Genomic DNA, 57,671 nt, shown 5'->3' with positions numbered 1-57,671 from the left:
TGTTCTTCAACGGTAATACTTCGGTATTCTATTTCAGCGCTCTGGGCGTGGGCTTTGCTTATGCCGGTATATTAGTGATCTTCCCTGGCTTGACCAGCCAGAATTTTGGTATGCGTAACCAGGGACTAAACTACGGCTTTATGTATTTTGGTTTTGCCGTCGGTGCGGTTATTGCTCCTTACGTCACGTCCGCTATTGCAAAATATACCGGAAGCTACAATACGGTATTTATTTTGACAACGGTGCTATTGCTTATTGGAGTCGTGTTGACCCTGATAACGAAGAAATATGTCGCAACGGTTTTAGCCAAAATTCATTAATCAGATAATAAGGAAATAAAAATGAAAATTGCAATCGCAGGTGCAGGCGCTATGGGATGTCGTTTTGGCTATATGCTGCTGGAGGCCGGGCACGACGTGACGCTTATCGATAGCTGGCAGGAGCATGTTGACGCTATTCGTAGCAAGGGGTTGTTTGTCGAAACGGAAACGACTCAGAAGTATTACCCCATCCCTGCTATGTTGGCTGATGAATCCCAGGGGGAGTTTGAGCTGGTTATTCTGTTTACCAAAGCCATGCAGCTGGATAGCATGTTACAGCGTATTAAGCCATTACTGCCAGCCGCGAAAGTAGTGATGATTTTATCTAACGGCCTGGGAAATATCGAAACGCTGGAGAAATATGTCGATCGGCAGAAAATCTATGCGGGTGTGACGTTATGGTCCAGCGAACTGGAGGGGGCTGGGCATATTATGGCCACCGGTACCGGAACGATTGAACTGCAGCCGATTGCCAGCCATGATTCGGCTCAAGAGGCTAAGGTCATTGCCACCCTTAATAGCGCTGGATTGAATGCTGAAATAAGCCCTGACGTATTATTATCGATCTGGAAGAAAGCAGCCTTTAATAGCGTAATGAACACCTATTGCGCGCTACTGGATTGTAATGTCGGCGGATTTGGTCAGCGGCCTGGTGCTTTAGATTTAGCGCAAGCGGTAGTTGATGAGTTTGTATTGGTTGCTGCCAGCCAGAATATTCCGTTGACTGAGCAAATGGTGATGAATACGGTGAAGAAAGTGTTCGATCCGCGTGAGAGCGGCCACCACTATCCTTCTATGCATCAGGATTTACATAAAGGCCGACTGACTGAAATCGACTATTTAAATGGTGCGATTGCGCGAATCGGCGCTCAGAACAATATTGCCGTACCGGTTAACACACTCCTGACGCAATTGATTCACGCGAAAGAAGCGCAATAAACTTGATAGCCCTTCTGCATGAGGCGGAAGAGCCATTTTCAAACCAGTTTTTTTACCAGCGCCTCGCTATGGCGAATACGCTCCGGCGCCCGCTCTAAATCCTGTTGTACCAGCGCCATAAACAGTAAGTCGGTCAACATCATTTGCGCATGTGTCGAGGAGATAGCGGCGCTGCGCGTCGCCTGCTCTTCAGCAATCGTATACAGACAGCGGGTGGCGCGCTGCTGCAAGGCGTTGGGAGAAAAACCGGTAATGGCCAGGATCTTCGCGCCTGCGCGTAATGTTTCGTCCGCCGCCAGGTTCAGCTCGCGCCGTTCCCCGGAATAAGAGATCGCCAGCAGCAGATCCTCCGGCGCCAGCGCCTGCACCGTCGCCAGCAGGGCGTGCATATCGCGCTCAACCACCGCGTTAATACCAATCTTCAGTAGCTTCCAGGCAAAATTTTGCGCCACCAGCCCAGAGGCGCCAATCCCGGTGGTCACAATACGGCGGGCGTGGCGCAGCATCGTGACGCTTTCTAACAGCTTTTCTTCACTGTTAACGTCCAGCGTGGCGTGCATCGCCGCCACATTCTCTTTAATTAATTTTTCCCCGACCAGGCGCATCGGATCGTCGCCGCGAATCTGGTTATGAACGGGAACGGAATGCGGATTAGGATTACTGGCCAACGCTTCGCTGATAGCCAGTTTCAACGCCGGAAACCCTTTAAACCCCAGTTTTTGCGCGAACTTGACTACGCTGGATTGGCTGACGCCCGCTTCGGCCGCCAGTTGCTGCGAGCTCAGATGCCGCGCCGTATCCGGTTGCGCGAGCAGATAATCCGCCAGTTTCCTGTCGCTTTGCGCGAGATCCGGATAACGCTGGCGAATACGAATCAAACAGTTCATGGGCAGCTCCTGCGAAACGTGATGGCGACGACAAAACGAAATTTCACTCGCCTGGGGGAATATTCTATTCCATCATGGACGCTTATTATGAATTAAAAATTCCAGAGGGACAAAAATGAATCTTGGTACCTTAGTGTCTGAAACCCGTAACCCGCAAACGATGGATCTGGATGCGTTGCCTACTCCTGAATTAGTTAAGCGTTTTAATGAACAGGATACGCTGGTAGCGGAAGCTGTAAAAGCCACTCTGCCTGACGTTGCGCGTGCGGTGGATGCCGCTGCGGCGGCGCTGAAGTCTGGCGGACGTATCATCTATATGGGCGCGGGCACCAGTGGTCGGCTTGGCGTACTGGATGCCTCAGAATGCCCCCCGACGTTTGGCGTTCCGCACGGTCTGGTCGTCGGACTGATTGCCGGCGGGCCGGGCGCGTTGTTGAAAGCGGTCGAAGGCGCGGAAGACAGCCAACAGGCAGGCGAAGACGATCTTGTCGCACTAAATCTGCAAGAACAGGATCTGGTCGTGGGGCTCGCGGCGTCGGGTCGTACACCCTATGTGATTGGCGGCCTGCGCTATGCGCGACAGTCCGGTTGTACCACTGTTGCCGTCTCCTGTAATCCAGATTCGCCTATTGCGCGGGAGGCTAATATCGCTATTTCGCCCGTTGTCGGGCCGGAAGCGCTTACTGGCTCCACGCGGCTGAAATCCGGCACCGCACAGAAAATGGTGCTCAATATGATTTCTACCGGCGCGATGGTGAAGTTCGGCAAGGTCTATCAAAACCTGATGGTGGATATGAAAGCCACCAACGTCAAACTGGTCGATCGTGCGTGTCGGATGGTCGTTGAAGCGACCGGGATAGGTCGTGAAGAGGCGGAAACGTTGCTGAAACAGACCGATTTTGAGGTTAAGCCCGCCATTTTGATGGCGCTTACGGGGCTGGATGCTGCAGCCGCCAGGGAAAAACTCGCCGCTCATCAGGGCTTTTTAAGGGCGGCGTTAGAACACTAAAGAGGTGTGTATGGATAAGACGGCAGCGCTCGCCAGCGACATTTTACGTGGTATCGGCGGAGAGCAAAATATTCTGCGCCTGGAAAACTGTATGACGCGAGTCAGGGTGGAGGTACAGGACGACAGCCAACTGGATATTCCGCGCTTAAAAGCGTTGCCTGGCGTCAGTGGATACGTAAAGCAAGGGGAGCAACATCAGCTGATCGTTGGGCCGGGGAAGGCTGCGCAGGTGGTTGATGCGATGCGCGTGCAGATTGCCGCAGGTGGTGTAAAGCCGGACGACGCTATGGCGCGTACCAAATCCGAGGTGAAAGCGAAGTATAAAGCGCCGATGAGCGATGCGTTGCGTAAGCTGGCGAATGTTTTTATTCCGCTTATCCCCGCCTTTATCGCATCCGGCTTGATTACCGGCATTATCAACATTCTTAAACGTCCGGATATCGTCGGCGACGTTGCCGTCCACTATCCTAACCTGCTGGGCCTGATGGGGATATTTGGCAGCGCGGTATTCGCTATCATGAACATTCTGGTTGGCGTCAATACCGCGAAAGTCTTTGGCGGATCGCAGGCGTTAGGCGGCGTGATGGCGGGGATCCTTTCCAGCCCGCAACTGGCGCAGATTACGCTCTTTGGCGAGGCGCTTCAGCCGGGACGGGGCGGCGTCATCGCCGTCCTGCTGGTGGTGGCGTTAATGTGCTGGATTGAGCGCCAGTTCCGTAAGCTGCTGCCGGGGTCGCTGGAGTTAATTCTTAACCCTTTATTGACGACTGTTATCACCGGCGCGGTAGCGATTGTCGCTCTGCAACCGCTTGGCGGCTGGATTTCAGACGCTATCGCTCACGGCGCGTCCTGGGCTATCGATCGCGGCGGTTTTCTGGTGGGCGCGGTGTTAGCCGGAACCTTCCTGCCGTTGGTACTGACCGGGCTACATCAGGGACTGGTGCCTATTCATGTGGAGCTGGTACAAGCGCACGGCTATAACGCGTTGTTTCCCATCCTGGCGATGGCGGGCGTTGGTCAGATAGGCGCGGCCATTGCCGTACTGATGAAAACCCGCAATGCGCGACTCAAAAAGGTGATTAAAGGCGCGCTTCCGGTCGGACTGCTGGGAATTGGCGAGCCGCTGATTTTTGGCGTCACGCTGCCATTGGGTAAGCCATTTATTGGCGCTTGTCTTGGCGGCGCGGTAGGCGGGGCGTTGATCAGCTACTGGAAAGTGGCGACGGTAATTACCTTTGGTATTTCCGGTTTGCCGCTGGCATTAACAATTGTTGCCGGAAAAGTCCTGTTCTATCTGTTAGGCTATTTAATAGCGGTAATTGCCGGGTTTATTTTTACCTGGCTGCTGGGGTTCAATGATCCAGAGGAGTAAGGTTTGGTCAGCCACGAGCGTCGTGTCGTCTTTTTTGATTTGGATGGAACGTTACATCAACAGGATATGTTCGGCAGTTTTCTGCGTTATTTGCTGCGCCGTCAGCCGCTAAATGCGCTGCTCGTACTGCCGTTGTTACCCATTATCGGTATCGGCTTACTGGTAAAAGGGCGTGCGGCCCGCTGGCCGATGAGTCTGTTGTTGTGGGGCTGTACTTTTGGCCATAGCGAAACGCGTTTGCAGGCGCATCAGGCGGATTTTGTCCGTTGGTTTCGCGCTAACGTCACGGCGTTTCCGGTTGTACAGGAGCGTCTGACCACCTATCTATTGAGCTCTGACGCGGATATCTGGCTTATTACCGGTTCTCCGCAATCATTGGTAGAGCAAGTCTATTTTGATACGCCGTGGTTGCCGCGCGTTAACCTCATCGCCAGCCAGATGGCGCGACGGTATGGCGGCTGGGTATTAACCGTGCGCTGTCTGGGCCATGAAAAAGTCGCGCAACTGGAACGTAAAATCGGTACGCCGCTGCGTCTTTATAGCGGCTACAGCGACAGCAAACAGGATAACCCGCTGCTTTATTTTTGTCAGCATCGCTGGCGGGTGACGCCGCACGGCGAGCTGCAGCAGCTCGAATAGTGAAACGCATAGCGTCTGTGTATAATGCCGCCCGCTTTCATTACCGGAGTTATCTCTTTGTCTGATGTCGAATTAGATCACGAATACTGGATGCGCCACGCGCTGACGCTGGCGAAACGCGCCTGGGACGAACGCGAGGTTCCGGTTGGCGCGGTATTGGTGCATGACCATCGTGTCATTGGCGAAGGCTGGAACCGACCCATTGGCCGCCACGATCCTACTGCGCATGCTGAAATAATGGCGCTGCGTCAGGGAGGTCTGGTATTGCAGAATTACCGGTTACTGGATACCACGCTGTATGTCACGCTGGAACCCTGTGTGATGTGCGCAGGCGCTATGGTGCATAGCCGCATTGGACGCGTTGTCTTTGGCGCGCGCGATGCAAAAACCGGCGCGGCCGGATCGCTAATTGATGTGCTGCACCATCCGGGAATGAATCACCGGGTCGACATTATTGAAGGGGTGCTGCGCGATGAATGTGCGACGCTGCTCAGTGATTTTTTCCGTATGCGTCGTCAGGAAATTAAAGCCCTGAAGAAAGCCGACCGTGCGGAAGGCGCGGGGCCGACAGTATAGCGCAATGCCGGATAAGAGGTTACGCGTCGCCATCCGATAAGACCATCACGCTATTTTTCTTCTTTCTTCTGCGGCGTAAACAGTAAAGACGGCGAATGCGTCAGGTAGCCTGATGACTGCGATAAAAACGACAGGAGGGGGAAGGGCGCTTTATTCAGCTCCTCCGGCGACACCGCCGGGTAATCCTGCGCCAGTTTCATGGCTTCCGCTTCCTGCTTTTCTTTTTCCTGCAAATACCCCACTAAACTTATCTGGTATTTACGGATATTTTCCACATAAGCATAAGCCTCATGTCCACGCGCGTAACCGTAGGTTAGCTTACTGTAATACGGTTTTTGGCTTAACAGCGGCAAACGCTGCTTCACATCGGTCCAGCTATCCGGATTGCCTTTGGTTTTTACCGTCAGCGATCTGGCGTCGAGCATGTGCGCATAACCCATATTGTAGGCGGCTAAAGCAAACCAGATACGCTCGTCTTCCGGAACGGTTTCGGGAACTTTAGCCATCATATCTTCAAGATAGCGAGCGCCGCCGCTGATGCTTTGCTCCGCATCGGTACGGTCGGTCAGCCCCAGACTTTGGGCGGTATTTTTAGTCAGCATCATCAGGCCGCGCACGCCGGTTGGCGAGGTCGCCAGCGGGTCCCAGTGTGATTCCTGATAAGAAATCGCCGCCAGCAGGCGCCAGTCTATCTCTTTGGCATATTTTTTAAATAACGGTTCCAGCTCCGGCAGGACGTTATCCACCGCTCGCAGAAAAGAGCGGGTATCAACGTAGTCGAAATCATCGCCATGCCCCAGATATTTCTCTTCGATCCGCGCCAGAGAACCGTCTTCATTGATCGAATTGAAAAAATCGAGCAGCGCGGCGGAGAGCGTATTATCGTCGTCCAGTCGGCTAAACCAGGTCACGGGCTGTTCATCCGTGACATCCAGCGCCACGGCCAGTTCGGGATGGACGCGCTGAAACAGACTGATCGCCACTGAATCGGCAATGGTGTAATCCAGCTTGCCGCTGATGACCTCTTCCAGCAGCGTCGTCGAGCCTTTTTTATCATCCACTTTCCAGCTCAGGTCGGGAAACTTTGTCTCTTTTAAACGCTGTAAATCATTGACCACGACGTGCCCTGGCGCAATGGTAAGCTGATTCTCGTTAACGGTCGCCAGCGAGCGTGGGCGATATTGTCCGACCCGGTAGACGAGCTGTTGCGAAACCGAGTAATACATGGGGCCGGGCTGATAGTTTTTAACGCGCGCGCTGTCGTAGACCAGCCCAGCCGCGAGCAGGTCGGCATTGTCGTTATCCAGATCGTCAAACAACTGGCTGATATTCTGGCGCACCGTCACTTTCAGCTTCACGCCGAGATAGTTGGCGAACTGCTGCGCCAGTTCATAGTCCAGACCATATTTTTTACCGTTGATAACGGAATAGGTTAATGGCGAGTCGATCGTACTGACGCGCAGTACCCCCCGGGCTTGAATCGCGGCGATATGGTTTTCGGTTTTACCGAACCAGGGGATTGAGGGCCAAAGGGCTGCTGCCAGCAGCAGCGTCAATATGCCGATGAACAGATAATTAATCTTTAATTTTTTCAATTAGTTAATTCTCTGGATCGTGCGTTGCCTCGGGCTGAAAAAGATGTTTTGCTGCAATAGATAAGTCATTAATGAGCGGCATTTTGCGTAACAATGCGCCAGTTGGCAACTTATTCGCAACGATAGCCGCACCGTATGACAAGAAAAAGCGGTGATTTTATTTATACGCAAACGGTTTCGTCAGCGCGTCAGATTCTTTATAATGACGGCCGTTTCCCCCCTTGCGCACACCGAAGCTTAGAAGACGAGAGACTTATGATGGAAATTCTGCGTGGTTCGCCTGCACTGTCTGCATTCCGTATCAATAAACTGCTGGCGCGCTTTCAGGCTGCCAACCTCCAGGTCCACAATATATACGCTGAGTATGTCCATTTTGCTGACCTGAACGCCCCGTTAAATGATAGCGAGCAGGCGCAGCTTACCCGTCTGTTGCAATACGGCCCGGCGCTTAGCAGCCATACGCCGGCGGGTAAACTCCTGTTGGTCACACCGCGTCCTGGTACCATCTCCCCCTGGTCTTCAAAAGCAACGGATATCGCCCACAACTGCGGCCTGCAACAGGTTGATCGGCTGGAGCGCGGCGTAGCGTACTATATCGAGGCTTTGACGTTGACGGCGGAACAGTGGCGACAAGTGGCCGCAGAGCTGCACGACCGTATGATGGAGACGGTGTTCTCTTCTTTAACCGATGCGGAAAAATTGTTTATCCACCATCAGCCTGCGCCGGTTTCCAGTGTCGATCTGCTGGGAGAAGGCCGTCAGGCGTTAATTGACGCCAACCTGCGTCTCGGTCTGGCGCTGGCGGAAGATGAAATCGACTATTTGCAGGAGGCGTTTACCAAACTGGGGCGCAACCCGAACGATATCGAACTGTACATGTTCGCCCAGGCGAACTCCGAGCACTGCCGCCACAAGATTTTTAACGCCGACTGGATTATCGACGGTAAACCGCAGCCGAAATCGCTGTTTAAAATGATTAAAAACACCTTCGAAACCACGCCGGACTATGTGCTCTCTGCCTATAAAGACAATGCCGCGGTGATGGAAGGATCTGCGGTGGGGCGCTACTTCGCCGACCACAATACCGGCCGTTACGATTTTCATCAGGAGCCCGCGCACATTCTGATGAAGGTCGAAACGCATAACCACCCAACCGCCATCTCTCCGTGGCCGGGGGCGGCGACCGGTTCCGGCGGCGAAATTCGTGATGAAGGCGCCACCGGGCGTGGCGCGAAACCAAAAGCCGGGCTGGTGGGCTTCTCCGTTTCCAACCTGCGTATTCCGGGCTTTGAACAGCCGTGGGAAGAGGATTTTGGCAAGCCGGAACGTATTGTCACCGCGCTGGATATCATGACCGAAGGTCCGCTGGGCGGCGCGGCGTTTAACAACGAATTTGGTCGCCCGGCGCTGACCGGTTACTTCCGTACCTACGAAGAGAAAGTGAGCAGCCATAACGGCGAGGAGCTGCGCGGCTACCATAAGCCGATCATGCTGGCGGGTGGGATCGGTAATATCCGCGCCGATCACGTGCAGAAAGGCGAGATCGTCGTGGGCGCGAAGCTGATTGTCCTCGGCGGCCCGGCGATGAATATCGGCCTCGGCGGCGGCGCGGCTTCTTCAATGGCCTCCGGCCAATCTGACGCGGACCTCGACTTTGCTTCCGTACAGCGCGACAACCCGGAAATGGAACGCCGCTGCCAGGAGGTGATCGACCGCTGCTGGCAGTTGGGCGACGCCAACCCAATCCTGTTTATCCATGATGTGGGCGCGGGCGGTCTCTCCAATGCGATGCCGGAGCTGGTGAGCGACGGCGGGCGCGGCGGGAAATTCGAACTGCGCGACATTCTTAGCGACGAGCCGGGCATGAGCCCGCTGGAAATCTGGTGTAACGAATCCCAGGAGCGCTATGTGCTGGCGGTCGCGGCTGACCAGTTGCCGCTGTTCGACGAACTGTGCAAGCGCGAGCGCGCGCCGTATGCGGTCATTGGCGATGCTACCGAAGAACAGCATCTCTCGTTGCATGATAACCATTTCGACAATCAGCCGATCGACCTACCGCTGGATGTCCTGCTGGGCAAAACGCCGAAAATGACCCGCGATGTGCAAACATTGAAGGCGAAAGGCGATGCGCTGAACCGCGCGGATATCACGATTACCGACGCGGTAAAGCGTGTTCTGCATCTGCCGACCGTGGCGGAAAAAACCTTCCTTGTCACTATTGGCGACCGTACCGTCACCGGTATGGTGGCGCGTGACCAGATGGTTGGCCCGTGGCAGGTCCCGGTGGCTGACTGCGCGGTCACTACCGCCAGCCTCGACAGCTACTACGGCGAAGCGATGTCGATTGGCGAGCGCGCGCCGGTGGCGCTGCTGGACTTTGCCGCCTCCGCCCGTCTGGCCGTCGGTGAAGCGTTGACTAACATTGCCGCGACGCAGATTGGCGATATCAAGCGCATCAAACTTTCCGCTAACTGGATGGCGGCAGCCGGTCATCCTGGCGAAGATGCCGGTTTGTATGACGCGGTTAAAGCGGTGGGAGAGGAACTCTGTCCGCAGCTTGGCCTGACGATTCCGGTGGGCAAAGATTCGATGTCGATGAAAACCCGCTGGCAGGAAGGCAACGGACAGCGCGAAATGACCTCGCCGCTGTCGCTGGTAATTTCCGCGTTTGCCCGCGTGGAAGACGTGCGTCACACCCTTACGCCGCAGCTGTCAACGGAAGATAACGCCTTGCTGCTGATCGATCTTGGCAAGGGCCACAACGCGCTGGGTGCAACGGCGCTGGCGCAGGTCTATCGTCAGCTTGGCGACAAACCCGCGGACGTGCGTGACGTCGCGCAACTGAAAGGCTTCTATGACGCCATGCAGGCGCTGGTCGCTGCGCGTAAATTACTGGCCTGGCACGACCGTTCCGACGGCGGTCTGCTGGTGACGCTGGCCGAGATGGCCTTTGCCGGCCACTGCGGCGTGCAGGTCGATATCGCCGCGCTGGGCGATGACCATCTGGCCGCACTGTTCAACGAGGAGCTGGGCGGCGTGATTCAGGTACGCGCTGAAGACAGAGACGCGGTCGAAGCGCTGTTGGCGCAGTACGGCCTTGCTGACTGCGTCCACTACCTTGGTCAGGCTCTGGCTGGCGATCGCTTTGTGATTACCGCTAATGATCGGACGGTATTCAGCGAAAGCCGCACTACGCTGCGTGTCTGGTGGGCGGAAACCACCTGGCAGATGCAGCGTCTGCGCGACAATCCGCAATGTGCTGACCAGGAACATGAGGCGAAAGCGAATGATGCCGATCCGGGCCTCAACGTGAAGCTGTCGTTTGATATTAATGAAGATATCGCCGCGCCGTACATTGCGACAGGCGCACGACCGAAAGTCGCTGTACTGCGCGAGCAGGGGGTGAACTCTCACGTGGAGATGGCGGCGGCGTTCCATCGTGCGGGCTTTGACGCGATTGACGTCCATATGAGCGACCTGCTGGGCGGTCGTATCGGTCTGGGCAACTTCCATGCGCTGGTGGCTTGCGGCGGCTTTTCCTACGGCGACGTGCTGGGGGCGGGTGAAGGCTGGGCAAAATCCATTCTGTTTAACCATCGGGTGCGCGACGAATTCGAAACCTTCTTCCATCGTCCGCAGACGCTGGCGCTTGGGGTGTGCAACGGTTGCCAGATGATGTCGAATCTGCGCGAGCTGATCCCGGGCAGCGAACTGTGGCCGCGTTTTGTACGTAACCATTCTGACCGCTTCGAAGCCCGCTTCAGCCTGGTGGAAGTGACGCAAAGCCCATCGCTGCTGCTGCAAGGAATGGTAGGCTCACAGATGCCGATTGCGGTTTCCCATGGGGAAGGGCGCGTTGAGGTGCGTGACGATGCGCATCTTGCCGCGCTTGAGAGCAAAGGCCTGGTCGCCCTGCGCTATGTAGACAATTTCGGCCACGTGACCGAAACCTATCCGGCTAACCCGAACGGTTCGCCGAACGGCATCACGGCGGTGACGACCGAAAACGGTCGGGTGACGATTATGATGCCGCATCCGGAACGCGTATTCCGCACCGTCGCCAACTCCTGGCACCCGGAAAACTGGGGCGAGGATAGCCCGTGGATGCGTATCTTCCGTAATGCGCGTAAGCAGCTTGGTTAATTAGCCCGATAGCCATTAAGCCCCTCTTCACGAGGGGCTTTTTGTAGACGGCGCTTATCAGGCCCACGGAGAAGCGCGGTTGTAGCTACCGTCTTGAACGTCAAGCGGTAGGCCGGATAAGGCGTTTACGCCGCCATCCGGCAATAAACTAGTGCTTATGCCGCAAGATTAAAGTGTCGGGAAATCCCGACATGAGTGGAGGTAGGTTGTCGCCAAAAAGAGACACTTAACCATTTGATTTAAAATGATTTTGTTTTTAGGTGTTGCAAGTGTTGCTGATTGGCGACAGAAAGGGCAAAAAACAGGCAGAGCCATTTTTAGCATGAATAACGATATTTTTCATATCTATCATTGTGTTAACAAAGTCTTTTGAATGTTGGCACAATTACTGCATAATAGTAACCAGTGGCTCATTCACCTTCTTATGTCAGCCCCTTAGGGACGCGCTACATAAACTTCGAATGACGCACAACAAGGTGCCTGCCGTCCAACTTCTGATAATAGCGTAGCTTTATCAACCTCCGGGCGAAACGTCGAGTTAGGCACCGCCTTATTCCATAACAAAGCCGGGTTTAGCCCGGCTTTGTTGTATCTGGCGCTCCCCTCGGTTAGCATCTTTTTTATTCTTCTTTTATGTGAGCGACACGTTGAAGCGCTGGTCTGTTTTCCCCCGTTCTTTACGACAATTGGTCATGCTGGCCTTTTTGCTGATCCTGCTGCCGCTGCTGGTTCTGGCCTGGCAGGCGTGGCAAAGCCTTAACGCGTTAAGCGATCAGGCTGCGGTGACTAACCGCAGCACGCTTATTGACGCCCGGCGCAGCGAGGCGATGACCAACGTCGCGCTGGAGATGGAGCGAAGCTACCGACAGTATTGCGTGCTTGACGATCCGACGCTGGCAAAAGTGTATCAAAGCCAGCGTAAGCGCTATAGCGATATGCTGGACGCCCATGCCGGCGTCTTGCCGGATGATAAGTTGTATCAGGCGTTACGCCAGGATTTAAACGCGCTGGCGCAATTGCAGTGTAAAGATAGCGGCCCGGAAGCGGCAGCGGCCGCGCGTCTGGAGGCCTTTGCCAACGCTAATACGGAAATGGTGCAGGCGACGCGTACTGTGGTTTACTCGCGCGGGCAGCAGTTACAACAAGAAATCGCCGAGCGCGGACAATTTTTCGGCTGGCAGGCGCTGGTGCTATTTCTGGTGAGCCTGGCGATGGTGCTACTTTTTACCCGCATGATTATCGGGCCGGTGAAAGGAATTGAACGGATGATTAATCGCCTGGGCGAAGGCCGTTCTTTGGGGAATACCGTCACCTTTACCGGTCCGCGTGAATTACGATCGGTGGGGCAGCGCATTATCTGGCTGAGTGAGCGTCTGGCGTGGCTGGAATCCCAGCGCCATCAGTTTCTACGTCACTTGTCCCATGAGCTGAAAACTCCGCTGGCTAGTATGCGCGAGGGGACAGAGCTGCTGGCCGATCAGGTGGTTGGGCCGCTGACGCCGGAGCAAAAAGAGGTGGTCGATATTCTGGATGACAGCAGTCGTAATTTACAAAAATTGATTGAGCAATTGCTTGATTACAACCGGAAACTGGTAGACAGTGCCACAGAGCTGGAATCGGTCGATATCGCGCCGCTTGTGGATATGGTGGTTTCCGCCCACAGTTTGCCTGCCCGCGCTAAAATGATGCATACCGATGTCGACCTGAAGGCCGAACGCTGCATAGCAGAGCCCATGTTGCTGATGAGCGTGCTGGATAATCTCTATTCCAACGCGGTGCACTATGGCGCTGAATCCGGTAACATTTGTATCCGTAGTCGCTCTCAGGGCTCCACGGTTTATATCGATGTGGTTAATAGCGGCGAACCGATTCCGCAAACCGAAAGAGAAATGATTTTTGAGCCTTTTTTCCAGGGAAGCCACCAGCGAAAAGGGGCGGTAAAAGGCAGTGGGTTAGGGCTGAGTATCGCCAGAGATTGTATTCGCCGAATGCAGGGAGAGATCCAACTGGTGGATGACAAAGCGCAGGAAGTCTGTTTTCGCATCTCGCTGCCATTGCCTGCATCTGACAAACACTAATATGAATTTAAGCCTGGTGCGTATGTCACACGTTTTAGTCCAAACTATTAAACGATGCCTTTTGCGGTGGGGAATACCGGTGGGCATATCGTGTCTGGCGCTGACCGCATGTGTTCCCCATGCTTCACAGCAACTGCCCGGTAGCGCAGCGCAGGACACGCTCCCCCATTATCAACTGGCGGATTATCTCCCGACGGCGTGCGCGGATATCTGGTCGCTACGCGGGCAGGCGGTGGAGACGAATCCGCTGTACTGGCTACGCACGATTGACTGCGCCGATCGTCTGATGCCGGTTCAGTCGCGCGCAGAGGCGCGCGCGTTGACGGATGATAACTGGCAGAATGCCTTCAGGCGCGGGATCTTACTGGCGGATGCAAAAATTACGCCGCCGGAGCGGCGCGCCATAGTGACCCGCCTGGAGGCGTTAAGCGCGCAAATACCGGCTCAGGTACGGCCCGTCTACCAAATCTGGCATGACGGTCAGGCGCTGCAATTAGCGCTTTCTGCCGAACGTCAGCGTTATAGCAAACTCCAGCAAACGTCAGATAGTGAGCTGGATGCGCTGCGCCAGCAGCAACAGGCCTTGCAAACGCAGCTCGATCTTACCACCCGTAAGCTGGAGAGTTTAACCGATATTGAGCGCCAGCTTTCGACACGAAAACCGGCAGGGAATTACAACGCCGATACGCCGCATACCAATGACAAACCCGCGACGTCTGAAGATGGCGCGGCGCCGTCGCCGTCACAAGATGAGGTAACGCCATGATAAGCCGTAAACCGGCGCACCTGTTGCTGGTCGATGACGATCCCGGATTACTGAAATTGCTCGGTATGCGCCTGACCAGTGAAGGATACAGCGTCGTGACCGCAGAGAGCGGCCAGGAAGGACTGCGGGTACTGCATCGGGAAAAAGTGGATTTGGTAATAAGCGACCTGCGCATGGACGAAATGGATGGTATGCAACTGTTCACAGAAATTCAGAAAGTACAGCCGGGAATGCCGGTTATCATTCTGACGGCGCATGGTTCTATTCCGGATGCGGTGGCCGCTACCCAGAAAGGCGTATTCAGCTTTTTGACGAAGCCGATCGACAGAGACGCGTTATATAAAGCGATAGATGAAGCGCTGGAGCAGTCCGCTCCCGCGACGGACGATAGCTGGCGCAACGCTATCGTTACCCGTAGCCCGCTGATGCTGCGACTGCTTGAACAGGCGCGCATGGTCGCGCAGTCGGATGTCAGCGTATTGATTAACGGACAAAGCGGTACCGGAAAAGAGATTTTCGCACAGGCGATTCATAATGCCAGCCCGCGCAATAACAAGCCGTTTGTCGCCATCAACTGCGGCGCGTTGCCGGAACAGTTGCTGGAGTCCGAATTATTCGGCCATGCGCGCGGCGCCTTTACCGGCGCAGTGAGCAATCGTGAAGGGTTGTTCCAGGCGGCGGAAGGCGGCACGCTGTTTCTGGATGAAATTGGCGATATGCCCGCGCCGTTACAGGTGAAGCTGCTGCGGGTGTTACAGGAGCGCAAAGTCAGACCGCTGGGCAGCAATCGCGATATTGATATCGACGTGCGAATTATTTCCGCGACGCACCGCGATCTGCCGAAGGCGATGGCGCGGGGCGAATTTCGTGAAGATTTGTACTACCGGCTGAATGTCGTGAGCCTGAAAATTCCGGCGCTGGCGGAGCGTACCGAAGATATTCCGCTGCTGGCTAATCATCTGCTCAGACAGTCGGCACAGCGGCATAAACCGTTTGTTCGCGCCTTTTCTACTGATGCAATGAAACGGCTGATGACGGCAAGCTGGCCGGGCAACGTGCGCCAACTGGTCAACGTCATTGAACAATGCGTGGCGTTAACCTCTTCGCCGGTGATCAGCGATGCGTTGGTCGAGCAGGCGCTGGAAGGCGAAAACACCGCGCTGCCCACCTTTGCCGAAGCGCGAAACCAATTTGAACTGAACTATCTGCGCAAGTTACTGCAAATTACCAAAGGTAACGTGACGCACGCGGCAAGGATGGCGGGGCGCAACCGCACGGAATTCTATAAGCTACTCTCCCGTCACGAACTGGATGCGAATGATTTCAAAGAGTAGTTTTCATGCCGTAAAGTAGCGCGAAATATGTTACGTTTAACCGATCAAAACACAGGCGACCTTTTCAAGGAATAGCATGAAAAAGATTGATGCGATTATTAAACCCTTCAAGCTGGACGATGTCCGTGAAGCGCTGGCCGAGGTAGGTATTACCGGCATGACGGTCACTGAAGTCAAAGGCTTTGGCCGTCAAAAAGGCCACACCGAGCTGTATCGCGGCGCGGAATATATGGTGGATTTTCTGCCGAAGGTAAAAATTGAAATCGTTGTGCCTGACGACATCGTGGATACCTGTGTTGACACCATCATTCGTACCGCGCAGACGGGGAAAATCGGCGACGGTAAGATCTTTGTCTTTGATGTCGCCCGCGTTATTCGTATCCGTACTGGCGAAGAAGACGACGCGGCTATCTGATGTGCCGATTCGCTGCCCGTCTCCTCCTTGTGGGCAGCGAACCACCGTTTAATCGCCCTGCGGTAGCGCCGATGTAGTCCGGGTGCAAACCCATCTCAGGCCGACAATGGCGACGATCAGCGCCACGCAACTTAGCGTCCATTCGCCCATTTGCGAGAAAAAGTGTCCGTAGGCGGCTACCGCCGTATCACTAATTTGCGATTCCGTGGTTTGTTGCGCGACGACGCCAGCCAGCCAGTTAGCGACCGCGCCGGTCGCCAGCATATAAATACCGGTCAGTACGCCCGTGACACCAGGCAGGTTGAGGCGGGTAATTTGCGCCATCGCGACCGGATCAATAAACAGCTCCGCAAAGCCCATCAGCGCCAGCCCTGCGATCATCATTCCCATTGATGCCTGCCCGTCTAACCGGGCCTGATGAGCGTTTAGCGCCAGCAGCATAAAACCGCCGCCCATTAATACCAGCCCCACGGCAAATTTAAGCCAGACGCGCAGCACCGAGCGGGCGCTCTCTTTCGGGCTGCTCAGCCACGCCAGCACTACGCCCGCCGCCATCACCGCAATCGCATTGACCGACTGGAACAATGCGGTGGGGACGGTCATGTGCAGCCAGTGGCGGTTGACAAAACGATCGATGAATAAACTGATCGAACTTCCGCCCTGCTGTGCCAGAACCCAGAAGAGAGTGCCGGTGATCATTAACAGAACGATTTGCCACAAGGCGCGACGGTGTTCGGGAAATTTAACCATAATACGGGCGATGAGTTGCGCCGCGAAGACGCAGACAATGGCCAGCACATAGCCAGACCAGTTATTTTCCAGCAGGAGGGTGAAGAATACCGGCGCGATACACAGCATTAATACCAGCCAACCCCAGGTTGGAAGGGCAAATTTAACCGCCCGCAGCGCGGGGCGATTAACACCACGCGTCTGCTGAAAGTGGCGATGACCGCTTAAAAAGATGAGCAGGCCGATGAACATTCCCACGCCCGCCAGCGCAAAGCCGACATGCCAGCCATACCACTGCGCCGCCAGACCACAGGCGATCGGCGCGGCTATCGATCCAATATTCCCGGCGGCGTAGAGCAGCGAGAATCCCCCGTCGCGGCGGTTGTCATCAGGGGCGTAAAGTTCGCCCAGCAGACAGCTAATATTGGATTTAAACAAGCCGTAGCCGCAGATAATAATGGCCAGCGCCGCATATAAACTCAGCGTTGAATCAGATTCTAAGCCCAATACCACATGACCCAGCGTCATCAATAAGGCGCCGGTGATAACCGCCACGCGGTTGCCAAGCAGGCGGTCGGCAAGCCAGCCGCCAAGAATAGGGGTAACGTAAACTAAAGAGGCGTAGGCGCTGAAGAGGTTGATCGCGTGGCTGTCATTAAAACCAAGCTGGTGGGTAAGATAAAGGATGAGTAAGGCACGCATGCCGTAAAAGCTGAAGTATTCCCAAATTTGAATCGCCACGATGTAAAAAATCGCGCGCGGTTGTGAGGGTGTTTTCATAAAGTCTCCTTGCTGCGTGAAAAAAGGGAAGTGGCAAGCCACTTCCCTTTGGTACTTATTTCGTATTTTCTTTCAGCACCTTAACGGTGTAACGTCCGTCTGCCTGACGATAGGCGCCGTGGATATCGGTTTCGAAGCCCGGATAGTGGGCGCCGATTTCGCACAGCATTTGCAGGAATTCCAGTACCGGACGGCTTTCCTCGGTGATCATTTCACCAGGCATCACCAGCGGCACTCCCGGAGGGTAAGGAAGGATCATGTTGGCGTTGACGCGACCAACCATCTCTTCAAGATACACCTCTTCCGTTTCGCCATGCAGCTCTTTCTGGAACGCAGTATACGGCGTCATCACCATTTTCGGCAGCACTTCAAACGCACGGTACATTAAGTCCGGCAGATTATGATGTTCGACCAGTTTATGAATATTCTGCGCCAGTTCCTGGATGCGCATATTTTCATAAAACTCAGGCGCTTCGCGGTACAGTGCTGGCAGAATGTTTTTGACGCGCAGGTTCAGGTCAAAGGCGCGTTTAAATTCAGTGAGCGCGCGCAGCAGGCTCAGAGCTTTGGTTTTGTCGATACCAATGCTGAACAGGAACAGCAGGTTGTATGGACCGGTTTTTTCTACGATGATGCCACGTTCATCGAGATATTTGGCGACCAGACTTGCCGGGATACCGAACTCATCCATCGTACCGTCTTTTTTCATCCCCGGCGTCAGGATAGTGACTTTGATCGGGTCGAGGTACATGTGTTCGTTATCGATATTTTTGAAGCCATGCCATGCGCTATCTGAACGCAGCGGCCAGCACTCAGCCCCATCGATATGTTCCGGCTGCCATACGTCAAAGAACCAGCCGTCGGATTCGCTTTTCAGGCGTTTAATTTCTTTACGGAATTTAATCGCACGTTCAATAGAACCGTTAATCAGGCGTTTACCCGCATTACCTTTCATCATCGCCGCTGCGGTTTCAGTAGACGCTACGATACCGTAGTGCGGAGAAGTGGTGGTATGCATCATGTAGGCTTCGTTAAAGGTTTCTTCGTTAATGTCGCCTTTAACATGAATCATGGATGCCTGTGAAAACGCCGCCAGCAGTTTATGCGTGGACTGGGTTTCATAAATGATTTTGCCTTCTACACGGTCGCCGCTCATACCGCATTTACCCTGATAAATAGGGGAGAAATTGGTATAAGGCACCCAGGCGGAGTCAAAATGAATGGACTTCACATCCAGAGTTTTCTTGATGTAGTCAGTGTTATACAACAAACCGTCATAGGTTGAGTTAGTAATAACAGCATGGACCGGCCAGGTTGCGTTAGGCGTCTCTTTTACCCGTTTAGCGATAGTGGCGTGCTGGAACTCGCTTTGCGGAATACCGCCAAGAATACCGTAGGCGTTACGGGTTGGGCGGAAATAAATCGGCGTAATGTCGCTCATCATCATCAGATGGGTCAGCGATTTATGGCAGTTACGGTCAATCAGTACCGTGCTGCCTGCCGGCGCGGAGTACATACCGACGATTTTGTTCGCCGTAGAGGTGCCGTTCGTCACCATGTAGCTACGTTCGGCGTTAAAGACGCGGGCGATATACTCTTCCGCTTCTTTATGCGGGCCGGAGTGGTCCAGCAGCGAACCCAGTTCGGAAACGGAAATCGAAATATCGGATTTCATCGTGTTCGGGCCGAAGAAATCATAAAAGATGCTGCCGACGGGGCTTTTCTGGAAAGCGGTCCCGCCCATGTGGCCAGGCGTACAGAAAGTATATTTCCCTTCGCGCACATATTTGAACAGTGCTTTTGTCAGCGGCGGCAGAATATTGTCGATGTATTCATCGGTATTCTGGCGAATTTTCGCCGCGATATCGGCTGCGGCGCCTAAAGCATATTCAAAGAAGCGAACCTGCATTCTCAGATCGTTGAGGCTGACGTCCAGCGTAGAGTAGCTGTTGGCGAAGGCGTACAGCGGCATATACTCGTTCAGCTTGCTAATCTCTTCGCAAAGCTCAAGGTTATATTTATCCCAGTCGAAAATGACGCCGCAAAGGCGGGAGTTATTTTCAATCAGCTTCAGCAGGTCTTCTCGGTCGTTTGGATAGACGATACGGAAATTTAAACCTTCCAGTGCACGATGCAGTTCACGAATAGGCTCTTCTTTAAAGTAGACGCCCATGTGGTTCATGATAGCAATAACGTTCATAGTCTTGTTCCTGGTAAAGTGGGCCCCTCCCGCTACGCTATAGCAGGTGACGAAAGGGGCTTTGAGAAAAAGGAGTTAGCGGTTAAAGCGCTTCAGCCGTATTGTTGTCGCTGTCGCTGTCGTTGTTCTGGCGCTGGTGCATTTTGCGACCGTAGAACATCAGGATGATCAGACTGACGATAAAGGTGCCGGAGAGTTCGAAGGAGCTGGCGCCCATCAGTGCGATGAAGCAAAATGCGCAGCCCAGTACAGAACAAATCAGGCTTACCGAGTTACGGATGTTGAACCCTTCGAAGCGAATCAGGTCAACACAGGAGTAGAAGTACGGCAGCATGGTAAGCAGTACGGCAATCCCGGTCAGTTCGCCGAACAGGTCGGACGCTTTACCGCCGCTGGAGTTCATGATGGTGATCAGAATCATCAGCGCCGTCATTTTCACCGCAGCCAACAGCAGACCTTTTTTCGGAATACCGTTTTTATCCATTTCGCCGTAAATTTTCGGGAAGTTGCCGTCGTTAGCGGCGCGAACCCCAGCCTGGCCGACCAGCATCATCCAGGAGCCCAGAGACGTCAGGCAGGCGAAAGCGGTAAAGGCGGAAACCAGCGGCGCAGCCCAGCCACCCAGAATCGTGGAGGTACTGATAGCGAACGGCGCGCCGGAAGAGGCCATAACGGAAGCTGGGAACATCCCGGCGATAACCTGAGTCGCAGCGATATAGATGATGCCTGCCAGCGCGGTACCCAGCATGGTTGCCAGAGGTACGGTGCGTTTCGGGTTTTTCACCATGCCGGTGCTGACGGCGGCAGACTCAACGCCAACGAACGCCCACAGGCAGAGCAGAATACTTTTAACAATGGCGTGAGAGTCGGTCGTCGTAGACGTGTTCCAGTTCGCGTGATAGGTCGCGATATCGAACCAATGCCAGCCGGCGACTGCGGTCAAGACTACCGGGATCAGCACCAGGAATAGGCCAATCGTTGTTAAGCGGCTGACCCAGGCCCCGCCCAGCATATTAATAAAGGTGAACAGCCAGACGATAGCAATACAGGCAATACCTGCCGGTATTGGATTATTTAATGCCGGGAAGAATGTAGAAAGATAAGAAACAGCGGTAATGCCGATGGCTAAGTTACCAATCCAGTTTGCGTGATAATAAAGAACACCGGTCTGGAAACCAAACGCCGGAGATATTTCCCCAGCATAAGCGATAGGGCCACCCTGTTGAGGGTTTTTGGTTGCCAGCCTCGCATAAACATAAGCCAGCGACATTGCCCCAATAATAGAAATTACCCAGCCCCAGATGGCAATGCCACCAATACTGGCAAGGTTGGCGGGTAATAATGCAATCCCGCTCCCCATCATATTACCGGCAACGACGCCAGTACAGGCAAATAGCCCGATCTTTTTGACAGAACTCATGTTCATTTCTCCTGAGCTGTATTTTTAAGAACCGGGCTTATGCTTCATATATGCTGCGTGCCCGTTCAACTGTCGACAAGATTAACGAATGGGTTGAGATAAGTCCTAAAGAAAAAGTGAAATAAACACAAACATGAAAAAACTGATAGATTGATTTTTTTGAATTAACATATAAATATCATGAAAAATATCATGAAAGGATAAACATCGTTTAATTACAAAGAGTTATATTTACATTTCTTTGCGATGAACATGTTGCCAAAATTAACATAAGCTATTTTTGGCAACATGTTTTTCACAAAATAAAAGCGAAAAATTTAATATCTTTTCGCTTTTATTCGTCATGGTTCAGCATTAAATTTAATCTTCTGCCAGAAAACTATTCAGATAAGGGACAATTTTCTGAACGGATGTCTGAAATACGCCGTTCTCGATCCAGTACAGAGTGTTTTCACCTGGACGTAAATTAAAGGCGGTCAGATAGGCATCAGCGGCCAGACGATTCTCACCTTTCATTTCGTAAACTTTCCCCAACAGGACATAGTTAAACCACGACATTTCAAGCTCGATGCTTTTATTGATTTCCTCATACGCTGCATCGATATCACCTTTGCCTAACAGATCAACGGTCTTGATTTTATAATAAACCGACGTTTTCTCAACGCCCGGAATTTGATCTATTTTTTTAAACTCTTCGTTCAGTGCGGCCACTTGTTCTTTATCAAACGGCTGCTGTGATTGCCGTAATACATCTACCAGCACTTTATATTCATAGGCATAGTTGAAATCAGGCGTTTCCTTAATAATGCCATTCAGAATATCGCTGGCTTTACCTAGCGCCTGCGCATCGCCGCTCAGAATAAGCTGGCGCGCCTCATAAAAACGCATCAGCGCGGTATTTTGCGGCGTTCTGAACAGGGCCAGTTGTTCTCGCATACGATTAGGCCAGGGCTGTGTTAAAACGAAAGACAGGCTATTAAACAGATCATCCTGGATGGACAACTGGTTAGTATTGGTGACGAAATAACGCTTATCCAGCATGGTTGAACCATCGGCGTTATCAATGAGCACCACAGACATAAAGCACTGCTGCGCCCGATAGTGGCGCTGATTGACAAACTGAATGGTTAACGTCTTACCGGAGCTGCTTGGCTCATTGACCCGGTAATTAGTTTTATCGTGCACCATAAAGGTCGAGTAGGTGTTCAGCAGGTCGGTGATTAAGCCGCCCAGACCGATGGCGTAGGACTCCTGCGAGACCCAGTTATTACAGGAATTGCCGCCTTCAAAACGAACATCTATATCTCGTGGGTTAAGTAATAACCGCGTTTTTGTTACCGCGGCATTATGATCTACCACCGACATCACGATAAACACCACCAGCGTCGCCAGCGAGAGTAGGAACATTACCCACGTCCAGAAAGCGGCGATACGCGGCTTTTTCGCCTTTTTAGTCGGCGTTTGCAAAGAGGCGGGCGGCACAGGCGTAGCGGCAGTAGCCCCCTCTGCCGGTTCTGCATTCGTTGCTGCGATCGGCGGCGGCGGCGACGTTGATGAATTATCGATCTCATCGCTATTTTCTTCGCACCAGATAACCGGCGCCGTCAGCTTATAGCCGCGTTTAGGTACGGTAACAATGTATTCAGCATTGCTGTCTCCGCCATCTCTTAATGATTTGCGTAGTTCAGAAATGCTTTGGGTGACAACATGGTTGGTCACGATGGTGCGCATCCAGACATGATCAATAATGTTATCCCGGCTTAACACTTCATCCGGGTGATGCGCAAAATACATCAGAAGATCGATCAGCCGTGGTTCAAGAGTAATCTGGCGTCCCTGACGACTGATCTGATTAACAGAAGGTGTAACCAGCCACTCTCCAATGCGTACAACAGGTTGCTGCATAAAAAGATGCCCTAACGAGCTAAGTCAAACGTTAATAATAACACGATTTGCACAGACTTTTTTTATTCCCCTTTTTTGTAAAAGAAAGGCATAAAAAGCAGTGTAATAAGCAGGGGAACGGGGAGGAAAACGGGCGTTCGCCTTAACGATAACGCCCGTTTTTTCAGAGGATTTCTTGCAATTACAGCACTTTATGCGGGCCGAAGCATTCGTAATGAATGTTTTCGTTATTCACGCCAAGTGAAACCAGTTGTTTTGCGGCAAACTGCATAAAGCCTACCGGGCCGCAAAGATAGAACTGCATTGCCGGATCGCTGATCGCGACTTCCAGTTTGCTTAAATCCATCAGCCCTTCGCTGTCAAAGACGTGTTGGGCGCGATCGGCCTCGGTCGGTTCGCGGTACCAGGTATGGGCAGTGAAACGCGGCAGTGTACGGCCCAGCTCGCTCACTTCGTCGGCAAACGCATGAACGTCGCCGTTCTCCGCCGCGTGGAACCAGTTCACCTGCGCGGTATGCTGTCCTTTCGCCAGCGTATCGAGCATCGCTAACATCGGCGTCTGGCCGACGCCAGCGGAAATCAGCGAAACGGGGGTATCAGCGGCGACATTCATAAAGAAGTCACCTGCCGGCGCAGCCAGACGCACCACATCGCCTACGCTGGCGTGATGGTGTAACCAGTTTGATACCTGGCCGCCGTCTTCACGCTTCACGGCAATACGGTACCCTTTGCCATCGGGTTTACGGGTCAGTGAATATTGGCGGATCTCCTGATGTGCAAAACCTTCCGGCTTCAGCCAGACGCCCAGATACTGCCCGGGACGGTATTCCGCCACCGTACCGCCGTCGACCGGTTCAAACTCAAAGCTGGTGATCAGTGCGCTACGCGGGGTTTTCGCAACGATGCGGAAGGGGCGCGTGCCTTCCCAGCCGCCGTCTTTGCTGGCGTTCTCGTGATAAATCTCGGCTTCCCGATGAATAAAGACGTTAGCCAGTACGCCATAGGCTTTGCCCCACGCGTCCAGCACTTCCTGGCCCGGGTTGAACATTTCGTCCAGCGTCGCCAGCAGATGCGTCCCGACGATGTTGTACTGCTCCGGCTTAATCTGGAAGCTGGTGTGCTTCTGCGCGATTTTTTCTACCGCCGGCAGCAACGCCGGTAAATTTTCGATATTGCTGGCGTAGGCCGCGATAGCATTAAACAGGGCTTCGCGCTGATCGCCGTTACGCTGGTTGCTCATATTGAAGATTTCTTTGAGCTCCGGATTATGCGTAAACATACGGTCGTAGAAGTGGGCGGTCAGTTTCGGTCCTGTTTCAACCAGCAGGGGAATGGTGGCCTTTACTGTAGCGATGGTTTGTGCGTCAAGCATACGTGCTTCCTTTATGTGAAAATCTAATGATGTATATCAAATGCATCTTATAAAAATACCCTTGCATTGTAAATGGTTCTTCTCTGCTTTACGTTATGGAGGTAACAACGTGAAAAATCTGCATCACAAAGCTGAAAAGAAATCCGTTGAAATTCGTCAGGCTCTCGTTCAGGAAACCCTTATCTGACGCATAGGTAATCGTTTGCGTAAAAACCTTTGTCAAGACCTGTTATCGAAGAATGATTCGGTTATACTGTTGGCCGAAGTCCCACGGACTGCCTTTTCAGGCACAAATTTTATTGTTAGCTGAGTCAGGAGATGCGGATGTTAAAGCGTGAAATGAACATTGCCGATTATGATGCCGAATTGTGGCAGGCTATGGAGCAGGAAAAAGTACGTCAGGAAGAGCACATCGAACTGATCGCCTCCGAAAACTACACCAGCCCGCGCGTGATGCAGGCGCAGGGGTCTCAGCTGACCAACAAATACGCTGAAGGTTATCCGGGCAAGCGCTACTACGGCGGTTGCGAATACGTTGATATTGTAGAGCAACTGGCTATCGACCGCGCGAAAGAACTGTTCGGCGCCGACTACGCTAACGTGCAGCCGCACTCCGGTTCTCAGGCTAACTTCGCTGTTTACACCGCGCTGCTGCAGCCGGGCGATACCGTTCTGGGTATGAACCTGGCGCAGGGCGGCCACCTGACTCACGGCTCCCCGGTTAACTTCTCCGGTAAACTGTACAACATCGTACCTTACGGTATCGATGAGTCCGGTAAAATTGACTATGACGAGATGGCGAAGCTGGCCAAAGAGCACAAGCCGAAGATGATTATCGGTGGCTTCTCTGCCTACTCTGGCGTGGTTGACTGGGCAAAAATGCGTGAAATCGCTGACAGCATCGGCGCATACCTGTTTGTCGACATGGCGCACGTGGCGGGCCTGATTGCCGCAGGCGTTTACCCGAACCCGGTTCCCCATGCGCATGTGGTCACCACCACCACCCACAAAACCCTGGCGGGTCCGCGCGGCGGCCTGATCCTGGCGAAGGGCGGCGACGAAGAGCTGTACAAAAAACTGAACTCTGCCGTCTTCCCAAGCGCGCAGGGCGGCCCGCTGATGCACGTGATCGCCGGTAAAGCGGTAGCGCTGAAAGAAGCGATGGAGCCGGAGTTCAAAGTCTACCAGCAGCAGGTGGCGAAAAACGCCAAAGCGATGGTGGAAGTGTTCCTGAACCGCGGCTACAAAGTGGTGTCTGGCGGCACTGAGAACCACCTGTTCCTGCTGGACCTGGTGGATAAAAACCTGACCGGTAAAGAAGCTGACGCCGCGCTGGGCCGTGCTAACATCACCGTGAACAAAAACAGCGTGCCGAACGATCCGAAGAGCCCGTTCGTGACCTCCGGTATCCGTATCGGTTCCCCGGCGGTTACTCGTCGCGGCTTCAAAGAAGCGGAAGTGAAAGAGCTGGCTGGCTGGATGTGCGACGTGCTGGACAACATCAATGATGAAGCCACCATTGAACGCGTGAAAGCGAAAGTACTGGATATCTGCGCCCGCTTCCCGGTTTACGCGTAAGCGCTTATGTTGTGAAAATGGCCCGATGGCGCTGCGTCTGTCGGGCATTACTTATGCGCCATAACGTGACGCCGCCGGAAGTCATTATCCGGCGGCGTTGCCGTTTGAACTTCTCCCTCCGCTTGTTAATCTTATGTTACCCTTGCCAGCGCAACCGTTTACCGCCAGACTATCGCCTCCAAACGGGAGGGAGTCATGGCATTGCATTCCACGCGCTGGCTGGCGCTCAGTTATTTCACCTACTTCTTTAGTTACGGTATTTTTCTGCCCTTCTGGAGCGTCTGGCTCAAAGGTCTTGGGCTAACGCCGGAAACCATCGGTCTTCTGCTGGGCGTGGGTCTGGTCGCGCGTTTTCTCGGTAGTCTGCTCATTGCGCCTCGCGTAAGCGATCCTTCGCGGTTGATCTCCGCGCTGCGCGTACTGGCATTGCTGACGCTGGTATTTGCGCTGGCATTTTGGGCAGGAACGCATGTCGCGTGGCTAATGGTGGTGATGGTTGGGTTTAACCTCTTCTTTTCACCACTGGTGCCGCTGACCGATGCGCTGGCCAATACCTGGCAAAAGCAAATTACCCTGGACTATGGTCGGGTGCGGCTGTGGGGGTCCATCGCCTTCGTGATAGGGTCGGCGCTGACCGGTAAGCTGGTGAGTTTATACGATTACCAAGCGATTCTGGCGCTACTGACGCTCGGCGTCGCCTCGATGTTGCTGGGTATGTTGTTACGTCCCAGCGTGCCGCCGCAAGGGGAAAGCCGTCAGCAGGAGAGCGCAGGCTGGCCCGCCTGGCGTACGCTGGTGGCACAAAGTTGGCGTTTTCTCGCCTGCGTCTGTTTGCTGCAAGGGGCGCACGCCGCCTACTATGGTTTTAGCGCCATCTACTGGCAGGGGGCTGGCTATTCAGCATCGGCGGTCGGCTATTTATGGTCGTTGGGCGTGGTGGCGGAAGTGATCATTTTCGCCCTGAGTAAAAAGCTATTCCGCCGGTTTAGCGCCCGCGACTTGCTGTTGCTTTCCGCTGTGTGCGGCGTGGTACGCTGGGGACTGATGGGCTGGAGTACGGCGTTGCCGTGGCTGATTGTGATACAAATCCTGCACTGTGGCACGTTTACCGTTTGCCATCTGGCCGCCATGCGCTATATCGCTGCGCGTCAGGGAAGCGAGGTGATTCGTTTGCAGGCCGTCTATTCCGCTGTGGCGATGGGCGGCAGCATCGCGATTATGACAGTATTTGCCGGTTTTCTGTATCAACATCTGGGCGGCGGCGTATTCTGGATTATGGCGCTGGTGGCATTGCCCGCTATCTTCCTTCGGCCCAAAGTGGTTGCCGCGTCATGATTCCAGGATCTTGCGGATCTGCTGCTGTTGGTGCTCTGTGAGGGCGCGATCCGCATGAATTAACGGCGGTGAGAAGAGCGGTAGCGGCGTGGCGTAAGGGGTAACAATCAGCGCTACGCCGCGCGGGCATCCCTCTTTTTGAAACGCCTGGAGCGATATCCGTCTGATATTCAGCGGCAATAGGGTCAGTTCACGCAGTTGCTGCTCAATATGCGTCTCCAGCGCATCATTTTTATCCGCTAACAATACGATCTGTCTCTCATGCAAATCGTTATCCTGCATTAGCCAGGCACCGAAAATCACTGCCACCAGCCCCGTCTCTTCCTCGGAAAAGTGGACACCATATTCGGCTTCAAATCCGGCGAGCGCCTCACGTGTGGTGCGAACCAGACGCGGATAAAGACGGTTGAACTCTTCCGGAAGCGTATTATCGATGCCAATCGTGAATAAACTTCGGTTCAGCGCCTGGGCGAGATGGACATACAGCTGATCGTTAAGCCCTTGTTCGTCGCTGAAGCGTACGTTCCCTTTTTCTCGAAAGCGCAGCACCAGCCGCGCCACCTCCAGTCGCAGTTGCTTCGCCCGTTGATGCGTGTCGCGAATCGGGTCGGGGAGGCGAATCATTGAAAACAGTAACGCCATAAACAGCGCTTCATTGAGCGGTGCGGCCTGCATCACGTGGCGCTGCCAGTGACGACCAATTTCCTGGGCGAGTGGATATTCCGCGCACGACTGCGCCCAAATCTGCTGCACAGGGTTGAATTCCGGGGTGATGCCAGCATGGTGTTGTAGCAGACAATACTGTAAAAAGAGACGCAGGAACTGTACGTCGCGATGTTCAAATGGTTTTTGCAACCGGCGGGCGCACAGATTGATGAGCGCGTGCAGATTAATATCGTCATACAGCGGACGCGCGATACCGCGCTGCTTTAGCGCGTTTTTTAAGGCCGGGGTAAACTGTTGCGTGACGAAGGTCGGGCATAAACGCAGGCCACGCCTGAGCCAGTGTAAAAGGCAAAGGCGCTGATCGAGTGCTGTACCTTCGATCCGATAGCAACCGTTCTGGCATGTTGTGATGGCAAGGCGATGATAGCGCTGGATCTCCAGGCTTGTCTCAGTGATATCCTCACGGGCAGTATCATCATCAACGCCATTAAGCGCGCTGAAGATTTCCACCGTGGCAATTGTCTCCGGCTGGAAAAGCGTCAGCAATACCTGACAGCGGCGCTGGGGAGCGGAAAGTACAGATGGTGGGGCAATTGTCGGCATCATCTGTCAGGTCTCCCGTTAGTTTGTCTGGTAAGGATAGCTAAAGTTTGCGCGTGAAAAATGTGATAAGCGTGCTTTTAGGCCAGGAATGCTGAGGAACGTCACAGAATTTTTATCGCGAGGAACAGATGAAGCCAGTGAAACGCAGCGCCTTAACACTATTTCTTGCCGTTTTATCTTTCGTGGCGGCGGCGCATCCGCACAGCTTCATCCGTCTGCAAACGCAGGTGGTCAGTGAAAATGAGCAATTTGTGGCGTTAAAAATGCGCTGGACAATGGACGCGCTGACGTCCGCAGATCTGCTGTATGACGCCGGAAACGCGGCGCCGGGGTCAGAAATATGGAAAAAGTTGGCGGCGGAAGTGATGGCTAACGTACTTGGGCAGCACTACTTTACAGAAGTGTGGCGCAATGGCGCGAAAGTGAAGTTTAAAAACAGGCCGACAGAATACGGTATGACGCGTGACGCGCATCAGGCGGTATTGACCTTTACGCTACCGCTGGCTGAACCGCAGCCGTTAAGCGGACAGACTTATACCTTTTCAACGTTTGATCCCTCTTATTATGTCGATATGCATTATGACCAGGACAGCGATATCACGATGCCGGAACCGCTGCGCGAAAAGTGTCGGATTCAGGTTTATACTCCTGCGCCCGGCGAAGAGACGCTACGTTTCGCCCAGTCGCTGGATAAAGAGGACGCGCCGCCGGAGGATATGGATTTAGGTAAACAGTTTGCCCAAACGGTGACCTTGCAATGTCAGTAATTTTTTCTCAACGCACTCCGGGGCGACGCTGGCTCTCGCTGTGGCCATTGGCGTTATTCCTGCTGCTGATGCTGGTTGGCGGTCTGTGGATATGGCAGGCCTGGCCGCAGGTGATGTTGAAAAGCGCTCTTTGGCAGCGGGACGTAAATCAGCAGTTGAGCGCGCTGCTTAACGCGGTGGCGACGCATCCTGAGCGGGCGGGCGGATCGTTGCTTCTGCTGAGTTTTATGTATGGCGTGCTTCATGCGCTGGGGCCGGGACACGGCAAAGTGGTGATCGCGACATGGCTGGCGACGCATCCTTCGAAGCTGAAATCGAGTATCGTGTTAACCCTCGCCGCCGCGTTATTGCAGGGGCTCGTGGCTATCGGGTTGGTGGTGGGCGTGCTGACCGTATTGCAACTTCCGGCCAGGCAGCTACATCTGAGTGGTTTCTGGCTGGAAAAGGGGAGCTATGCGTTAGTTGGCGGGCTGGGCATCTTGCTGTGCTGGCGGGCCATAAAAAAGTTACGCGCGCTGCTACGTAAACCTGTCTTTATCGCTTTTACGCCGCGCCATGTTCACCATGAAAAATGCGGCTGCGGACATCAGCATCTACCGACGCAGGAACAATTGCATAGCGGCGATGACTGGCGCGCGCGACTCATGATCGTACTGTCTATGGGGATGCGGCCCTGTTCCGGCGCGATAATGGTGCTGTTATTCAGTAAAGTGATTGGCGTTTTTAGCTGGGGAATGGCGTCGGTACTGGCAATGGCGGCGGGAACCTCGCTAACGATTACCTCGCTGGCGCTGCTGGTACACACTTTTCGTGCTCTGGCGGTGAAACTCAGTGGAAACAAAGCGCCGGCGTTATGGCGGCAGGTCGGCTGGTCAACGCTGGCGCTGGCCGGAGGGGTGATACTGCTTGTCGCGGCGCTGGTCATGTGGTTTAGCGTGCCGCAGCCTGTGGGCGGGCTGCGGCCATGGCGTGGTTGATTAGTGCCCGGCGGGTTTGAGATGCATCCGCGCGACGGATTCGTCTTCGGCCCAGTAAATGCGTTCGGCGACCATCGCTTCCGGATTGAGCTGAACGCCGCGCAGTACCCGTTCTTTAAAACGCAGGTAGCCGCCTTTGTCGATCAGATGGCCCATATGTAGATAGATCGGTTTTCCGCCGAGCATCTCTTTTTCAAATTCATACAGGTTAACGATCACCTGCTTTATCACATCTTCAGTCACCCAGTTGAGGAAGAGCTTGCCGACGCGCGGCGTCTTTTTACTGGTGCGTCCGCCCAGACGGACTTGCCAGAGCTGATCCGGCTTACGTTGCCAGGCCAGCGTCGGACAGGCCAGCACGCACTCGCCGCAGCCGATACAGGCGGACTCTTCTTTGACCGCTTTGCCGTTCTTCAGCGCCAGGCAGCCTACCGCGTGGTGACTACAGGCCTTCACGCAGGCGCCGCAACCGATACAGCGATCGGCAGTGAAGCGCATTTTCGCCACGCCAATAATTCCCAGATCGGCCATTGACGCCTTCGCGCAATCATTCGGGCAGCCGACGATGACCGTTTTGAGATGATAAGGGCTGGGATAGACCAGTTTTTCAAGACGACGGGACAGACCGGTCGTGTCAGTGTTGGCTTTCTGGCAAATGCGGTTCCCCTGACAGGCGACAATATTTCGCCCGCCAATAGCGAGGTAGCCCGCTTTGGTATCCTCAACCTGGACGTCGCACAGTTCTATTTCAATCTCGCGAAGAAACGGCTCCAGCGCAGCGTTCACGTTGTCGATATCTTCGTAACGGATACCCGGCATCGCCAGCTTCTGGCGGGTAGTGAGGTGAATTTGTCCGTTGCCCCAGGTTTCGGCGATGTCACGCGCCACCGTTAGCAAATGTGCGGGCAAAATACCGCCGGGAATGCGGACGCTGATCATGGCTTCGCCGCGCACTTTTGACAGGCGATATTCGTTTTTCGCACGGGCTTTAATGATATCAATATCAATGCTCATGATGTTCTCCTTAATCGGCAAAACGTTGCGCGACGGCGTAGTTAAATATCGGGCCGTCGGTGCAGACATACACTTCGCCCATACGGCAGTGGCCGCACTTCCCGACGGAGCAGGCCATCCGGCGTTCGTAGTCCACCCAAATTTGCTCCGGCTTGAGCCCTTTTTGCAGCAGCATTTTTACGGTAAAGGTAATCATTATTGGCGGCCCAACGACGATGGCCTGCATGGTGTCGATATCGCTAAGCGTCATGTCGGCAAGCCGATCGGTCACCCGACCAATCTGGTAACGGTCATCAGCCTCGCCTTCATCCAGCGTGAGCACCAGATTATGTTTGCCGCGCCACGTCGCCATTTCTTCTTTGTACAGCACGCAATCGCGATTTTTATAGCCGAGAATCATATCCAGTTGACCAATTTCCTGGGGATTCTCAACGAAATAGCGCATTAAGCCTTTCACCGGCGCGACGCCCGTGCCGCCTGCGACAACCAGTAAGGGTTTATGGCGCAGCGTATCGACCGGATAGCCATTGCCATAGCAGCCGCGTAGCCACACGTTGTCGCCTTCTTTCAGCGTAAAGAGGGCGCTGGTCACTTTTCCGACATTACGAATCAGCAGATCTATCCAGCCGTCGCCATAGTCGGAAACGGAGATGGGCGCTTCGCCGACGCGCGGCAGCGACACCTCAACAAATTGCCCCCAGTGCGCGGGAAAATCGACGGCCACGCGGAAATTCCACTCCAGCGGCGTGTGGCGAGTAATACTGAGGATGCGGTACGCCGCAGGCAGCAAACTGTGCTGCGGTTTATCATGACAGGAACAATGTGACATGCGTTATGCCTCCTCTGCCAGCGCCTGCCGAACGGCAGCGGTCATTTTATTGATAATCAAAGAAAATTTGATGTATTGCGGGCAGCGATCGTCGCAGCGGCCGCAGCCGACGCACATATGTTCAATGCCGTTGCGCGCTTTGTAGTCATTGACCTTATGCAGGGCGCGGTAGCGCAGACGCTCGCCGGGGTTTTCGCGAAAACCATGACCGCCGGCCATGTCGCTAAAGCCCGGCACCATGCAGCTTGCCCACTGGCGGCGGCGTTCGCCGCGCTGCGGATTTTCATCATAGGCGACGTCAAAGACGCTATAGCAGGTACAGGTTGGGCACCCGGTAGTGCAGCGGCCACAACTGATGCAGCGGCTGTCGTAGGCGTCCCATAGCGGATGGCGGGTGAGAATGTCGCGAATTTTTTGCGGATCGCGGCAAACGCTGTCCGGCGTGACGACGGTTTCCCGGTTTTCGCTGACGAAAGAGGGGGTATAGTCAGCCTCCTGCCCCAGCCCTTGTATCGCCGCCTCGATAAAGGGATCGCGGATGCTGACAAGCGCGCCTTCATCGCTAAAACGCATAGCGGCGCTATAACAGTCAGTTTTATTAGTACCCATTGAGACGCAGAAACAATTTTCGAAGCTTTCTTCACACTCAATAAGGACGAAACGAATATGCTCCCGTAGCAGTTGATAACTGTAATCGGAATTATTCCCATTTGATAAATACATATAATCCAGCCGCGACATGGCGTTAATGTCGCAGGCGCGGGCAAAGACGATTATCGGGGAGGTGTCTGTCTCGGCAATTTGAATGGTGTCTTTATCGAAATAAAAGAGCGTTTCGGTGATAGGGGCGATAATGGTATTCGGCGACATGTGCGATTTCTCGTGCCAGATGAGATCGCGCCAGCCGCTAATTCGTTGATAAATAATGTTGTCAGTGTCGGAAAAACGTCCGCCGCGAAACTCTGCGGACGGGGCAAACACGCGCCATTTTTTGTTTAATCGCTGGATAAGCAGACTAAACTCGTCAGGCGTAATTTTGATAGCCATCATATACTCCACAGTAATATTCAGGAAAAACAAATGAAAATAAATTGTTATAAAAATCAGTTGAATATTACTGTTACGCTAGCGCTAATCCACCGCCTTCGCTAACGGGAAAAAATGGTTTTTACTATCGGTATAATAAATATATTCTTAATCATAAAATATGCATATATACAGCGTCGCGCTATTTAGCGGATAGCGCGGTCTGAATAAAATTAATCATTGCATCGCGGTAAAGGTTTTCATAACGCCCGGAAAAAGCATCAATGTGATCGCCGCCAGGAATGAAGATTTTTTGTTTGGGCTCTTGGGCGAGGGCATACAATTTCTCACTGTCCTGCCAGGGAATAACATGGTCTGCCGTGCCATGAAGAATCAATACCGGAATGGGGCTGACGCTGGCGATATTGCGATCCGCGCTATAGCGGTCATCAAGCAAATAGCCACTGCCCGGGATCATCTGGTTGGCGATGGAGGAATAGGATAAAAACGTTGAGTCGAGGATAATTGCACGTATGCTCGCCTGGTCGGCGTAGCGCATATTAGCGCAGCCTACACAGTGTCCTACGGCGGCCAGTACATTATTGCCGCCCAGGCTCTGCCCCAGCAGTACCAGGCGCTCGGGGTTAATGTCGTCGCGATGCCGCACATAATCTATCGCGCTTTTCGTATCGTCCAGTAGCCCCTCTTGTGATGGGGTACCCTCAGATTCGCCAAAACCACGGTAATCAAACATAAACAGGTTTACGTTGCGTTCTGGCAGCCAACTGACTAACGGCCAGTGCGCCGACATATTTCCGGCGTTGCCATGGACATGAATCACCGTCGCGACGGCGTTTTCCGGCCTGCCGAAAGCAGTGGGAATAAACCAGCCGTGCAGATGCGTGCCATCTTTGGCGGTAAAGGTAATGGATTCAGCTTCGGCAGGGGTTGGCCCATAGACTTTATTGTCCGGGTAATAAAAGGCATTGATCGCTACGCGGGGTAGCAGGTAAATACAGACCACAATGATAAACAGAATAAAAAGGGATTTGACGATGCGTCGGGTATGTTGAAGGGTCATGTTCGCTTCCTTGCCGCTTTATGCCAATAGCGGAGCAGGGAGCGATCGTACAAAAACATGCAGGCAAGTAAAGCGATGAGGCTGTGTTTAGGAAAAACGCCTGAAAAGGCACGGCGGATGAGTGGCCCCATCCGCCGAAGAGACTTAGCGCTTCAGCGCATCGCTCAGTTCGTCGCGCATATTCGCCAGCATGGCTTTAACGACGCGCGGATTCCCCGCCACGATATTACCGGTCATCATGTAGTTATGACCGCCGGTGAAATCGCTGACGATACCGCCCGCTTCACGAACCAGCAGTTCGCCCGCAGCGAAATCCCACGGACGAAGGCCAATTTCAAAGAAACCATCGACACGACCTGCAGCCACATAGGCCAGATCCAGCGCGGCGGAACCGGTGCGGCGGAAATCGGCACATTCGGTGAACAGCTTGCCGATAATATTAATGTAGGTGGTCGCGTATTGTTTGGCTTTGAACGGGAAGCCGGTAGCGAGGATAGTGCCGTCCAGATCGCGAGCGGTACTGCCGCGCAGACGGTAGCCGTTCAGTTGCGCGCCCTGACCGCGGGTGGCGGTGAACAGTTCGTTACGCATCGGATCGTAAACGACAGCCACTTCAGTACGGCCTTTAATGCGTACAGCAATGGAAACAGAGAAGTGTGGCAGACGTTTGATGAAGTTGGTGGTGCCATCCAGCGGATCGATAACCCATTGAACATCCTGATCTGTGCCAACGTGCTCACCGCTTTCTTCGGTGATAATAGTGTGTTGCGGGTAAGATTTGCGAATGGTGTCGATAATTACCGCTTCAGCGGCCTTATCCACATTGGTCACAAAATCGTTACTGCCTTTTTGGCTCGCTTCTACAGCGTCCGGAGTTTCATAGTTTTTGGCAATTACATTACCCGCCTTGCGCGCTGCGCGCACGGCGATGGTCAGCATCGGATGCATCGGTCTCTCTCACTGGATGTTAAAGAACGGGAAAACGGCGCAGAGTATAGCAGCGAGATCGGAATCTGTCTTGGTTTTATGGTAAGATGTCAGAATAATCTTTAGCTGAAGAAAGACAATGCTGCAAAACATTCGAATTGTGCTGGTGGAAACCTCCCACACCGGCAATATGGGCTCTGTGGCTCGCGCTATGAAAACCATGGGCTTAACTAACCTGTGGCTGGTAAACCCGCTGGTGAAACCGGACTCCCAGGCCATCGCCCTGGCGGCAGGCGCCAGCGATGTGATCGGTAATGCGCAGATCGTCGATACGCTGGATGAAGCGTTAGCTGGCTGTAGCCTGGTGGTCGGCACCAGCGCCCGTTCCCGCACTCTGCCGTGGCCGATGCTTGATCCGCGCGAGTGCGGCTTAAAAAGCGTGGCGGAAGCGGCAAATACGCCGGTTGCGCTGGTTTTTGGTCGTGAGCGTGTCGGGCTGACTAACGATGAGTTGCAAAAATGCCATTATCACGTCGCGATTGCCGCTAACCCGGAGTACAGCTCGTTGAATCTGGCGATGGCGGTACAGGTCATCGCATATGAAGTCCGTATGGCCTGGCTGGCGACGCAGGAAAACGGCGACGCGGCAGATTATGAAGAGACGCCGTATCCGCTGGTGGACGATCTTGAACGTTTCTACGGCCATCTGGAGCAGACGTTGCTCTCCACTGGCTTTATTCGCGAAAACCATCCGGGGCAGGTGATGAATAAATTGCGCCGTCTGTTTACCCGCGCCCGCCCGGAAAGCCAGGAGTTGAATATTCTGCGTGGGATTCTGGCGTCTATTGAGCAGCAGAATAAAGGCAAGTAACCGCGTCAATACCGCACGGAACGCTAAATACCTGACTAATTTACTCAAGTAAATAGTTGACCAAATTACTCGGGAATGTCAGACTTGTCCCTGCTATGCAATACCCCCATTTTACAATAAAAAACCCCGGGCAGGGGCGAGTTTGAGGTTAAGTAAGACATGAGACTGACATCTAAAGGGCGTTATGCCGTGACCGCAATGTTAGACGTTGCGCTCAACTCCGAAGCGGGCCCGGTACCGTTGGCTGATATTTCTGAACGTCAGGGGATTTCCCTTTCTTATCTGGAACAGCTATTTTCCCGTTTACGTAAAAACGGTCTGGTTTCCAGCGTACGCGGGCCAGGCGGCGGCTATCTGCTGGGTAAAGATGCTGGCAGTATCGCGGTCGGCGAAGTGATCAGCGCGGTTGATGAATCCGTTGACGCGACCCGTTGCCAGGGCAAAGGCGGCTGCCAGGGCGGCGATAAATGCCTGACCCATGCGCTGTGGCGTGATTTAAGCGATCGCCTGACCGGTTTTCTCAACAATATTACCTTAGGCGAGCTGGTGAATAACCAGGAAGTTCTGGATGTGTCTGGTCGCCAGCACACGCATGACGCGCCGCGCGCCAGCGGTCGTGCGCAGGACGCTATCGACGTTAAATTACGTGCTTAATTAAAATATTACGCCATCTCTTCTGGCGGCATCATGCGGTGAATGCCGCGGTCGTCTGAAGGATGAAGCGTAAAAAAGAATTCAGAATCAGGCCGGGACGCGGACGTCCCGTCAACACGGTCGTACATCCAGCCGGTTGCCTGATTCCTTGCATTGAGTGATGTACGGAGTTTAAGAGCAATGAAATTACCGATTTATCTCGACTACTCCGCAACCACGCCGGTGGACCCGCGTGTTGCCGAGAAAATGATGCAGTTCCTGACCCTGGACGGAACCTTTGGGAACCCGGCGTCTCGTTCACACCGTTTCGGCTGGCAGGCTGAAGAAGCCGTCGATATCGCCCGCAACCAGATTGCTGAACTGGTCGGCGCCGACCCGCGTGAAATCGTCTTTACCTCAGGGGCGACGGAGTCCGATAACCTGGCGATCAAAGGCGCTGCCAACTTTTATCAGAAAAAAGGCAAGCACATCATCACCAGCAAGACCGAGCACAAAGCGGTGCTGGACACCTGCCGTCAGCTTGAGCGCGAAGGGTTTGAAGTGACCTACCTGGCGCCGCAGCGCAACGGCATCATCGATCTCAACGAGCTCGAAGCAGCGATGCGTGACGACACCATTCTGGTTTCCATCATGCACGTGAACAACGAAATCGGCGTGGTGCAGGATATCGCGACCATCGGCGAAATGTGCCGCGCGCGCGGTATCATCTACCACGTTGACGCCACCCAGAGCGTGGGCAAACTGCCTATCGATCTGAGCCAACTGAAAGTGGATCTGATGTCCTTCTCCGGTCATAAAATTTATGGTCCGAAAGGCATTGGCGCGCTGTATGTGCGTCGTAAGCCGCGTATTCGCATTGAAGCGCAGATGCATGGCGGCGGGCACGAACGCGGTATGCGCTCTGGTACTCTGCCTGTTCACCAGATCGTCGGCATGGGCGAAGCTTACCGTATCGCGAAAGAAGAGATGGAGACCGAAATGGCCCGTCTGCGCGGTCTGCGTAACCGTCTGTGGAACGGCATCAAAGATATTGAAGAAGTTTACCTGAACGGCGACCTTGAGCAGGGCGCGCCAAACATTCTCAACGTGAGCTTTAACTACGTTGAAGGCGAGTCGCTGATCATGGCGCTGAAAGACCTGGCGGTCTCTTCCGGTTCCGCCTGCACCTCCGCCAGTCTGGAACCGTCCTACGTGCTGCGCGCGTTGGGCATGAATGACGAGCTGGCGCATAGCTCTATCCGTTTCTCTTTAGGTCGTTTTACCACTGAAGAAGAGATCGACTACACCATTGATCTGGTTCGTAAATCCATTGGCCGTCTGCGTGACCTTTCTCCACTGTGGGAAATGTACAAGCAGGGTGTGGATCTGAACAGCATCGAATGGGCACATCATTAATCGGTATCGGAATCAGGAGAATTTATAATGGCTTACAGCGAAAAAGTAATCGATCACTATGAGAACCCGCGTAACGTAGGGTCGTTTGACAACAACGACGATAACGTGGGAAGCGGCATGGTTGGCGCGCCGGCCTGCGGCGACGTCATGAAGTTGCAGATTAAAGTTAACGATGAAGGTATCATTGAAGACGCGCGCTTCAAGACTTATGGCTGCGGTTCCGCTATCGCCTCCAGTTCTCTGGTAACGGAGTGGGTGAAAGGGAAATCCCTGGACGAAGCGCAGGCGATTAAAAACACCGACATTGCAGACGAACTGGAACTGCCGCCGGTGAAAATTCACTGCTCTATTCTGGCGGAAGACGCGATTAAAGCCGCTATTGCGGATTACAAAAGCAAACGCGAAGCGAAATAAAATAGAACGTTAACATTGAGGTTTTGTTATGTCGATTACACTTAGCGACAGTGCAGCAGCGCGAGTTAATACCTTCCTGGCCAACCGTGGTAAAGGGTTTGGTCTGCGTCTGGGCGTGAGAACCTCCGGCTGCTCAGGTATGGCTTATGTACTGGAATTTGTTGACGAGCCAACGGCGGAAGACACCGTGTTTGAAGACAAAGGCGTTAAGGTAGTGGTTGACGGCAAGAGCCTGCAATTTCTGGACGGTACACAGCTGGACTTCGTAAAAGAAGGTCTGAACGAAGGGTTTAAATTCTCCAACCCGAATGTGAAAGATGAGTGTGGTTGCGGCGAAAGCTTCCACGTGTAACCGTGTTCCGCTGTTATACCGAGCATTCGTGCTGCAGAAAAGCGGCAAGCGAGTGAATCCCCAGGCGCTTACTTGAGTAAATGACTGGGGGAACCCGCGCAGACAACGCATCTGCGGCGCGAAGTAAGAAGGTATAACCCCACCGTGGTCGCCTGCGTGTGGGGTTTGTTCTGACAGGCTATCCCTGAGAATGTTATGGATTACTTCACCCTCTTTGGCTTACCAGCCCGTTATCAGATTGACACCCAGGCGCTGAGCCTTCGTTTTCAGGATCTGCAACGCCAGTATCACCCTGACAAATTTGCCAACGGCACTCAGGCGCAGCAGCTTGCCGCCGTCCAGCAATCCGCCACGATCAACCAGGCCTGGCAAACGCTGCGTCACCCTTTGACGCGCGCGGAGTATCTGCTTTCCTTACACGGGTTCGATCTGGCCAGCGAGCAGCATACGGTACGCGACACCGCGTTTCTGATGGAACAACTCACGCTTCGCGAAGAGCTGGACGATATCGAACAATCAAAAGACGACGTGCGGCTGGAAAGCTTCATCAAACGCGTACAAAAGATGTTTGATGCTCGTCTTCAGCAAATGGTGGAACAGTTGGACAACGCCGCGTGGGACGCGGCGGCGGATACGGTGCGCAAACTGCGGTTTCTCGATAAACTGCGAAGCAGCGCAGAACAACTCGAAGAAAAGCTGCTCGATTTTTAACTGGAATCTAACATGGCCTTATTACAAATTAGTGAGCCTGGTCTGAGCGCCGCGCCGCATCAGCGTCGTCTGGCGGCGGGCATCGACTTAGGCACTACCAACTCTCTGGTTGCGACGGTTCGCAGCGGCCAGGCGGAAACTCTGCCTGATCACGAAGGGCGCCACCTGTTGCCTTCAGTGGTTCACTATCAGCAGCAGGGCCATACGGTCGGTTACGCTGCGCGCGACAATGCCGCGCAGGATACGGCCAACACTATCAGCTCTGTGAAACGCATGATGGGACGCTCGTTGGCGGATATCCAGGCGCGCTATCCGCATCTGCCTTACCGGTTTAAGGCAAGCGTTAATGGGCTGCCGATGATTGACACGGCGGCTGGATTGCTCAATCCGGTACGCGTATCGGCTGATATTCTCAAAGCGCTGGCCGCGCGGGCTAGCGAATCGCTCTCCGGCGAGCTGGATGGCGTGGTGATTACCGTTCCCGCCTATTTCGATGATGCCCAACGTCAGGGGACGAAAGACGCCGCGCGGCTGGCGGGCCTGCATGTACTGCGCCTGCTCAACGAACCGACGGCGGCGGCGATTGCCTACGGTCTGGACTCAGGCAAAGAAGGCGTTATTGCTGTTTACGATCTCGGCGGCGGTACCTTCGATATCTCTATTTTACGCCTGAGCCGCGGGGTGTTTGAAGTGCTGGCGACGGGCGGTGATTCTGCGCTCGGCGGCGACGACTTTGACCATCTGCTGGCGGACTATATTCGTGAGCAGGCGGGAATTGCCGATCGTAGCGACAATCGCGTTCAGCGCGAACTGCTGGATGCCGCGATTGCGGCGAAAATCGCCTTAAGCGATGCCGATACCATTCGCGTTAACGTTGCGGGCTGGCAGGGGGAAATCACTCGCGAGCAGTTTAACGATCTCATTTCCGCGCTGGTTAAGCGCACGCTATTGGCCTGCCGTCGCGCATTGAAAGATGCCGGCGTTGATCCCCAGGACGTTCTGGAAGTGGTCATGGTCGGCGGTTCGACCCGTGTACCGCTGGTGCGTGAGCGAGTAGGCGAATTTTTTGGCCGCACGCCGTTAACCGCTATCGACCCGGATAAAGTGGTCGCTATCGGCGCAGCGATTCAGGCCGATATTCTGGTCGGCAACAAGCCGGACAGCGAAATGCTGCTGCTGGACGTGATTCCACTCTCTCTTGGGCTGGAAACGATGGGCGGCCTGGTGGAAAAAGTCATTCCGCGCAACACCACTATCCCGGTGGCGCGCGCGCAGGATTTCACCACCTTCAAAGACGGTCAGACCGCGATGTCTATCCATGTGATGCAGGGCGAACGCGAACTGGTGCAGGACTGCCGCTCGCTGGCGCGCTTTGCGCTGCGCGGGATTCCGCCGCTGCCGGCGGGCGGGGCGCATATTCGCGTGACCTTCCAGGTAGACGCCGATGGCCTGTTGAGCGTCACCGCAATGGAAAAATCCACTGGCGTCGAGGCCTCCATTCAGGTCAAACCCTCCTATGGCCTGACCGATGGTGAAATCGCCTCAATGATCAAGGATTCCATGAGTTTTGCCGAGCAGGACGTGAAAGCGCGTATGCTGGCGGAGCAAAAAGTCGAAGCCGCGCGCGTGCTGGAAAGTTTGACCGGCGCGCTAACTGCCGACGCCGCGCTGTTAAGCGCCGCAGAACGTCAATGCATTGATGATGCCGCCGCACATTTAAGCGCGGTCGCACAAGGCGATGATGTTGACGCCATAGAACAAGCCATTAAAAACGTAGATAAACAAACCCAGGAATTTGCCGCTCGCCGCATGGACCAGTCGGTTCGTCGCGCGTTGAAAGGCCATTCCGTAGACGAGGTTTAACATGCCGAAGATTGTTATTCTGCCTCATCAGGATCTTTGTCCGGATGGCGCAGTTCTGGAAGCTGAGACCGGTGAAACCATTCTTGACGTTGCGCTGCGCAACGGCATCGAGATTGAACACGCCTGTGAGAAATCGTGCGCCTGCACCACCTGTCACTGTATTGTACGTGAAGGCTTCGACTCCTTGCCGGAAAGTTCGGAAGAAGAAGACGATATGCTGGATAAAGCGTGGGGGCTGGAGCCGGAAAGTCGACTGAGCTGCCAGGCCCGCGTTACCGACGACGATCTGGTTATCGAAATTCCACGTTACACAATCAACCATGCGCGTGAGCATTAACAGAGGGTAGTATGGGACTCAAGTGGACCGATAGCCGCGAGATCGGCGAAGCGTTATACGACGCATATCCTGATGTCGATCCTAAAACCGTTCGTTTCACCGATCTGCATCAGTGGATCTGCGAACTGGACGATTTTGACGACGACCCTAACGCATCCAATGAAAAAATTCTGGAGGCGATTCTGCTAGTCTGGTTGGATGAAGCAGAGTAAGTCAAATAACGGGCTGCCCTACGGCGGCCCGTTTGCTAATAAGGAAAATAACAATGACAGAAGCCATGAAAATTACGCTTTCCACGCAGCCTGCCGATGCGCGCTGGGGCGATAAAGCCACTTACAGTATTAATAACGACGGTATTACCTTGCATCTTAACGGTAAAGACGATCTGGGGTTGATCCAGCGTGCGGCGCGTAAAATCGACGGCCTGGGAATAAAACAGGTCGCGCTGACAGGCGAAGGATGGGATACCGAGCGTTGTTGGGCATTCTGGGCGGGTTACAAAGGACCAAAAGGCGTCCGTACCGTAATGTGGCCGGATTTAGACGATGCCCAACGTCAGGAGCTGGATAACCGCCTGACTATTATTGACTGGGTGCGCGACACCATTAATGCTCCGGCGGAAGAGCTTGGGCCGGAGCAACTGGCGCAGCGCTCGGTGGATCTGCTGTGTAGCGTCGCGTGCGATAGCGTCACTTACCGTATCACCAAAGGCGAAGATCTGCGCGAGCAGAACTATATGGGGTTGCATACCGTAGGCCGTGGTTCTGAGCGTCCGCCGGTGCTGCTGGCGCTGGATTACAACCCGACGGGAGACAAAGATGCGCCGGTTTATGCCTGCCTGGTCGGTAAAGGTATTACCTTTGACTCCGGCGGCTACAGTATCAAACAAAGCGCTTTTATGGACTCAATGAAATCCGATATGGGCGGCGCGGCGACAGTAACAGGCGCGCTGGCGTTCGCCATTACCCGTGGGCTGAATAAACGCGTAAAACTGTTCCTGTGCTGTGCCGATAATCTGATCAGCGGCAATGCGTTTAAACTGGGCGACATTATTCGCTACCGTAATGGTAAGAATGTCGAAGTCATGAATACCGATGCGGAAGGGCGACTGGTGCTGGCGGATGGCCTGATTGACGCCAGCGCACAACACCCGCAGCTAATCATTGATATGGCGACGTTAACCGGCGCGGCGAAAACGGCGCTGGGTAACGACTACCATGCGCTATTCAGTTTTGACGATACGCTGGCGGGGCGCTTGCTGACCAGCGCGGCGCAAGAGAATGAACCGTTCTGGCGTCTGCCGCTGGCGGAGTTCCACCGTAACCAGCTGCCGTCTAACTTTGCGGAACTGAACAACACCGGCAGCGCGGCGTATCCCGCAGGGGCAAGCACCGCCGCGGGTTTTCTGTCGCACTTTGTTGAAAATTACCGCGAAGGTTGGCTGCACATTGACTGTTCCGCCACTTATCGCAAAGCGCCGGTTGAGCAGTGGGCTGCCGGGGCAACCGGTCTGGGTGTGCGCACCATCGCGAATTTGCTGACCGCCTGAACGGTGTTTTTGTAGGCCGGGTAAGCGAAGCGCCACCCGGCATTTTGCCTGATGGCGACGCCGTGCGTCTTATCAGGCCTACAACCCATATACATAATTTGTGATTCCTATGTCCGAAACTAAAAATGAATTAGAAATCTTGCTGGAGAAAGCGGCGACTGAGCCCGCGCATCGTCCGGCATTTTTCCGTACCTTACTGGAGTCCACCGTCTGGGTGCCGGGCAGCGCTGCCGAAGGCGAGGCGATAGTGGAAGACAGCGCTCTGGATTTGCAGCACTGGGAAAAAGAAGACGGCACGACCGTCATTCCCTTCTTTACTTCTCTGGAGGCGCTGCAGCAGGCCGTGGAAGACGAACAGGCGTTTGTGGTGATGCCGGCGCGCACGCTGTTTGAAATGACGCTTGGCGAAACGTTATTCCTCAACGCTAAATTGCCGACCGGCAAAGAGTTTATGCCGCGTGAAATCAGCCTGCTTCTCGCTGAGGAAGGCAGTCCGTTAAGTACGCAGGAAGTGCTGGAAGGCGGCGAGTCGCTTATTTTATCCGAAGTGGCCGAGCCGCCGTCGCAGATGATTGATTCCCTCACTACGCTGTTTAAAACCATCAAACCGGTGAAACGCGCGTTTCTCTGCGCGATTAAAGAACATGCGGACGCCCAACCCAATCTGCTGATTGGCATTGAGGCTGACGGCGAAGACGGCGAAATTGAAGAGATCATTCACGCGGCGGGCAATGTGGCGGCCGACACGTTACCGGGTGACGAACCGATCGATATTTGTCAGGTGAGGAAGGGCGAGCAGGGTATCAGCCACTTTATCACCGAGCATATCGCGCCGTTCTACGAGCGCCGCTGGGGCGGGTTCCTGCGCGACTTTAAACAGAATCGCATCATCTGAAGAAAAGAAAGCCGCCCAACAGGGCGGCCTCCTGGCTTACCTGCTCTGGACGTTGAGCGTTACGGGAACAGAATTACCTGGGTAGCTTCTGTCTGCGTGAAGACACAACGTGCCAGAAACAAGAAGCACGACACAAAAGCATCGTACCTTCAGTTGCGGTCCTTGCGAAGACCGCATCACGGCAGTACCGCTGGCGATAATGCCGTGATAGCAGGCACTACGGTGTGCCTGCGCTTACGGCCATGGGTTATCCTCTCCTGAAGCCAGCGCCCGTTTGCGAGACGGCGGAAAGGGCCGGGAAAGATAATACCTCAAATGTTGAATAGTTTCCCGGTAAATTATATTGACATTTGCTCCCTTAAAAGGGAGTATTAATCCCCTACGGTGTGCCTGCGTTGCTATGGCAACAAAGCCTGCTGGAAAGGCCGCGAACCGGACCAGCACAAAAAAACCGCTCAATTGAGCGGTTTTTTTGTGGCCTGCTTAAACAGAATTTATGTAGATTCGTTTTACATCAGCCTGAACGGTAGGCCGGATAAGCGTGAGCGCCATCCGGCATGGCAGATATTAAGCGGGTTCAACCGGTAAATCGGTACGCGCGCCCCATTCGCTCCACGCGCCGTCGTAAAGCGTGACGTCAGGCACATCCAGCGTGGCGAGCGCCAGCACCACGACCGCGGCCGTCACGCCGGAACCGCAACTGGCGATAATCGGTCTGTCGAAACTCACGCCGTGGCTGAAAAAAACCTCATTCAGTTCGTCAGTGGTCTTTAATTCGCCCTCATACACCAGTTCCGTCCACGGGACGTTTAGCGCGCCAGGAATGTGTCCGCGCCTCAGTCCGGGACGTGGTTCATCAGCCTGAGCGTTAAAACGCGCCGCCGGACGCGCGTCAACGATTTGCGCGGTTTTTTCATGGCTTGCCAGCAATACGTCGGTGAGACGCACCACGGCTTGCGGCGTGAATTTGGCCTCAAACTCGCCTCCTTCATGCGCTTCCTCGCCTTCGCGCAATAGCCATTCGTCGCGCTGCCAGCCCGCCAGTCCGCCCGCCAGAATGGACACTTTCTCGGCACCGAACGTGCGCAGCATCCACCATGCCCGCGGAGCGGAGAACAGATTGCCTTCATCGTATATGACCAGGTGTTTATCCTGGCGAACACCCAGTTCACGCATGGCCACCGCAAACGCTTCCGGGCGCGGCATCATATGCGGCAGCGGCGATGCGCGATCGGAAAGCGCTTCAATATCAAAAAACAGCGCGCCGGGAATATGTCCGGCGCGATATTCGCCCGCCATATCACGATGTTCCTGTCCTGGCGGCGCCATACGGGCGTCAAGAATCTGTATTTCCGGATCATCAATATGTTCGGCAAGCCAGTCGGCGGCGACAAAAAAGGCGGTGGTCATGGGCATCTCCATTGTTACCTGATTATGGACAAATTGTCGGACGTTTCCCGAAAAGGGACAAGTAGAAGAGGCTGTTTTGGCTGGCGAAACCACATTTCTGCGTAAAATTTTCGCATCATCACAGTAATACGGACTTACACAATAAAATTTCTCGCGCATAATATCTCATCAACCGTTGCTGACAGGCCGTTAAGGCCAGGGATGAAAGATGAAACATTTACGCGTGGTGGCCTGCATGATCATGCTGGCGCTGGCGGGATGCGATAACAACGATAAAACCGCCCCGACGACTAAAAGCGAAGCGCCAGCCGTAGCGCAGCCCTCGCCCGCGCAAGACCCGGCACAGCTACAAAAGCTGGCGCAGCAAAGCCAGGGCAAAGCGCTCACGCTATTAGACGCCTCCGAAGCGCAGCTCGACGGCGCGGCGACGCTGGTGTTGACGTTTTCAATTCCTTTAGATCCTGAACAGGATTTCTCCCGTGTGGTTCACGTGGTTGATAAGAAAAGCGGCAGCGTTGACGGCGCATGGGAGCTGGCGCCAAATTTAAAAGAGCTAAGGTTACGTCATCTGGAACCTGAACGCGTGCTGGTGGTCACGGTTGATCCCGCCGTTAAAGCGCTGAATAACGCCACCTTCGGCAAGTCTTATGAAAAAACGATTACCACGCGTGATGTCCAGCCCAGCGTCGGCTTTGCCAGCCGGGGATCGCTGCTACCGGGGAAAATCGCGGAAGGACTGCCGGTCATGGCGCTTAACGTCAACCACGTTGATGTGAACTTTTTCCGCGTTAAGCCCGGATCGCTGGCGTCATTTGTCAGCCAGTGGGAGTACCGTAGTTCTCTCTCTAACTGGGAGTCCGACAATCTGCTGAAAATGGCGGATTTGGTTTATACCGGTCGTTTTGATCTTAATCCGGCGCGCAATACGCGTGAGAAACTGCAGCTGCCATTAAGCGATATTAAGCCGCTGCAACAGGCGGGCGTATATGTGGCGGTAATGAATCAGGCTGGACACTACAACTATAGTAATGCCGCTACGTTGTTTACCCTTAGCGATATCGGCGTGTCCGCGCACCGTTACCATAATCGGCTGGATATCTTTACGCAAAGCCTGGAAAACGGCGCGGCGCAGTCGGGAATTGAGATCGTTCTTCTGAATGATAAAGGGCAGACGCTGGCGCAGTCGACGAGCGACGCGCAGGGACATGTGCAACTGGAAGCTGATAAAGCGGCGGCGCTATTACTGGCGCGTAAAGAGGAGCAGACCACGCTGCTCGATCTCACGCTTCCGGCTCTGGATCTGTCGGAATTTAATGTCGCTGGCGCGCCCGGCTACAGCAAGCAGTTCTTTATGTTCGGCCCGCGCGATCTCTACCGACCGGGCGAAACGGTTATCCTCAACGGATTACTGCGCGATAGCGACGGTAAAACGCTGCCCGATCAACCCGTTAAGCTGGAAGTGGTAAAACCAGACGGACAGGTGATGCGTACCGTCGTCAGCCAGCCGGAAAACGGGCTATACCGTTTGAATTATCCGCTGGATATCAACGCGCCGACCGGCTTGTGGCATGTCCGCGCCAACACCGGTGATAATTTGCTACGGAGTTGGGATTTCCACGTGGAAGACTTTATGCCGGAGCGGATGGCGCTCAACCTGACGGCGCAAAAAACACCGCTGGCGCCTGCGGATGAGGTGAAATTCTCCGTTGTCGGCTATTACTTGTATGGCGCGCCTGCTAACGGCAATACCCTGCAAGGGCAACTTTTCCTGCGTCCGCTGCGCGACGCTGTCGCGGCGTTGCCTGGCTTCCAGTTCGGCAATATTGCTGAAGAGAATCTTTCGCGCAGCCTGGACGAAGTTCAACTGACGTTGGATAAAGGCGGACGTGGTGAAGTGAGTGCTGCCAGCCAGTGGCAAGAAGCGCATTCGCCGCTGCAGGTAATTCTACAGGCCAGCCTGCTGGAGTCTGGCGGTCGTCCGGTCACTCGTCGCGTAGAGCAGGCGATTTGGCCTGCCGATACGTTACCGGGAATTCGTCCACAGTTCGCCGCCAAAGCGGTATACGACTACCGTACGGATACCACCGTTAATCAACCGATTGTCGACGAAGACAGCAACGCCGCATTCGATATTGTTTACGCCAACGCGCAGGGCGAGAAAAAAGCGGTGTCTGGTTTACAGGTGCGGCTCATCCGCGAGCGTCGCGACTATTACTGGAACTGGTCGGAAAGCGAAGGCTGGCAGTCGCAGTTTGATCAAAAAGATCTGGTAGAGGGCGAGCAGACGCTGGATCTGAACGCGGATGAAACCGGAAAAGTCAGCTTCCCGGTGGAATGGGGCGCGTACCGTCTGGAGGTCAAAGCGCCGAATGAGACGGTCAGCAGCGTTCGTTTCTGGGCCGGCTATAGCTGGCAGGATAACAGCGACGGTAGCGGCGCGGCGCGTCCGGATCGCGTCACCCTCAAACTGGATAAAGCGAATTATCGTCCAGGCGACACCATGAAATTGCATATCGCCGCGCCGGTCGCCGGTAAAGGTTATGCGATGGTGGAGTCCAGCGATGGTCCGCTGTGGTGGCAGGCGATCGATGTGCCGGCACAAGGTCTGGAGCTCACGATTCCGGTGGATAAAACCTGGAATCGCCACGATCTCTATCTCAGTACGCTGGTGGTGCGTCCTGGCGATAAATCTCGTTCCGCGACGCCAAAACGCGCCGTGGGGTTACTACACCTACCGCTGGGGGATGAAAACCGCCGCCTCGATCTGGCGCTCGAAAGCCCGGCTAAAATGCGCCCGAATCAGCCGCTCACCGTCAGGGTGAAAGCCAGTGTTAAACACGGCGAAATGCCAAAACAGATCAACGTGCTGGTCTCCGCAGTCGATAGCGGCGTATTGAATATCACCGATTACGCGACGCCGGACCCGTGGCAGGCGTTCTTCGGTCAAAAACGCTACGGTGCGGATATCTACGATATTTACGGCCAGGTCATTGAAGGGCAGGGGCGGCTGGCGGCGTTGCGTTTTGGCGGCGATGGCGACGACCTTAAGCGCGGCGGAAAACCGCCGGTAAACCATGTCAATATCATCGCGCAGCAGGCGCAGCCGATCACGCTCAATGAGCAGGGCGAAGGGGTCGTAACGCTGCCGATTGGCGACTTTAACGGCGAACTGCGGGTTATGGCGCAGGCATGGACAGCGGACGATTTTGGTCGTGGCGAAAGCAAAGTTGTTGTCGCCGCGCCAGTGATTGCCGAGCTGAATATGCCGCGTTTTCTGGCGGGAGGGGATGTTTCGCGACTGGTGCTGGACGTCACCAATCTGACCGACCGCCCGCAGACGCTGAATATTGCGCTCGCCGCCAGTGGGTTACTGGAACTGCTTAGCCAGCAGCCGCAACCGGTCAACCTGGCGCCGGGCGTGCGCACCACCTTATTCGTTCCGGTACGCGCGCTGGAAGGTTTGGGCGAAGGCGAAATCCAGGCGACCATTAGCGGTCTGAATCTGCCGGGAGAAACCCTCGGCGCGCAGCATAAGCAGTGGCAAATCGGCGTGCGTCCGGCCTGGCCTGCCCAAACGGTAAATAGTGGCATTGCGCTGGCGCCGGGAGATAGCTGGCATGTACCAGAGCAGCATCTGGCAAACGTCTCGCCAGCCACGTTGCAGGGACAACTGCTGTTAAGCGGAAAACCGCCGCTCAATCTGGCGCGCTACATTCGCGAGCTGAAAGCATATCCGTACGGGTGCCTGGAACAAACCGCCAGCGGGTTATTCCCGGCGCTGTACACCAATGCCGCTCAATTGCAGACGCTCGGTATTACCGGCGATAGTGATGAAAAACGGCGCGCCGCGGTGGATATCGGCATCTCCCGGATACTACAGATGCAGCGTGATAATGGCGGTTTTGCGCTATGGGATGAAAATGGGGCGGAAGAGCCCTGGCTAACGGCCTACGCGATGGATTTCCTCATTCGCGCGGGCGAACAGGGATATAGCGTCCCGCCGGAGGCCATTAACCGGGGCAATGAGCGACTGCTGCGCTATCTGCAGGATCCCGGCACGATGCTGATTCGTTATAGCGATAATACTCAGGCCAGTACTTTTGCCGCTCAGGCTTACGCCGCGCTGGTACTGGCGCGTCAGCAGAAAGCGCCGCTCGGCGCGCTGCGCGAAATCTGGGAGCGCCGTAGTCAGGCGGCTTCAGGACTGCCGCTGATGCAATTGGGCATCGCGTTAAAAACGATGGGTGATGCCAGACGCGGCGAAGAGGCCATTACGCTGGCGCTGAATACGCCGCGTCAGGACGAACGGCAATGGATAGCGGATTACGGCAGTTCTCTGCGCGATAACGCTCTGATGTTGTCGCTACTGGAAGAGAACAACCTCAGACCGGACGCGCAAAACGCGCTATTAAGCTCGCTTTCTGAGCAGGCCTTCGGTCAGCGCTGGCTCTCTACCCAGGAGAACAATGCCTTGTTCCTCGCCGCGCATTCGCGACAGGCCAGCGCGGGCGCCTGGCAGGCGCAGACCTCGTTAGAGGCGCAGCCGCTGTCGGGCGACAAGGCGCTGACCCGTAATCTGGATGCTGACCAGCTGGCCGCCCTTGAGGTGACGAACACCGGTAGCCAGCCGCTATGGCTGCGTCTGGATAGCAGCGGCTATCCCTCATCTGCGCCTGAGCCTGCCAGCAACGTTTTGCAGATTGAACGACAAATACTGGGGACCGATGGTCAGCGCAAATCGCTGTCCTCGTTGCGTAGCGGCGAACTGGTGCTGGTCTGGTTAACGGTAGTGGCCGATCGCAATGTGCCGGATGCGCTGGTGGTGGACCTGCTCCCGGCCGGACTGGAGCTGGAAAACCAGAATCTGGCTGACAGCAGCGCCAGCCTGCCGGAGAGCGGTAGCGAAGTGCAAAATCTGCTTAATCAGATGCAGCAGGCGGATATTCAGTATATGGAATTCCGCGACGATCGGTTTGTGGCTGCCGTCGTTGTCAATGAGGGCCAGCCCGTGACGCTGGTCTACCTGGCGCGCGCGGTAACGCCGGGGACGTACCAGCTTGCGCAACCGCAGGTGGAATCGATGTACGTGCCTCAGTGGCGGGCAACCGGCGCGAGCGAGGGGCTGCTGATTGTGACGCCTTAAATGAACGGTTGGCGTGGTAAACATGGCCGCTGGCTGTGGCTGGCGGGCGCGCCGCTTTTTATTTTCCTGGCGTTATGGGCGGCGGATAAACTCTGGCCGCTGCCGCTCAATGAGGTCCATCCTGCGCGGGTCGTGGTAGCCCATGACGGTACGCCGCTGTGGCGCTTTGCCGACGCCGGGGGGATCTGGCGTTATCCGGTGACGATTGAAGAGGTCTCTCCCCGTTACCTGGAGGCCTTAATCAATTACGAAGATCGCTGGTTCTGGCGGCACCCTGGCGTTAACCCTTTCTCCGTCGCGCGCGCGGCATGGCAGGATCTTACCGCCGGGCGCGTTATTTCCGGCGGCAGTACGCTGACTATGCAGGTGGCGAGACTGCTGGACCCACATTCGCGCACGTTCGGCGGTAAAATCCGCCAGCTTTGGCGCGCCCTCCAGCTTGAATGGCATTTGTCCAAGCGCGATATCCTGACGCTGTACCTGAACCGCGCGCCGTTCGGCGGCACGCTACAGGGTATTGGCGCTGCAAGCTGGGCCTACTTCGGCAAGCCGCCCGCGCGCCTGAGTTACGCTGACGCGGCGCTGCTGGCCGTATTGCCGCAGGCGCCGAGCCGGTTACGCCCCGACCGCTGGCCTGCGAGAGCCGAAGCGGCACGAAATAAAGTGCTGGATCGGATGGCGGCGCAGGGCGTCTGGCCTGCCGAAACGGTACGCGAGTCGCGTGAAGAGCCGGTCTGGCTGGCGCCGCGTCAAATGCCGCAACTGGCGCCGCTTTTTGCCCGAATGATGTTGAGTAAAAGCCAGAACGACAAAATTGTGACCACGCTGGACGCCGGGTTGCAGCGGCAACTGGAAGATCTGGCGCGGGCATGGAAAGGGCGGCTGCCGGCACGCAGTTCGTTGGCGATGATCGTCGTCGATCATACCGATATGAGCGTGCGCGGCTGGGTAGGATCGGTAGACCTTAATGACGACAGCCGTTTTGGTCATGTCGACATGGTAACGGCGATCCGATCGCCGGGATCGGTACTCAAACCCTTTGTGTACGGTCTGGCGCTGGATGACGGCCTGATCCATCCCGCATCATTATTACAGGACGTTCCGCGCCGCACCGGAGATTACCGCCCGGGAAACTTCGACAGCGGATTTCACGGCCCGGTCAGCATGAGCGACGCGCTGGTACGCTCGCTGAATCTGCCTGCCGTTCAGGTGCTTGAAGTCTATGGGCCGAAACGATTTGCGGCAAAACTGCGTAACGTCGGCCTGCCGCTATATTTGCCTGCTGGCGCGGCGCCCAATCTTTCGCTGATTCTGGGCGGCGCGGGCGCGCGGCTTGACGAGATGGCGGCGGCATACAGCGCGTTCGCTCGTCATGGGAAAGCGGCGAAACTACGGTTACAGCCGGACGATCCGCTGTCGGAAAGACCATTAATATCGCCGGGAGCGGCGTGGATCATTCGACGGATTATGGCGGATGAAGCGCAACCCTTGCCGGATAACGTGCTGCCACGCATTGTGCCGTTGGCGTGGAAAACCGGCACCAGCTACGGCTATCGCGATGCGTGGGCTATTGGCGTTAACGCGCGCTATATCATCGGTATCTGGACAGGCAGGCCCGACGGCACGCCTGTGGTGGGGCAATTTGGTTTTGCCAGCGCGGTGCCATTGCTTAACCAGGTCAATAATCTGTTACTGGCGCATACGGGACGCCTGCCGGAAGATCCGCGTCCGCAGACGGTAAGCCGCGGCGTCATTTGCTGGCCGGGCGGACAGACTCTGCCTGCCGGAGACAGCAACTGTCGCCGCCGACTGGCGACATGGCTGCTTGATGACAGCCAGCCGCCCACGCTGCTGTTACCTGAGCAGGAAGACATCAACGGTATTCGTTTCCCGGTCTGGCTGGATGATACGGGGCGGCGTGTCGCTGCCGACTGTCCGCAGGCGCGTGCGCATACGTTTATCGTCTGGCCGCGGCCGCTGGAGCCGTGGCTGCCGCCTGCGGAAAGACGTAGCGCCCGCTTGCCCGCGGCGTCCGCTCACTGTCCGCCGCTACAGGGCAATGATGCCGCGCCGTTAATGCTGTCAGGAGTGAGGGATGGCGCGGTGATCAGGCAATTGCCAGGCCAGGAAAACGTCACGCTGCCCGTCTCGACTACCGGCGGTAAAGGGCGTCGCTGGTGGTTTTTAAATGGCGAGCCTGTTAATGGCGAAAATAATCGTCTTTCTTTATTACTCAATATCGCTGGACGTTATCAACTTGTCGTAATGGATGAGTCCGGTCAGGTTGCAGCGGTTAATTTTGAATTAATACGTTAACAACTCTTCAGAATAAATTATGAATTTCATTTAATTTAAAGTTAATGAGAATTATTAATTTTCCGGAATTACCCTTAATGAGGGAGCTTGATAAATATCAAGAGATCTAACACTTAAAAACGTGAGAATGGGTTTTTATTTGACGAGTCGGATCATGAAAAATATAAAAAGCCAGGGAAATGGCGAACAGCCCGCTATTTCTCGCCGCCATTTTATCCAGGCCAGCTCCGCGCTTATTGCGTTACCGTTTGTCTCCTCGCCAGCTACCGCTCAGGCGCGCGCTGTGACGGCAACTGAAAACAGGCCTGCGGAAAAAGTCGTCCAGACATGCAGCACTTTTGACTGCGGGGGCAAATGCGATATTCGGGCGCATGTCAGTGAAGGTATCGTGACGCGAATTTCAACGCGACCGGATAATGCGCTGGATGCGCAAATGCCGGTGATGCGTGCCTGTGTTCGTGGACGCGCATACCGTAAATTTGTTTATCATCCTGACAGACTTAAATATCCCATGAAGCGCGTAGGAAAACGCGGTGAAGGAAAATTCGAGCGAATTTCCTGGGATGAAGCGACAACCTTAATCGCCGATAATTTAAAATCGATTACTGAAAAATATGGCCCGGCTTCGCGCTATGTTCATGTTGGTACCGCCGTTTCCGGCGGCACCTTTTCTGGCGATAAAATGGCGCGTCGCCTGCTGAATCTGACCGGCGGCTATCTCGAAAGCTACCATTCTGTGAGTATGGGCAACACGGCGGCCGCGACGCCTTATACTTACGGCATTGCCGCCAGCGGCAGTTCACTGGATACGCTTTTGGAGACCAAACTGGTGATTCTGTGGGGCCATAACCCGACGGAGACCATTTTTGGTCATACCAACTATTTCTTGCAGAAGATGAAGCAGAACGGTACGCGGTTTATCGTGGTCGATCCGCGCTATTCCGACACCGTTTCGTCGCTGGCGGATCAGTGGATCCCGCTACTGCCCACCACCGACAATGCGCTGATGGACGCGATGATGTACGTCATCATCAGCGAGAATCTGCACGATCGTGCATTTATTGCGCGCTACGCTATCGGTTTTGACGAAGAATCAATGCCGGAAGGCGTACCGGCTAACGAATCGCTGGTGGCGTATCTGACCGGCGCCAAAGACGGTGTCGTTAAGTCCCCCGAGTGGGCGGAAAAGATCACCCATGTGCCGGCGCAAACCATTCGCCAGTTAGCGCGTGATTACGCGAATACCAAACCCGCCGCGTTGATTCAGGGGTGGGGACCACAGCGCCACAACTGCGGCGAGCGCACCGCGCGCGGCTCGACTCTACTGGCGACCATTACCGGTAATGTCGGCATCAAAGGCGGTTGGGCTGCGGGTTACGGCGGCTGCGCTAACCGTAAATTTGCCGCGGGTCCGGAGATGCCGGATAACCCGGTAAAAGCCAAAATTTCGGTGATGAACTGGGTGCAGGCCGCAGACGACGCCAGCAAAGTGACGCCGGATATTGGACTGAAAGATGCCGATAAGCTGGACAGTAACATCCGTATTCTGTTCTCGCTGGCCGGGAACTATCTGGCGAATCAGAACCCCGATCTGCACCAGGCGGTACGCGTACTGGAGGATGAATCAAAGATCCAGTTTATTGTCGCCAGCGATCTGTTTATGACGCCGAGCGCGAAATACGCTGATCTACTGCTGCCGGAAACCAGCTTTATGGAACGCTGGAACATCGGTGAAACCTGGGGTACGGCAAGCTACCTGATGCTCTCTGAAAAACTGATCGAGCCTGAATTTGAGCGGCGCTCCGACTACGACTGGCTACGTGAGGTGGCGGCGAAATTAGGCATTGAGAATGAATTTAGCCAGGGGCGCGATGAGAAAGCGTGGATTGAACACATCTGGGAACAGACGCGCCTGGCGATGCCGGACGAAAATCTGCCGGATTTCGCCACGCTGCAAAAGACCCGTCAGCATCTGTTCAAAAGCGCGCCATTTATCGCCTTTGAAGACAATATTCGCGATCCGGAAAATCATCCGTTCCCGACGCCGTCAGGGAAAATAGAGATCTTCTCGAAGCGCCTCTACGACATGCAGCATCCGGAAATCCCGGCGTTATCGCACTACGTTCCCGCGCATGAAGGCCCGGAGGATGCGCTGGCGAAAGATTTTCCGCTCCAGTTAATTACGTGGAAAGGAAAAAACCGCGCCAACTCAACGCAATACGCTAACCCGTGGCTGATTGAAGTGCAGCATCAGACATTGTGGATCAACCCGCAGGATGCGCAAAAGCGCGGCATTACGCATGGCGACATGGTGCGCATTCATAACTCACGCGGGATTTGCGAAATCCCGGCGGAAGTGACGCCGCGCATTATTCCTGGCGTTGTCGCGATGCAGGCCGGCGCCTGGTGGCAGCCGGATGAGAACGGTATTGATAAAGGCGGCTGTGCGAACGTCCTCAGCTCGGCCCGTATTACCGCGCTGGCGAAGGGAAATTCACATCAAACCATGCTGGTGGAGGTGGCTAAAGCATGAGTCAGTTTACACATTACCCGCCGGTGAGCGATAAACAACTGGGATTTTTTATCGACTCCTCACGCTGCTCCGGTTGTAAAGCCTGCCAGGTGGCCTGCAAAGACAAAAACAATCTGGAAGTAGGCCGTCGTTTCCGCCGCGTCTATGAAGTCAAGGGCGGAAGTTTCATCCCGACCGGGCAGGGCGGGGTCAGCAATAACGTATTTGCTTATACGCTTTCCATTTCCTGCAACCACTGTGCGGACCCTGTCTGCACCAAAAATTGCCCGACTACCGCTATGCATAAACGCCCGGGCGACGGCATCGTGCGCGTTGATACCGACAAATGCGTCGGCTGTGGCTATTGCGCCTGGTCCTGCCCTTACGGCGCGCCGCAGCTTAACGAGCAGACCGGCCAAATGTCCAAGTGCGACATGTGCGTTGATTTACTGGCGAAAGGTGAACTGCCCGTCTGTGTCGCGACCTGTCCGCTGGAGGCCATCAAGTTTGGCCCGATTGATGAACTGCGCGCGAAGTACGGTAGCGTATGCGACGTTTACGGGCTGCCAGATTCATCCATAACCAAACCTAATCTGGTTGTCAAAGCGCATCAGGGCGCAGAAAAAGAGGGTAAACGCCATGCATGAATTACCGCTGCTGATTTTTACGCTCTGTTTGCAAGGGTCTGTGGGTGTGACAGTGTGGCTGGCGTTGGGCCGCCAGTACGCCGTAGAGGGACGCGTGCCTGCACGCGGCGCGCTTCCCGCGATGGCGGGGGCGTTTGTACTGGCCTGCGTGGGGCTGCTTGCTTCAGCGCTGCACATGGGCTATCCCCTGAATGCGCTAAATGCGTTACGTCATGTCGCCAGTTCGTGGCTGAGTCGCGAAATCGTCTTTGCCAGCCTTTATCTGGCGGCGCTGGGACTGGGGGTTGTGCTGCTGTTTTTCCGAAAGCCAGGCTGGCAGCCGCTGCTGGCGCTGGCGGCAGCGTTCGGGCTGGTGGATGTATTCTGCATGGCGCAGGTTTATATCCATGCCTCGGTGGCGACCTGGCAGCATAGCAACACGCTGGCGCTGTTTTTTGGCACGTCAGGCATTATCGGTTCGGTAGTCATTGCGCTGGCTTATCTGCGCAACGCTGGCGCCGCAATGCGCTGCGCTGTGGTGGTGGTCGCACTGATGGTGCTGATTCGCCTGATTATGCAGCCGCTATGGCTGGCGGATATTAATGCGGTGGATACGACGGTCGTCACTTTCCCGCATCATCCGCTACAGGCGCTGGCGCAGTTGCGTGACGTCTATCTTCTCGGCTGGTGTGTCTCAGCGGCGGGAATGCTCTGCTTTGCCGCAGGCGGTCTGCGAAACGCCAGAGGGACGCTGGTGGCGGGCAGCGTATTGCTGCTTATCGGCGAGATTATGCTGCGCTACGTCTTCTTTAGTATTGGCTGATGGTTAACCTGACGATCGATCCGGCGGTAGACGTGACGCAGGCCTGCGTCCGTCGTCGCTTTCGTTTTTCTTCCTGCCGCGCTTGCGCCGATGTTTGTCCGGCGCAGGCGTTTTCGCTGGCGCAGGGGCAGGTCAGCATAGATACGACGCGCTGCATAGCCTGTGGCGACTGTCTGTTTGTCTGTCCTGTTGACGCCATTACCGGTATCAAACCGGTTAAACGCTTTGTGCAGGGGGATACGTTGGTGGGGCCGTTTTCGCTACAGGCGCCAACGGTCGATGAACTGCTTCTCTGGCACAGCCAGTACGGTATTCGCTTTATTGATATTGCGGTGGAGCGATCGGCGCAGTGGCTGATGGCGCTGGCGGGGCTAAATTTAGTGCTGCGCCGCTATGGCGAGCCGGGCTGGTCTTTCAAACACGTTGTCGGCGCGGAGATTAACGCCTCGCGGCGCACTCTGTTTCATGTTCCGCGCGACGCCATTACCCCGTGCGCCGTCGAGCCGGGGAAACGGCGT

The 57,671-nt window shown here is 54.8% G+C and carries 47 protein-coding genes and 1 pseudogene (2 of these 48 running past the window's edge); 32 read left to right on the top strand and 16 right to left on the bottom strand.

Going from position 1 to position 57,671, the window contains the following annotated elements:
- A protein-coding gene (locus tag NA197_RS16570; protein WP_064042873.1) for an L-lactate MFS transporter crosses the window boundary here: on the top strand, nt 1-320 show its 3' portion. The gene continues 877 nt to the left of window position 1, outside the view; 320 of the gene's 1,197 nt are visible here — the last part of the coding sequence; its start codon lies beyond the left edge, outside the window; it ends in the stop codon at nt 318-320.
- A gap of 21 nt (nt 321-341) precedes the next feature.
- On the top strand, nt 342-1,259 hold the full coding sequence (locus NA197_RS16565; protein WP_000684033.1) for an oxidoreductase: 918 nt from the start codon (nt 342-344) through the stop codon (nt 1,257-1,259).
- A 38-nt stretch (nt 1,260-1,297) separates the two neighbouring features.
- Here NA197_RS16565 and NA197_RS16560 read toward each other — a convergent pair whose 3' ends face one another.
- Entirely contained in the window at nt 1,298-2,146 is an 849-nt protein-coding gene (locus NA197_RS16560) for a MurR/RpiR family transcriptional regulator (RefSeq protein ID WP_000995697.1), read from the bottom strand.
- A gap of 115 nt (nt 2,147-2,261) precedes the next feature.
- Between NA197_RS16560 and murQ the strand changes: the two genes are divergently transcribed.
- The 4 genes from murQ to tadA are packed head-to-tail and all read left to right on the top strand — an operon-like array spanning nt 2,262 to nt 5,742.
- Nucleotides 2,262-3,155 carry an N-acetylmuramic acid 6-phosphate etherase gene (gene murQ / locus NA197_RS16555; RefSeq protein WP_001048531.1) on the top strand — a complete coding sequence of 298 codons (894 nt, stop codon included), beginning with the start codon at nt 2,262-2,264 and terminating at the stop codon, nt 3,153-3,155.
- Between the two features lie 10 nt (nt 3,156-3,165).
- Entirely contained in the window at nt 3,166-4,527 is a 1,362-nt protein-coding gene (locus NA197_RS16550; protein WP_000361667.1) for a PTS transporter subunit EIIC, read from the top strand.
- Nucleotides 4,528-4,530: 3 nt separating this feature from the next.
- Nucleotides 4,531-5,166 (top strand): phosphatidylglycerophosphatase C, encoded by a 636-nt coding sequence (gene yfhb, locus NA197_RS16545; protein WP_000253558.1) that lies wholly within the window; start codon nt 4,531-4,533, stop codon nt 5,164-5,166.
- 24 nt (nt 5,167-5,190) lie between these two features.
- Entirely contained in the window at nt 5,191-5,742 is a 552-nt protein-coding gene (gene tadA, locus NA197_RS16540) for a tRNA adenosine(34) deaminase TadA (protein ID WP_023214311.1), read from the top strand.
- A 50-nt stretch (nt 5,743-5,792) separates the two neighbouring features.
- On the opposite strand, the gene mltF is transcribed toward tadA, so the two are convergent.
- Nucleotides 5,793-7,337 carry a membrane-bound lytic murein transglycosylase MltF gene (gene mltF / locus NA197_RS16535; RefSeq protein WP_000734243.1) on the bottom strand — a complete coding sequence of 515 codons (1,545 nt, stop codon included), beginning with the start codon at nt 7,335-7,337 and terminating at the stop codon, nt 5,793-5,795.
- Nucleotides 7,338-7,568, bottom strand: a pseudogene (locus NA197_RS16530) (hypothetical protein).
- Between the two features lie 24 nt (nt 7,569-7,592).
- Here NA197_RS16530 and purL point away from each other — a divergent pair.
- From purL to glnB, 5 genes are all read left to right on the top strand, one after another.
- Nucleotides 7,593-11,480, top strand: coding sequence for a phosphoribosylformylglycinamidine synthase (gene purL, locus NA197_RS16525; RefSeq protein WP_064042872.1), 3,888 nt, complete (start codon nt 7,593-7,595; stop codon nt 11,478-11,480).
- 647 nt (nt 11,481-12,127) lie between these two features.
- Entirely contained in the window at nt 12,128-13,558 is a 1,431-nt protein-coding gene (gene qseE / locus NA197_RS16520; protein WP_023231178.1) for a two component system sensor histidine kinase QseE/GlrK, read from the top strand.
- A gap of 1 nt (nt 13,559) precedes the next feature.
- Nucleotides 13,560-14,324, top strand: a complete 765-nt coding sequence (gene qseG, locus NA197_RS16515) for a two-component system QseEF-associated lipoprotein QseG (RefSeq protein WP_076727016.1) — start codon at nt 13,560-13,562, stop codon at nt 14,322-14,324.
- On the top strand, nt 14,324-15,658 hold the full coding sequence (glrR, locus tag NA197_RS16510; RefSeq protein ID WP_024131152.1) for a two-component system response regulator GlrR: 1,335 nt from the start codon (nt 14,324-14,326) through the stop codon (nt 15,656-15,658). Before qseG ends, glrR begins: the two co-directional genes overlap by 1 nt.
- Before the next feature lie 76 nt (nt 15,659-15,734).
- Nucleotides 15,735-16,073, top strand: a complete 339-nt coding sequence (glnB, locus tag NA197_RS16505) for a nitrogen regulatory protein P-II (RefSeq protein ID WP_000717694.1) — start codon at nt 15,735-15,737, stop codon at nt 16,071-16,073.
- Nucleotides 16,074-16,121: 48 nt separating this feature from the next.
- Here glnB and dtpD read toward each other — a convergent pair whose 3' ends face one another.
- The 5 genes from dtpD to hmpA all read right to left on the bottom strand — a co-directional run bounded on the left by dtpD (nt 16,122) and on the right by hmpA (nt 24,479).
- Complete coding sequence (gene dtpD, locus NA197_RS16500) at nt 16,122-17,582, bottom strand: dipeptide permease DtpD (protein ID WP_000856788.1); 1,461 nt, start codon at nt 17,580-17,582, stop codon at nt 16,122-16,124.
- A 55-nt stretch (nt 17,583-17,637) separates the two neighbouring features.
- The gene (gene cadA / locus NA197_RS16495) at nt 17,638-19,782 is read right to left on the bottom strand and encodes a lysine decarboxylase CadA (protein WP_001100652.1); all 2,145 of its coding nucleotides are present in this window, start codon (nt 19,780-19,782) and stop codon (nt 17,638-17,640) included.
- A gap of 82 nt (nt 19,783-19,864) precedes the next feature.
- Complete coding sequence (cadB, locus tag NA197_RS16490; protein ID WP_000100009.1) at nt 19,865-21,202, bottom strand: cadaverine/lysine antiporter; 1,338 nt, start codon at nt 21,200-21,202, stop codon at nt 19,865-19,867.
- Between the two features lie 360 nt (nt 21,203-21,562).
- Nucleotides 21,563-23,107 carry a lysine decarboxylation/transport transcriptional activator CadC gene (cadC, locus tag NA197_RS16485; protein WP_001187142.1) on the bottom strand — a complete coding sequence of 515 codons (1,545 nt, stop codon included), beginning with the start codon at nt 23,105-23,107 and terminating at the stop codon, nt 21,563-21,565.
- 181 nt (nt 23,108-23,288) lie between these two features.
- Nucleotides 23,289-24,479, bottom strand: a complete 1,191-nt coding sequence (hmpA, locus tag NA197_RS16480; RefSeq protein WP_000883153.1) for an NO-inducible flavohemoprotein — start codon at nt 24,477-24,479, stop codon at nt 23,289-23,291.
- 324 nt (nt 24,480-24,803) lie between these two features.
- On the opposite strand from hmpA, the gene glyA reads away from it, so the two are divergent.
- Nucleotides 24,804-26,057, top strand: coding sequence for a serine hydroxymethyltransferase (glyA, locus tag NA197_RS16475; RefSeq protein ID WP_000919173.1), 1,254 nt, complete (start codon nt 24,804-24,806; stop codon nt 26,055-26,057).
- 195 nt (nt 26,058-26,252) lie between these two features.
- On the top strand, nt 26,253-27,392 hold the full coding sequence (locus NA197_RS16470) for a 3-phenylpropionate MFS transporter (RefSeq protein ID WP_001173729.1): 1,140 nt from the start codon (nt 26,253-26,255) through the stop codon (nt 27,390-27,392).
- Here NA197_RS16470 and csiE read toward each other — a convergent pair.
- Nucleotides 27,387-28,664, bottom strand: a complete 1,278-nt coding sequence (csiE, locus tag NA197_RS16465) for a stationary phase inducible protein CsiE (protein WP_000982971.1) — start codon at nt 28,662-28,664, stop codon at nt 27,387-27,389. The two genes, NA197_RS16470 and csiE, sit on opposite strands and share 6 nt — an antisense overlap.
- A gap of 125 nt (nt 28,665-28,789) precedes the next feature.
- Here csiE and NA197_RS16460 point away from each other — a divergent pair, with 125 nt between their 5' ends.
- Both NA197_RS16460 and NA197_RS16455 read left to right on the top strand, forming a co-directional pair.
- The gene (locus NA197_RS16460; protein ID WP_000805728.1) at nt 28,790-29,428 is read left to right on the top strand and encodes a DUF1007 family protein; all 639 of its coding nucleotides are present in this window, start codon (nt 28,790-28,792) and stop codon (nt 29,426-29,428) included.
- On the top strand, nt 29,419-30,405 hold the full coding sequence (locus NA197_RS16455) for a nickel/cobalt transporter (protein WP_058111690.1): 987 nt from the start codon (nt 29,419-29,421) through the stop codon (nt 30,403-30,405). The genes NA197_RS16460 and NA197_RS16455 overlap by 10 nt, the downstream gene beginning before the upstream one ends.
- Here NA197_RS16455 and asrC read toward each other — a convergent pair whose 3' ends face one another.
- From asrC to suhB, 5 genes are all read right to left on the bottom strand, one after another.
- Nucleotides 30,406-31,419: a sulfite reductase subunit C gene (asrC, locus tag NA197_RS16450; RefSeq protein WP_000020685.1), complete on the bottom strand. Its 1,014-nt coding sequence runs from the start codon at nt 31,417-31,419 to the stop codon at nt 30,406-30,408.
- Nucleotides 31,420-31,429: 10 nt separating this feature from the next.
- The gene (gene asrB, locus NA197_RS16445; protein ID WP_000017587.1) at nt 31,430-32,248 is read right to left on the bottom strand and encodes an anaerobic sulfite reductase subunit AsrB; all 819 of its coding nucleotides are present in this window, start codon (nt 32,246-32,248) and stop codon (nt 31,430-31,432) included.
- A gap of 3 nt (nt 32,249-32,251) precedes the next feature.
- Entirely contained in the window at nt 32,252-33,295 is a 1,044-nt protein-coding gene (asrA, locus tag NA197_RS16440; RefSeq protein WP_023219890.1) for an anaerobic sulfite reductase subunit AsrA, read from the bottom strand.
- A 181-nt stretch (nt 33,296-33,476) separates the two neighbouring features.
- Nucleotides 33,477-34,355 carry an alpha/beta hydrolase gene (locus tag NA197_RS16435; protein ID WP_064043156.1) on the bottom strand — a complete coding sequence of 293 codons (879 nt, stop codon included), beginning with the start codon at nt 34,353-34,355 and terminating at the stop codon, nt 33,477-33,479.
- A gap of 144 nt (nt 34,356-34,499) precedes the next feature.
- A complete protein-coding gene (gene suhB, locus NA197_RS16430) occupies nt 34,500-35,303 on the bottom strand; it encodes an inositol-1-monophosphatase (RefSeq protein ID WP_000553473.1) in 804 nt (267 codons plus the stop codon).
- A 118-nt stretch (nt 35,304-35,421) separates the two neighbouring features.
- On the opposite strand from suhB, the gene trmJ reads away from it, so the two are divergent.
- The 11 genes from trmJ to sseB all read left to right on the top strand — a co-directional run bounded on the left by trmJ (nt 35,422) and on the right by sseB (nt 44,323).
- Nucleotides 35,422-36,153, top strand: coding sequence for a tRNA (cytosine(32)/uridine(32)-2'-O)-methyltransferase TrmJ (trmJ, locus tag NA197_RS16425; protein WP_000940034.1), 732 nt, complete (start codon nt 35,422-35,424; stop codon nt 36,151-36,153).
- Nucleotides 36,154-36,312: 159 nt separating this feature from the next.
- Complete coding sequence (gene iscR / locus NA197_RS16420; RefSeq protein ID WP_001241346.1) at nt 36,313-36,807, top strand: Fe-S cluster assembly transcriptional regulator IscR; 495 nt, start codon at nt 36,313-36,315, stop codon at nt 36,805-36,807.
- Nucleotides 36,808-36,987: 180 nt separating this feature from the next.
- A complete protein-coding gene (gene iscS, locus NA197_RS16415; RefSeq protein ID WP_000775263.1) occupies nt 36,988-38,202 on the top strand; it encodes a cysteine desulfurase in 1,215 nt (404 codons plus the stop codon).
- A gap of 27 nt (nt 38,203-38,229) precedes the next feature.
- Complete coding sequence (gene iscU / locus NA197_RS16410) at nt 38,230-38,616, top strand: Fe-S cluster assembly scaffold IscU (RefSeq protein ID WP_000331704.1); 387 nt, start codon at nt 38,230-38,232, stop codon at nt 38,614-38,616.
- Nucleotides 38,617-38,644: 28 nt separating this feature from the next.
- The gene (gene iscA / locus NA197_RS16405) at nt 38,645-38,968 is read left to right on the top strand and encodes an iron-sulfur cluster assembly protein IscA (protein WP_000028952.1); all 324 of its coding nucleotides are present in this window, start codon (nt 38,645-38,647) and stop codon (nt 38,966-38,968) included.
- 195 nt (nt 38,969-39,163) lie between these two features.
- On the top strand, nt 39,164-39,679 hold the full coding sequence (gene hscB / locus NA197_RS16400; RefSeq protein ID WP_000384398.1) for a co-chaperone HscB: 516 nt from the start codon (nt 39,164-39,166) through the stop codon (nt 39,677-39,679).
- Between the two features lie 12 nt (nt 39,680-39,691).
- Nucleotides 39,692-41,542, top strand: a complete 1,851-nt coding sequence (gene hscA, locus NA197_RS16395) for a Fe-S protein assembly chaperone HscA (RefSeq protein ID WP_001196650.1) — start codon at nt 39,692-39,694, stop codon at nt 41,540-41,542.
- Nucleotide 41,543: 1 nt separating this feature from the next.
- The gene (fdx, locus tag NA197_RS16390) at nt 41,544-41,879 is read left to right on the top strand and encodes an ISC system 2Fe-2S type ferredoxin (protein ID WP_001124466.1); all 336 of its coding nucleotides are present in this window, start codon (nt 41,544-41,546) and stop codon (nt 41,877-41,879) included.
- A gap of 11 nt (nt 41,880-41,890) precedes the next feature.
- Nucleotides 41,891-42,091: a Fe-S cluster assembly protein IscX gene (iscX, locus tag NA197_RS16385; RefSeq protein WP_000523621.1), complete on the top strand. Its 201-nt coding sequence runs from the start codon at nt 41,891-41,893 to the stop codon at nt 42,089-42,091.
- Nucleotides 42,092-42,144: 53 nt separating this feature from the next.
- Nucleotides 42,145-43,428: an aminopeptidase PepB gene (pepB, locus tag NA197_RS16380; RefSeq protein ID WP_000133546.1), complete on the top strand. Its 1,284-nt coding sequence runs from the start codon at nt 42,145-42,147 to the stop codon at nt 43,426-43,428.
- 109 nt (nt 43,429-43,537) lie between these two features.
- A complete protein-coding gene (gene sseB, locus NA197_RS16375; RefSeq protein ID WP_023219892.1) occupies nt 43,538-44,323 on the top strand; it encodes an enhanced serine sensitivity protein SseB in 786 nt (261 codons plus the stop codon).
- 36 nt (nt 44,324-44,359) lie between these two features.
- On the opposite strand, the gene timP is transcribed toward sseB, so the two are convergent.
- Both timP and sseA read right to left on the bottom strand, forming a co-directional pair.
- Nucleotides 44,360-44,500, bottom strand: coding sequence for a small toxic inner membrane protein TimP (gene timP / locus NA197_RS16370; protein ID WP_262958682.1), 141 nt, complete (start codon nt 44,498-44,500; stop codon nt 44,360-44,362).
- Between the two features lie 390 nt (nt 44,501-44,890).
- Complete coding sequence (gene sseA / locus NA197_RS16365; protein ID WP_000205251.1) at nt 44,891-45,733, bottom strand: 3-mercaptopyruvate sulfurtransferase; 843 nt, start codon at nt 45,731-45,733, stop codon at nt 44,891-44,893.
- Between the two features lie 208 nt (nt 45,734-45,941).
- Between sseA and NA197_RS16360 the strand changes: the two genes are divergently transcribed.
- The 6 genes from NA197_RS16360 to NA197_RS16335 form a co-directional block, all read left to right on the top strand.
- On the top strand, nt 45,942-50,876 hold the full coding sequence (locus tag NA197_RS16360; protein WP_023217134.1) for an alpha-2-macroglobulin family protein: 4,935 nt from the start codon (nt 45,942-45,944) through the stop codon (nt 50,874-50,876).
- Nucleotides 50,877-53,192 carry a peptidoglycan glycosyltransferase PbpC gene (gene pbpC / locus NA197_RS16355; protein WP_064043288.1) on the top strand — a complete coding sequence of 772 codons (2,316 nt, stop codon included), beginning with the start codon at nt 50,877-50,879 and terminating at the stop codon, nt 53,190-53,192.
- Between the two features lie 154 nt (nt 53,193-53,346).
- Nucleotides 53,347-55,725, top strand: coding sequence for a DMSO/selenate family reductase complex A subunit (locus tag NA197_RS16350; protein WP_064043289.1), 2,379 nt, complete (start codon nt 53,347-53,349; stop codon nt 55,723-55,725).
- Nucleotides 55,722-56,351: a DMSO/selenate family reductase complex B subunit gene (locus NA197_RS16345; RefSeq protein WP_023212369.1), complete on the top strand. Its 630-nt coding sequence runs from the start codon at nt 55,722-55,724 to the stop codon at nt 56,349-56,351. Before NA197_RS16350 ends, NA197_RS16345 begins: the two co-directional genes overlap by 4 nt.
- Nucleotides 56,344-57,153 carry a dimethyl sulfoxide reductase anchor subunit family protein gene (locus tag NA197_RS16340; protein ID WP_000544895.1) on the top strand — a complete coding sequence of 270 codons (810 nt, stop codon included), beginning with the start codon at nt 56,344-56,346 and terminating at the stop codon, nt 57,151-57,153. Before NA197_RS16345 ends, NA197_RS16340 begins: the two co-directional genes overlap by 8 nt.
- A protein-coding gene (locus tag NA197_RS16335) for a 4Fe-4S dicluster domain-containing protein (protein WP_023212370.1) crosses the window boundary here: on the top strand, nt 57,153-57,671 show its 5' portion. Its footprint extends 345 nt past the window's final position; the window shows 519 of its 864 coding nt (coding positions 1-519); the start codon lies at nt 57,153-57,155; its stop codon lies beyond the right edge, outside the window. The genes NA197_RS16340 and NA197_RS16335 overlap by 1 nt, the downstream gene beginning before the upstream one ends.

This window comes from Salmonella sp. NW884 (assembly GCF_051700745.1).
Classification (GTDB): domain Bacteria; phylum Pseudomonadota; class Gammaproteobacteria; order Enterobacterales; family Enterobacteriaceae; genus Salmonella; species Salmonella enterica.
This window is presented reverse-complemented; position numbering and strand designations above follow the sequence as displayed.

Excerpts from the sequence above, each read along its gene's own strand:
- asrA (WP_023219890.1), bottom strand. The coding sequence starts at position 33,295 with ATGGCTATCAAAATTACGCCTGACGAGTTTAGTCTGCTTATCCAGCGA.
- cadC (WP_001187142.1), bottom strand. The coding sequence starts at position 23,107 with ATGCAGCAACCTGTTGTACGCATTGGAGAGTGGCTGGTTACACCTTCT.
- hscA (WP_001196650.1), top strand. The coding sequence starts at position 39,692 with ATGGCCTTATTACAAATTAGTGAGCCTGGTCTGAGCGCCGCGCCGCAT.
- NA197_RS16350 (WP_064043289.1), top strand. The coding sequence starts at position 53,347 with ATGAAAAATATAAAAAGCCAGGGAAATGGCGAACAGCCCGCTATTTCT.
- qseG (WP_076727016.1), top strand. The coding sequence starts at position 13,560 with ATGAATTTAAGCCTGGTGCGTATGTCACACGTTTTAGTCCAAACTATT.
- glnB (WP_000717694.1), top strand. The coding sequence starts at position 15,735 with ATGAAAAAGATTGATGCGATTATTAAACCCTTCAAGCTGGACGATGTC.
- NA197_RS16345 (WP_023212369.1), top strand. The coding sequence starts at position 55,722 with ATGAGTCAGTTTACACATTACCCGCCGGTGAGCGATAAACAACTGGGA.
- iscR (WP_001241346.1), top strand. The coding sequence starts at position 36,313 with ATGAGACTGACATCTAAAGGGCGTTATGCCGTGACCGCAATGTTAGAC.
- NA197_RS16340 (WP_000544895.1), top strand. The coding sequence starts at position 56,344 with ATGCATGAATTACCGCTGCTGATTTTTACGCTCTGTTTGCAAGGGTCT.
- NA197_RS16455 (WP_058111690.1), top strand. The coding sequence starts at position 29,419 with ATGTCAGTAATTTTTTCTCAACGCACTCCGGGGCGACGCTGGCTCTCG.
- cadA (WP_001100652.1), bottom strand. The coding sequence starts at position 19,782 with ATGAACGTTATTGCTATCATGAACCACATGGGCGTCTACTTTAAAGAA.
- asrB (WP_000017587.1), bottom strand. The coding sequence starts at position 32,248 with ATGTCACATTGTTCCTGTCATGATAAACCGCAGCACAGTTTGCTGCCT.
- sseB (WP_023219892.1), top strand. The coding sequence starts at position 43,538 with ATGTCCGAAACTAAAAATGAATTAGAAATCTTGCTGGAGAAAGCGGCG.
- iscU (WP_000331704.1), top strand. The coding sequence starts at position 38,230 with ATGGCTTACAGCGAAAAAGTAATCGATCACTATGAGAACCCGCGTAAC.
- murQ (WP_001048531.1), top strand. The coding sequence starts at position 2,262 with ATGAATCTTGGTACCTTAGTGTCTGAAACCCGTAACCCGCAAACGATG.
- fdx (WP_001124466.1), top strand. The coding sequence starts at position 41,544 with ATGCCGAAGATTGTTATTCTGCCTCATCAGGATCTTTGTCCGGATGGC.
- iscS (WP_000775263.1), top strand. The coding sequence starts at position 36,988 with ATGAAATTACCGATTTATCTCGACTACTCCGCAACCACGCCGGTGGAC.
- pbpC (WP_064043288.1), top strand. The coding sequence starts at position 50,877 with ATGAACGGTTGGCGTGGTAAACATGGCCGCTGGCTGTGGCTGGCGGGC.
- timP (WP_262958682.1), bottom strand. The coding sequence starts at position 44,500 with ATGCGGTCTTCGCAAGGACCGCAACTGAAGGTACGATGCTTTTGTGTC.
- asrC (WP_000020685.1), bottom strand. The coding sequence starts at position 31,419 with ATGAGCATTGATATTGATATCATTAAAGCCCGTGCGAAAAACGAATAT.
- NA197_RS16560 (WP_000995697.1), bottom strand. The coding sequence starts at position 2,146 with ATGAACTGTTTGATTCGTATTCGCCAGCGTTATCCGGATCTCGCGCAA.
- csiE (WP_000982971.1), bottom strand. The coding sequence starts at position 28,664 with ATGATGCCGACAATTGCCCCACCATCTGTACTTTCCGCTCCCCAGCGC.
- purL (WP_064042872.1), top strand. The coding sequence starts at position 7,593 with ATGATGGAAATTCTGCGTGGTTCGCCTGCACTGTCTGCATTCCGTATC.
- dtpD (WP_000856788.1), bottom strand. The coding sequence starts at position 17,582 with ATGAAAACACCCTCACAACCGCGCGCGATTTTTTACATCGTGGCGATT.
- sseA (WP_000205251.1), bottom strand. The coding sequence starts at position 45,733 with ATGACCACCGCCTTTTTTGTCGCCGCCGACTGGCTTGCCGAACATATT.
- NA197_RS16470 (WP_001173729.1), top strand. The coding sequence starts at position 26,253 with ATGGCATTGCATTCCACGCGCTGGCTGGCGCTCAGTTATTTCACCTAC.
- hscB (WP_000384398.1), top strand. The coding sequence starts at position 39,164 with ATGGATTACTTCACCCTCTTTGGCTTACCAGCCCGTTATCAGATTGAC.
- glyA (WP_000919173.1), top strand. The coding sequence starts at position 24,804 with ATGTTAAAGCGTGAAATGAACATTGCCGATTATGATGCCGAATTGTGG.
- trmJ (WP_000940034.1), top strand. The coding sequence starts at position 35,422 with ATGCTGCAAAACATTCGAATTGTGCTGGTGGAAACCTCCCACACCGGC.
- cadB (WP_000100009.1), bottom strand. The coding sequence starts at position 21,202 with ATGAGTTCTGTCAAAAAGATCGGGCTATTTGCCTGTACTGGCGTCGTT.
- NA197_RS16460 (WP_000805728.1), top strand. The coding sequence starts at position 28,790 with ATGAAGCCAGTGAAACGCAGCGCCTTAACACTATTTCTTGCCGTTTTA.
- tadA (WP_023214311.1), top strand. The coding sequence starts at position 5,191 with ATGCCGCCCGCTTTCATTACCGGAGTTATCTCTTTGTCTGATGTCGAA.
- NA197_RS16435 (WP_064043156.1), bottom strand. The coding sequence starts at position 34,355 with ATGACCCTTCAACATACCCGACGCATCGTCAAATCCCTTTTTATTCTG.
- suhB (WP_000553473.1), bottom strand. The coding sequence starts at position 35,303 with ATGCATCCGATGCTGACCATCGCCGTGCGCGCAGCGCGCAAGGCGGGT.
- pepB (WP_000133546.1), top strand. The coding sequence starts at position 42,145 with ATGACAGAAGCCATGAAAATTACGCTTTCCACGCAGCCTGCCGATGCG.
- iscX (WP_000523621.1), top strand. The coding sequence starts at position 41,891 with ATGGGACTCAAGTGGACCGATAGCCGCGAGATCGGCGAAGCGTTATAC.
- NA197_RS16565 (WP_000684033.1), top strand. The coding sequence starts at position 342 with ATGAAAATTGCAATCGCAGGTGCAGGCGCTATGGGATGTCGTTTTGGC.
- hmpA (WP_000883153.1), bottom strand. The coding sequence starts at position 24,479 with ATGCTTGACGCACAAACCATCGCTACAGTAAAGGCCACCATTCCCCTG.
- NA197_RS16550 (WP_000361667.1), top strand. The coding sequence starts at position 3,166 with ATGGATAAGACGGCAGCGCTCGCCAGCGACATTTTACGTGGTATCGGC.
- NA197_RS16360 (WP_023217134.1), top strand. The coding sequence starts at position 45,942 with ATGAAACATTTACGCGTGGTGGCCTGCATGATCATGCTGGCGCTGGCG.
- iscA (WP_000028952.1), top strand. The coding sequence starts at position 38,645 with ATGTCGATTACACTTAGCGACAGTGCAGCAGCGCGAGTTAATACCTTC.